The sequence below is a fragment of the Nocardiopsis terrae genome, assembly GCF_014651695.1.
In the GTDB taxonomy this organism is placed as follows: domain Bacteria; phylum Actinomycetota; class Actinomycetes; order Streptosporangiales; family Streptosporangiaceae; genus Nocardiopsis; species Nocardiopsis terrae.
This window is the reverse complement of the sequence record NZ_BMXJ01000007.1, coordinates 423,755-465,671: the sequence shown is the minus strand read 5'-3', so window position 1 is coordinate 465,671 and position 41,917 is coordinate 423,755. Positions and strand designations below refer to the sequence as shown.

The window sequence follows — 41,917 nt, the reverse complement described above, 5'->3', positions numbered from 1 at the left end:
CTGTTCGGGGTAAAGCCCGTGTGCTTCGTTTGCCTTGGCGTTTCCACCGGGCTTTTGAAGCGGCTCTCCGAAGTTTACATGTTCCGAGCACTGCTCGAACCACTGTCTTTCGGAAGAGGTGTCTGTGATCGCGGCCCGGTTCTGGGCTGGAACCTGAAGTGGCTCCGCCCGCCGTCCCGCAGCGACTCGGTGAGTCTAGGTAATCGACCCAGGGACGTCAAATCCGTCCGGACTGTGGGGGGGAACCCCGCTCTGCCCGGACGTTCCGCGTCGGCCTGGGAGCCCCCGTCATCTCGGGTTCTCGCCCTGGTCCGCGGAGCGACGCCTCGATCCGCTCGGCCCACACCCGGGGCCTGTGCTTAGCGTGGCTTGCTTGTCAGACAACAGCCATCATCCCCCGGCAGCCGCCAGGCCAAACCATCGGATCGAGGTTTTTCCCGGAAGCAGGTGGGGGCGGGTGCACGGCCCCGTTCGGGCCCCGCATCCGCCCCCGGTCCCACTGCCTGGCGCCAACCGCGGGTCAGACCATGTCCGCCAGCTCACGGGCGAGCTGACGGAAGGCGATTCCCCGGTGGCTGATCGCGTTCTTCTCCTGCGCGGAAAGCTCCGCCGTCGTGCGGCTCTCACCCTCGGGGACGAAGACGGGGTCGTAGCCGAACCCGTTCTCCCCCCGGCGTTCGTTGACGAGCCGGCCGCGCAGCACGCCTTCGGCGACGGCCTCGGTCCCGTCCGGCATCACCAGGACCGCGGCGCAGACGAACTCCGCCCCCCTGCGCTCAGCGGGTGTGTCCGCGAGCTGGTCGAGCACCAGGTCCAGGTTGGCCCGGTCCTGGTCGCCCTTCCCGAAACGGCCGGACCAGCGGGCGGACAGCACCCCGGGCATCCCGCGGAGCTCGTCCACGCTCAGCCCGGAGTCGTCAGCGATCGCGGGGAGCCCCGTGTGCGCCGTGATCGCCCGCGCCTTGAGCAGGGCGTTGCCGATGAAGGAGGGTTCGGTCTCGGGCACCTCGGGCGCGTCCGGAAACGCGTCCAGGGCCAGGACCTCGGCCTCCACCCCGGCCTCCGCGAGGATGGCGCGCATCTCCGGCACCTTCTTCGCGTTGCGTGTGGCCAGAACGAGTCTCACCGTTCCTCCTTCACCGGGAACGCCGCCGATCCGGACGCCGACGCCGCTCGCGGTCCTCACTCCGACAGTGCCTTCTTCTGGATGGCGGTCAGTTCCTCGCACCCGGCGGAGGCCAGGTCGAGCAGCTTGTTGAGCAGTTCACGGTCGAAGGCGGCGCCCTGCCCCTCCGCCGTGCCCTGGATCTCGACGAACTTGCCGTCGCCGGTCAGCACGACGTTCATGTCGGTGTCGGCGACCGAGTCCTCCAGGTAGTTCAGGTCCAGCCGGGGCTGACCCTGCACCACGCCGACGCTGACCGCGGAGATCGAGTCGATCAGCGGGTTGTTCTTGAGCTTGCGGCGCTTGCGCAGGTGCTTCATCGCGTCGGCCAGCGCCACGTAGGCGCCGGTGATCGCCGCGGTACGGGTACCGCCGTCGGCCTGGAGCACGTCGCAGTCCAGGGTGATGGTGTGCTCCCCCATCGCCTTGAAGTCGACGACGGCGCGCAGGGAGCGGCCGATCAGCCGGGAGATCTCGTGGGTGCGCCCACCGATCTTGCCGCGCACCGACTCACGGGCGCCACGGGTGTCGGTGGAACGGGGAAGCATCGCGTATTCGGCGGTGACCCAACCCTCGCCGGTGCCCCGGCGCCATCGGGGCACACCGTCCTCGACGGAGGCCGCGCAGAGTACTCGGGTGTCCCCGAACTCGATGAGCGCGGAGCCTTCCGCGTGGCGGAGCCAGTTGCGGTGGATGTTCACGGGGCGGAGTTGGGTCGGAACGCGTCCGTCAGGTCGGGCCATGGACACGAGCGTATATCCGGACGGCGCCCCGGGGTGCTGGGCGGGGATGTGCCGGGCCCGGTGGGACCCGTGCCACACGTTCCGCGCCCGAGTGGTCTCAAGACACGGATCAGGCGCCGATCTCGCGGACCTGCCCGCCGCGGGCCAGCTCGATGGGGCCTTCGAAGGTGGTGCGCGCCTCGGTCATCGTGACGTCGTCGTCGTTCCACGGCACAAGGTGGGTGAGCAGCAACCTGCGGGCACGGGCGCGGGTGGCGTGGTCGCCCGCCTCGCTGCCGGTGAGGTGCATGTCCTTGGGGTGCTCGCGGTGGTCGTGGAAGGCCGCCTCGCACAGGAACAGGTCGGTGTCGCGGGCCAGTTCGACGAGGGAGTCGCAGGAACCGGTGTCGCCGGAGTAGGTCAGGCTGGCGCCCTCGTGCTCCAGGCGGATACCGAAGGCGTCGACCGGGTGGTTGACCCGGTCGACGCGGGCGGTCATCGGACCGATCCGGAACTCGCCCGGGGTCAGTTCGTGGAAGTCGAAGACCTCGGTCATGCCGGGGTCCGGGTTCAGCCCGTAGATCTCGGCGAGACGGTTCGCGACGCCTTCGGGTCCGTAGACGGGGATGGCGGACTTGGCGCCGTCCGGCGAGTACATGCGGGCCACCCAGTAGGCGCACATGTCCGCACAGTGATCGGTGTGCAGGTGGCTGAGGAAGACGGCGTCGACGGAGTACAGGTCGACATGGCGCTGCAGGGCGCCGAGCGCGCCGTTTCCCAGGTCGAGCAGGAGGCGGAAGCCGCCGGCTTCGACCAGGTAACAGGAGGCCGGGCTGTCCGGCCCGGGGAAGCTCCCGGAGGACCCGATAATCGTGAGTCGCACGTCGTCGTCGCCTTTTCGATCGGCCGCGCTGTCTCCGTGGCCCCTGGGTGATGTGTACGGGGAGCGCGGGGAGCGGCTGGTTCTGCGGATGTCCCGTTGTTACGGGTGTACCCCAATGGCCGCCCGGGTGGTACAAAATGTGGCCCGCATCTCAGGCGACGTGTATCACGTGTGAATTTTTCACACTGATTGACCATCTTTGACCGTTTCCCCGAGTGGTGCTTGGGGATACGACGGAGGCCGATCCCCTCATCGGGTGATCGGCCTCCGCGACGGGTCGGGACCCGAACAGTCCGGGTTCAGGCCCAGAGCTGACCGTCCAGGCGTTCCTCCGCCTCCGCGAGGGTTCCCTCGTAGGCACCGGTGGAGAGGTACTTCCAACCGGCGTCGGCGATGACGAACGCGATGTCAGCCGCGCGCCCCTCCTTCTCGGCCTTCCTGGCCATGCCCAGTGCGGCGTGCAGGGCACCGCCCGTGGAGATTCCCGCGAAGATGCCCTCCTTGTCCAGGAGCTGCCGGGTCCGCTTGAGCGCGGCGTCCGAGGGCACCGAGAAACGGGTGGTGAGGACGGCCTCGTCGTAGAGCTCGGGAACGAACCCCTCGTCAAGGTTGCGCAGCCCGTAGACCAGCTCGCCGTACCGGGGTTCGGCGGCCACGATCTGCACACCGGGTCTGTGCTCGCGCAGGTAGCGACCCACCCCCATGAGGGTTCCCGTGGTGCCCAGACCCGCCACGAAATGGGTGATCTCCGGCAGGTCGGTCAGCAGTTCGGGCCCGGTGGTCTCGTAGTGGGCCCGGGCGTTGGCCAGGTTGCCGTACTGGTAGAGCATCACCCAGTCGGGGTTGGCCGCGGCCATCTCCTTGGCGACCCGGACGGCCTCGTTGGAACCGCCCGCCGCTTCGGAGAAGTGGACCTCGGCGCCCCACATGGCGAGCAGCTGCTTGCGCTCCGCGGAGGTGTTCTCCGGCATGACGCAGACCATCCGGTAGCCGCGCAGCTTGGCGACCATGGCCAGCGAGATGCCGGTGTTCCCCGACGTCGGCTCCAGGATGGTGCACCCGGGTGAGAGCAGCCCGTCCTTCTCGGCTTGCTCGATCATGAAGTACGCGGCGCGGTCCTTGATCGAGCCGGTGGGGTTGCGGTCCTCCAGCTTCGCCCACAACCGCACGTCCGGTGAGGGTGAGAGCTGTGGCAGACCGACCAACGGCGTACCGCCGAGGGAGTCGAGCAGGGAGTCGTAGCGCATGGCTTCCTTAGCGGGAGCCGCCGGCGACGGCGGGAAGGACGGTCACGTTGTCACCGTCGGAGAGCTTGGCCTCAAGCCCGCCGACGAAGCGGACGTCCTCGTCGTTGAGGTAGACGTTGATGAAGCGGCGCAGCTTGCCGCCGTCCACCAGACGCTCGGCGATGCCGGGGTAGCGGTTGTCCAGGTCGGCGACCAGCTCGCTGATGGTGTCGCCGGTGCCCTCGACGACCTTGGCGTCGTCGGTCAGGTTGCGCAGGATGGTGGGGATGCGGACCTCGATGGCCATGAAGGTGACTCCGTAAACGGTCGTTGTTGTGCGTTCATGTCCAACAGGCGGTCCGCCGCTCCCATTCCGGTGTTCCCGGCGGCGCTGCGAGCGGCGGGCCTGTCGGTCGCGGTACCTACTGGTCGCCGCTGGTTTCGGTGATCTCCACCGGTTCCTCGGTGACCTCGCCGTCGATGATCCGGTACGAGCGGAACTCGACGCTGTCCGCCTCCCGGGTGGACACGAGGACGTAGTGGGCGCCGGGTTCGGAGGCGTAGGAGATGTCGGTGCGCGAAGGGTAGGCCTCGGTCGCGGTGTGGGAGTGGTAGATCACGACGGGAACCTCGTCGCGGTCGTCCATCTCGCGCCAGACCCTGAGCTGTTCGAGGGAGTCGAATCGGTAGAAGGTCGGTGACCGTTCGGCGTTGATCATCTCGACGAACCGCTCGGGGCGGTCGGAGCCCTCGGGCCCGGCGACGACACCGCACGCCTCGTCCGGGTGGTCGCGGCGGGCGTGGGCGACGATCTGGTCGTAGATCGAGCGGTCAATCCTCAGCATGCGTCCAGACTACCGAAGAACTTTTCTCTACCAACCAGGTGGGTATTGTTGCCCGGGAGGTGGCCGGGGGTGCCCCTACCCGCGGCTCGCCGCTGCCGGGGCGACCGTCGGGGCCCGGCCCCGAACACATAGGCTCGCCCCTATGAGCGAGGACAGCAGCAGCGCGCTGCTTACCGACCACTACGAACTGACGATGCTCCAGGGAGCCCTGCACAGCGGGGCCGCCGCACGCCGGTCGGTGTTCGAGATGTTCGCCCGACGCCTGCCCGAGGGGCGCCGCTACGGGGTCGTGGCGGGGACCGGACGCTTCCTGGACCTGTTGGAGCGCTTCCGCTTCCGCAGCGAGGAACTGGACTTCCTGTCCGACAACGGGGTCGTGGACGAGCCCACGCTGAACTGGCTCTCCGAGTACCGCTTCTCCGGGAACGTGTGGGGCTACGGCGAGGGTGAGGCCTACTTCCCGGGGTCACCGATCCTGGTGGTGGAGAGCTCCTTCGCCGAGGCCGTGGTCCTGGAGACACTCGCGCTGTCGGTGTACAACCACGACAGCGCGATCGCCTCCGCCGCCACCCGGATGTCCGTGGCCGCGGGCGATCGGCCCCTGATCGAGATGGGCTCCCGGCGCACCCACGAGCGCTCCGCCGCGGCCGCTGCCCGCGCCGCCTACGTGGCCGGTTTCGCGACCTCCTCCAACCTGGAGGCCGGACGCAGTTACGGGGTGCCGACCGGCGGGACCGCCGCGCACGCCTTCACCCTGCTGCACGACAGCGAACAGCACGCCTTCAAGGCGCAGTTGGAGTCCATGGGCGCCGGGACCACCCTGCTGGTGGACACCTACGACGTCGAACGCGCGGTACGCCACGCGGTGGAACTGGCCGGGCCCGAACTCGGCGCGGTCCGGATCGACTCCGGCGACCTGGCGGCGACCGCTTCCCGCGTCCGCGACCAGCTGGACGCCCTCGGAGCGACCGGAACGCGCATCGTGGTCACCGGCGACCTGGACGAGCACTCGATCCAGGCCCTGGCCGTGGCACCCGTGAACGGCTACGGAGTGGGTACGTCCCTGGTGACGGGCTCGGGCGCCCCGACCGTCTCACTGGTGTACAAGCTGGTCGCACGGGCCCGGGGCCTGGAGCCGAACGCTCCGTTGGAGCCGGTCGCCAAGCGTTCGATCGGCAAACCCAGCCGGGGCGGCCGCAAGTGGGCGGTGCGACGGCTGGACGACAGGGACGTCGCCGTGGCCGAGGAGGTGTTCCCGCACGAGCCGCCCGAACTGGTCGGAACCCGGCCGCTGCTGCGGCCGCTGGTCACCGACGGCGAGACGGTGGGGCGTGAGAGCGTGCACGAGGCGCGCGAACGCCACCGCGCGACCGTGGCGGAACTCCCCGAACAGGCGCTGCGGATGTCGCGTGGTGAGGCCGCGCTGCCGACGGTCTTCCACTGACCCCGAGCGACAAGGAAGAGAGGTGCCGAGATGACCAGGGCACTCATCGTGGTGGACGTGCAGAACGACTTCTGTGAGGGCGGCAGCCTGGGCGTCGACGGCGGCGCCCGGACCGCGGCCGCCGTCACCGAGTACGCGCGTGCCAACAGCAACGAGTACGACCACGTGGTGGCCACCCGCGACCACCACATCGACCCCGGAGCGCACTTCTCCGACGACCCCGACTTCGTGGACAGCTGGCCCCGGCACTGTGAGGCGGGCACCCCCGGTGCGGAGTTCCACGCCGACTTCGACCCCTCGGTGGCCGATGAGGTCTTCAGCAAGGGCCAGTACTCGGCGGGCTACAGCGGTTTCGAGGGCACGGCCGGGGACGGCGGGGCGGACCTGGCGGCCTGGCTGAGGGCCCGGGACGTGGACGAGGTGGACGTGGTGGGCATCGCCACCGACCACTGTGTACGCGCAACCGCGCTGGACGCCCGGAAGGAGGGCTTCCGGACCCGGGTACTGCTCGGGCTGACCGCGGGCGTGTCCGGGACCACGGTGGACGCCGCACTGGAGCAGCTGCGCGGGGCCGGGGTGTCGCTGGAGGGCGAGCCGCTGGTCGGCTGAACCCGGTCGTGGACCGGAGGGGGCGGAGGCGACCTGATCGCCTCCGCCCCTCGGTGCGTGTTGCCGCTAGTCGATGCCGATGGCGGCTCGGACGTCGCCGAGCACCCGGCGTGCCCGCGTGCGGGCGCGCTCGAGACCGGAGGCGAGGATGTCGTCGAGCTCGGTCTCGGAGGCCATGAGCTCCTCGTAGCGCTCCCTCTTGGGGCCGAGTTCGGCGTTGACCGCCTCGAACAGCTCCTTCTTGAGGTCGCCCCAGCCCATACCGCCCGCTTCCAGGCGCTTGCGCACGTCGGCCACCTTGCCGGCGTCGGCGAAGTGCGTGAGGAGCTGGAACGGCACGGAGGAGTCCGGGTCCTTGGGGTCCTCGACCGGGGTGGAGTCGGTGGGGATCCGGTTGATGGCCTTGCGGAGCTTCTTCTCCGGCAGGAAGAGCGGGATGTGGTTGTCGTAGGACTTGCTCATCTTGCGGCCGTCGACGCCGGGCAGGATGCTCGCCTCGCTGTCGTCGATGACGCCCTTGGGGATCGGGAAGCTGTAGCTGTCCCCGTAGCGGTGGTTGAAGTACCCGGCGAGGTCGGCGGTGTACTCGATGTGCTGGGACTGGTCGCGCCCCACGGGGACGCGCTGGCCCTCCATGATGAGGATGTCGGCCGCCATGAGGATGGGGTAGTTGAAGAGACCCATGTTGATCCCGGCGTCGAGCTCGGTGATCCCGGCCTCGTTGTTGCGGTCGCGCGCGGCCTTGTAGGCGTGCGCGCGGTTCATGAGCCCCTTGGGGGTGAGGGTGCTCAGGATGGTGGTGAGCTCGAAGGTCTCGGGGATGCTGGACTGGCGGTAGATGACCGTGCGTTCGGGGTCGAGGCCGCAGGCCAGCCAGGTGGCAGCGCCCGACCGGATGCTCTGGCGGAGTTCGTCCGCGTCCTTGATGATGTTGAGCGCGTGGTAGTCCGCGATGAAGTAGAACGTCTCGGACGCCTCAGCTGCGGCCGCCGCCAGGGCCGGCTTGATCGCGCCGATGTAGTTGCCCAGGTGGAAGTCGCCGGTGGGCTTGATCCCGGTCAGATAGGTGTTCGCTGCCATGGGTCCAGCCTATCGGCGCCCGGCGTCGCCTTCCCGCCCGGCGGGGCGCGGCCGGGGGCGCGCCCCGCGGTGCCGTCCGCCCTACCGCGCGGAACCGTCGCGGAAGGCGACCCAGTGCTCGACCATGCGGCGGGCCTGCCCCCGGGTGAAGTGGGTCATGCAGGCGTCGTCGCTGTAGTTCATGAAGTTGGTGACGGGGTCCCTGCCCGGGCGTTCGGGGCAGGTGTCCCGGCCCTTCGGGCAGCCTGGAGCGGCCTCGCGTTCGTAGGGGGTGTCGTCCACGTAGTCGCCCGGGTTGCGGCAGCCGTTCTGGAAGGTGTGGAACAGGCCCAGCCAGTGGCCCACCTCGTGGGTACCGGTGTGTCCCTCGTCGAAGCGGTCCCGGCCGCCGCCGGGAAGGGAGTCGTGTGCGAGCACGACACCGTCCTGGTCCGGCCGGGCGGAGTGGTCCTGCGGGAAGGTGGAGTAGCCGAGCAGCCCGGAGCCGAGTTCGGCGGTGTAGACGTTCAGGGTCTCGGCGCCGCCCTGGCGCAGGCGGGCCCGGATGGTGTCGCGGTGGCGGTTGAAGTCGTCGAACCAGGTGTCGTCGGCCGTGCGGGTGATCTCGGAGAGTTCGAAGCGGAATCCCGTGTCGGCGCCCTCGGAACCGACCGCGTAGCCGCCCCGGTAGGCACGGTTGAGGACGTCGACCTGTTCCCGGATCCGGCGGTCGCTCACCTCGCCCCGGCCGTCCTCGGCGGAGATCACGTGCACGACCACCGGCACGGTGTACGGCGGGGCGAGCTCGTGACCCCGTAGGGGGACCAGGGCCTGGTTCAGCTGTTCCTCGTACTCGGCGGCCTGCTCCGGGGTGACCTCCGTCTCGGGCCCGACGACCGCCCCCGGGTCGGCGACCCTGGCCGGTGTGCCGGGCGGCGCCTCGGGGCCCGGCTCCGTGCCCGGCGGGCAGTACGCGTCCGGGGCCGCCGTGTCGGCCCGCACGGGCTCGGGGCCGTCGGGGCCGGGCAGCGTGCTCGCCACCAGACCAGTCAGCGCGAGAGCGCACAGGGCCAGTCCGGACCGGGTCGCGGCTGAGCCGCCGCGCAGGCTTCGTCCCATCACCTCACGGACTGTAGCTATTCTCTTGCACGCTGTTTTGGAGCCTTGCGCGGCCTTGCTAAGTATTTGCCCGATTTCGCCGGTTGGCGGCTGTCTGCGCCCCGCTTCCTGCGCCCTACTTCTGGCCCACGGCCCAGGCACGGATCTTGGCGATGCGCTCCCGGATCTGCGGCGGGGTGGCCTGCGCGACCTGCGGGCCCCCGCATGCGCGGCGCAGCTCGTTGTGGATCACCCCGTGCGGCTTCCCGGTGCGGTGATGCCACGCACCGACCAGGTTGCTGAGTTCCTTGCGCAGCTCGGCGAGGACCTCGTGGGTGGGCCCCGAGTCCTCTTCGGGTTCGGCCCTGCCCTTGGCCCGGAGCTCGCTGGCCTTGAGGTCGGCCTTGCGCTTGCGCAGCAGCTGGGACACCTGGTCGGGGTCGAGCAGTCCGGGGAGCCCGAGGAAGTCCTCCTCCTCACTGGATCCGGGCGCGCCGCTGCCGTACTCCAGGCCGTCGTAGAGGGCCCGGTCGAACTCGGCGGCGGACTCCATCGTCTCGAACGGGAGCTCCTCCCCCGCGTCCGGAGTGTCCTTCTTCTTGTTGGCCTCCTTGAGGAGGTCCTCCTCCGGGTACTCCTCGTCGGAGGGCTGTCTGTCCAGGACGTGGTCCCGCTCGCGTTCCATCTCCCCCGCGTACTCCAACAGAGTCGGCACCGAGGGCAGGAACACCGAGGCCACCTCGCCGCGCTGGCGCACCCGTACGAAACGGCCGATGGCCTGCGCGAAGAACAGCGCCGTGCTGGTGGAGGTCGCGTACACGCCCACCATCAACCGGGGCACGTCCACCCCCTCGGAGACCATCCGGACCGCGACCATCCAGCGGTCGTCGCCCTGGGCGAAGCGGGAGATCTTCCTGGAGGCCGTGGGGTCGTCGGAGAGCACCACGGTGGCGCCCTTGCCGGTGATCTGGCGCAGGATGCGCGAGTAGGCCCGGGCGTTCTCGTGATCACTGGCGATGACCAGGCCGCCCGCGTCCGGGTGGGTCTTGCGCACCTCGGTCAGACGGCGGTCCGCGGCGTGCAGGACCTTCTTGATCCAGTCGCCCTTGGGGTCGAGGGCGGCCCGCCACGCCTGGGACAGCGCGTCCTGGGTGAGGGGCTCGCCGAGTCTGGCGGCGAGCTCGTCGCCCGCCCGGGTCCGCCAGCGCATCTCACCGGAGTAGGCCATGAAGATGACCGGGCGCACGACCCCGTCCTCCAGGGCGGGCGCGTAACCGTAGCTGTAGTCCCACGAACAGCGGCGCACCCCCGCGGCGTCCTGGACGTAGTCCACGAACGGGATGGGGTTGATGTCGGAGCGGAACGGGGTTCCGGTCAGCGAGAGCCTGCGCGTGGCCGGATCGAAGGCCTCCCGGACCGCGTCGCCCCAGGAGAGGGCGTCGCCCGCGTGGTGCACCTCGTCGAAGATGACCAGGGTCTTGCGCGCCTCGGTGCGGTTGCGGTGCAGCATCGGGTGCGCGGCGACCTGGGCGTAGGTGACGGCCACACCGACGTACTGGCGGCCGAGCGCGCCCTGCCCGTTCTTGAAGTCAGGGTCGATGGCGATGCCGAACCGGGCGGCCGCCTCCGCCCACTGCTTCTTGAGGTGCTCGGTCGGGCAGACGATGGTGATGGCGCGCACCGCGTGCCGCTGGAGGAGTTCACTGGCCAGGGTGAGGGCGAAGGTGGTCTTGCCCGCGCCGGGCGTGGCCACCGCGAGGAAGTCGCGTGGCTGCCGCCGGAAGTACTCCTCGAAGGCCTCCCGCTGCCAGGCCCGAAGGCCGCGCAGGCGATCCTCCGGTGTGGTCTGCGTCACCGTCATTCGTTCCGTCCCCCGTTGCTCACCTGCTTGAGGTTAGCGGCCGCCGGGCACCGGACCGGGAGCCCCGGCCGTGGTGCCGCGCACAGCGCACCGCCCCCGCGTGCCCCACGACAAGCGGCACGGTGCTCACCCCACCGCGCCGCACGTCGCTCGAAACCGTTGCCTAGGCTCCGTCGCTCTCCTCGGGTGCCTCTTCCGTCCGCGAGCCCTCTCCCTCAACGGTGTCGCCCTCGGCCCCGGCACCCTCGGGGGCGTCCTCGCCCTGGGGTGCCTCGGAGCCGATACCGGTCGTGTCCACCGCGCCGTCGTTGAACGGCATGTGCGGGGAGAGCGCCGGGAAGGCGAAGAACCACAGCAGTGCGGCACCGCCCGCCAGCAGGCCCACCGCCATGATGAACTTGGAGGCCCACGGGCCGGGCAGGATACGCCAGATCAGACCGTACATTCGTGCGTCCCTCCCGCTAGGCTTCCGGCGCCATGTGGGCGATGCTGTCGGGCATGCCCTCGGACTTGGGTGTGGTTTCGGCCAGCTCCGCCCACACGATGAGCCGATGGGTGTTGTTGAGCTTGGGAGCACACGTGGTGAGCGTGATCAGGGCCCGTCCGGGCTCCTCCTCGGAAGCCTCCTCGAAGGGGTCGGGGTTGACCACCCAGAAGTCCTCGGGCAACACGGTCTCCTCCCGGAAGACCTCGTAGGTGTAGAAGTTCTCGCCGTCCTCCAGCACCATGACGTCGCCGTCCTCCAACAGGTCCAGGTCCCAGAACAGGCCGGGGGTCCGGTGCGCCGCGATCCCGTAGTTGCCCAGCTCGCCGGGGGCGCTGTCGTACTGGGTGTAGCGGCCGGGGCTGTACTGGATGTCGTCGGGCTCGGTGCCGTTGACCACGACCCAGTCCAGGTCCAGCTCCGGCACGTACAGGCGGCTGTCCGCGCTGCCCGGCAACGGTTCGGAGTCCGGCCCCCGCTCCTCGGCGGCCTCCCATGCCTCGTCCAGGCCCTCGGCCAGACCCTCCTGTTCACGGTCGGTCTCCCACTGGGAGCCGTACACCTCGTAGGCGGCGTAGAAGAGCATCAGCAGACCCGCCGTCAGGAGGATCTCGCCGAAGAACCGGACCACCCCCCGGACGACGTCGCCCGGGGTGGCCCTGGGTTTGCGCGCGCGCCGGCGCCGGCCCCGTGGGGGCCGTACCCGGTCCTGGTCCGAGGAGCCGGGCTCATCGTGCGACTGCCGTTCAGTTGTGGACACCAATACGACCTACTCCTGTGGACGCTTTCGTGTGCACCCGGGTGACCGGAGGGGTACGACGAGCGGGACCCCCGTACGCGGATGCGGCAGGACTTCGACCTCGTGCTGGTAGACGGCGCTGAGGAGCGACGCGCTGAACACGTCGCCGGGGGTTCCCTGCGCGGCGATCTGCCCTCCGGAGAGTACCGCCACACGGTGCGCGTACGCGGCCGCAAGCCCCAAATCGTGCAGGACCACGATAACCGCCCCACCACGGGACGCCAGCGTACGCGCGATGGACAGTACGAGTTCCTGGTGGCGGATGTCCAGAGCCGCGGTCGGTTCGTCGAGGAACAGCAGGTCAGTGTCCTGTGCCAGCACCCTGGCGAGCATCACACGGGCGCGCTCGCCCCCGGAGAGGGTGGGGAAGCGCCGTGTGGCCAGGTGGGTGACGCCGACCCGTTCCATGGCGTCCCGGGTCAGGGCCTCGTCCTCGTCCGGCGCGCTCAGCCCCGCCCAGGGCGCCCGGCCCATGGCCACGAGTTCGGCGACCGGGAACGGGAAACTGACCGCGGCCGCGGTGGCCGCCGGCGGCACCGTCCTGGTCGTCTCGCGCCGACGCGCAGGCACGGCGCAGGCCCCGGACACGGCACAGCGCACGGAGGCCTGACCGCACCGCCGGTGGCCGCGGCCCCGGAACACGAAGGGCCCTGGTTCACCCCGCGGGGGCGGGCCAGGGCCCTTCACGCACGACCGCGGGGGTCGTCACTTCGTCATTTCCTCGTACGCCCTCTTGCAGTCGGGGCACACGGGGAACTTCTTCGGGTCCCGGTTGGGCACCCAGACCTTGCCGCACAGGGCGATCACCGGGTCGCCGGTCACCGCGCTCTGGGTGATCTTCTCCTTCTGCACGTAGTGGGCGAACCGCTCCCGGTCGCCGTCGTCGTGCGAGATGTCCGGCCTGGTCTCGCTGTCCGGAAGAACCTTGTTCAGGACATCCATCGACATCGTCCTCACACCTTTCAACGTCCGTGTACCACGGTATAGGGTGCCGCGGCCCGGCACGGCGTTCCCGGGAACCGTTCAGTTCATGGCGGGGTCGTCGGGGTAGGTCGACAGCAGGGCCAGTTCACCGCCCTGGCGGCGCAGCACCCGTGACCAGAGGCCCTCGGGGGCGCCCCCGAAGAGGTCGTCCGCGAAGGCGTCGGCCACGTACCAGGCGCCTTCCTCGATCTCACCGGTCAACTGCCCGGCGCTCCAGCCCGCGTAACCCGCGAACACGCGCAGACCCCCCAGGGAGGCACCGAGGACCTCCGTGGGGGCGTCCAGGTCCACCAGCCCGACCCCGGCCAGGTCCGGGCTGGGGGTGCCCTCCAGCGGGGACCAGCCGGGCGGGGCCTCGTCCGGCGCGGCGGCGCCCAGGGCGATACCGGAGTCGGTGCCGACCGGCCCTCCGGAGAACATCACCGCCGGGGCGCTCGCGTAGGCGCCCCAGTCGGTCATCACCTCGTCCACCGGCAGCTCGAGCGGGCGGTTGAGGACGACCCCGAGGGTGCCGTCGTCGGCGTCGTCGACGACGAACACCACCGAACGGCGGAAGGAGTCCTCCTGGAGAAGGGGGGCGGCCACCAGCAGGCGCCCGGTCAGAGTCGACTGGTTCATGCTCCACACCTACCCCGTTCCCGGGCCGGCGCCCGCCCCCACGGCGCTTTCGCGGAACCCTACTCGGCCGAGCCCCGCTGGGCCACATCGCGGACGGCGGTGGCCACGTGGTTGGACAGCTCCGGGTGGAAGACGCTCGGGATGATGTAGTTCGGCCCCAGTTCGGCCTCGGTGACCACGTCGGCGAGGGCCACCGCGGCGGCGACCATCATGTCGGAGGTGACGTGGTGGCTCTGGGCGTCCAGCAGGCCGCGGAAGAAACCGGGGAAGACCAGGACGTTGTTGATCTGGTTCGGGTAGTCGCTGCGGCCGGTGGCGACCACACCCGCGTGCAGGTGCGCGACCTCCGGGTCGACCTCCGGGTCCGGGTTGGCCAGCGCGAAGATGATCGAGTCCTCGTTCATCCGGGCGATGTCCTCGCCGCTGAGCAGGTTCGGGGCGGAGACGCCGATGAAGACGTCGGCTCCGGCCACCGAGCCCTTGAGGTCACCGCTGTAACCCTCGGGGTTGGTGTTCTCCGCGATCCAGCGCAGGCTGCTGTCCAGGTCCTCACGGCCCGTGTGCACGGCCCCGTGGATGTCGCTGACGATGACGTCGCGCGCACCGGCGTGCATGAGCAGTTTGAGGATGGCGGTGCCGGCCGCGCCCGCGCCGGACATGGCGATGCGGACCTCGGACAGCTTCTTGTTGACCACGCGCAGGGCGTTGCGCAGGGCGGCGAGCACCACGATGGCGGTGCCGTGCTGGTCGTCATGGAAGACGGGGATGTCCAGCAGTTCGCGCAGACGGGCCTCGACCTCGAAGCAGCGCGGGGCGGAGATGTCCTCCAGGTTGATGCCGCCGAAGCCGGGGGCGAGCAGCTGGACGGTGCGCACGATCTCGTCGACGTCCTGGGTGTCCAGGGCGATGGGCCACGCGTCGATGTCGGCGAAGCGTTTGAACAGGGCGGCTTTGCCCTCCATGACGGGCATGGCGGCCTCGGGGCCGATGTTGCCCAGGCCGAGGACGGCCGAGCCGTCCGTGACCACGGCGACGCTGTTGCGCTTGATGGTCAGGCGGCGGGCGTCGTCCTTGTTCGCCGCGATGGCCTGGGAGACGCGGGCCACGCCGGGGGTGTAGGCCATGGAGAGCTCGTCGCGGTTGCGCAGGGGCACCTTGGACTTCATCTCGATCTTGCCGCCGAGGTGCATGAGGAAGGTGCGGTCGCTGACCTTGTGGACCGCGACGCCCTCGACCGCGCCGAGGGCGTCGACGATGGCCTGGGCGTGCTCGGTGTCGCGGGCGGCGCAGGTGACGTCGATGCGGATGCGCTCATGCCCAGCGGCCGCCACGTCCAGAGCCGTGATCATGCCGCCGACCTGCTCCACCGCGTTGGTGAGGCTGCCGACAGCGCTGCCTCCGGCGTCCAGTTCGAGACGGACGGTGATGGAGTACGAAACGCTGGGAAGGGTGGCCACGTATTGCTCCTTGGCTTTTGCTGATGTCATGCGTCCGCGGGGCACACCGGCGGCCCCTCCCGTGGACGTACGGGCCGACGTCGGGACTCTCCACCGGGGGTCGGGCGAACGGCCCTGCACTCCGTGGCCTGGCCCGGCGGGACCTCGTCGGCGCCTGCGCGCCGTTCGGACCCGGGTCCGCGACGGTCACGCGTCCAGCCGCGGGACACCCGGTCATCGGGTGTTCCACGCGGACCTCGGCCATGGGTCGGGGGCTGTACACGAGAACCCAAGACCGAGTCGCCTCACCTTACCCGAGTCAAGGGAGCAGCGTCAGCACAAGGCGACAATTAACGCATTCGGAAAAATTCGCATAAATTCATGCACCGTCAGAGGTGTCCGAACGGTGAACCCGCCCCGGCCCCTCGGCCCGATCGGCCGCAGCGCGCACCACCACGTCGGCGCAGGCGTCGGTGGAGAGCGCAGTGGAGTCCACCACCAGGTGGTAGTGGCGGGGGTCCGCGGGGTCCGCACGGTAGAAGCGGCGCACGTAGGCGGCCCGGGCCCGGTCGTTGTCGTCCAGGAGCCGGGGAGTGGGCGGGGCGGGGCCCCGGCCGTGGCCGCCGCACTCCCGGCGGTCCCCCGCGTCCCAGAGGCTCCGGGCCCTGCGCAGGCGCGCCTGCCGGTCCCCGTCCAGCCGGACGTGGAGGGCACCCGGGTGGTCGGCCAGGACCACCGCGGCGGCCCGCCCCAGGACCACGCCGCCGGTGCGTGCGACGTCCCGGATGACGCGTTCGGTCTGCTCGACGAACTCGTGATCGTAGAGGAGCCGCCCCTCCTCGTTCGTGGTGCCGATGAAGGCGGTGTCCACGCTGCCCAGCGTGACGGTGGGCAGGCGGGCAGCGCTGGCGAGGAGCCGTTCGAGACCGCCCGGGGCACGGTCATCGCGCTGGAGTGCCTCATCGAGGGAGCAGCCGATCTCCGCGGCCACGGCGCTGGGCACCGCGCGGTCGAGGAAGGGGACGTTGAGCCGGGCGGCCACGGCGGGGCCGATCACGCTTCCTCCGGCTCCGAAGGTCGCCGAGATCGTGACCACGGGGTCACCGCCGTGCGCGCGTGGGGCGTCGTTCGTCGACATGGGCACCTACCGGGTTCGCCGCGGGCCGGTGGACCGCTGTTGCGGATCTCCTACCCGGCGCCGGCGGCGCTACCCCCGCGATCTTCAAACCGGTAAATACGTGATGTTTTGCTACACACGAGGCGACTTAGTGAGCTTCGTGGATTTTCGTGAGAAAAGCCCCGGAACGACCCGTGCGGGTCGTTCCGGGCTCGGGATCAGAACAGCGCCGAGGTGAGTTTGCGGCGGGCCGCGTTCACTCGGGGGTCGGCCGCGGGCAGCAGGTCGAAGAGGGACAGCAGGTGTTCACGGGCCCTGTCGCGGTCCCCGTCCGCGGTCTGCTTGACCGTCCGGATGAGCCGGTCGAAGGCCTCCTCGAAGTTGCCGCCGTACATGTCGATGTCGGCGACGGTGATCTGCGCGTCCACGTCCGTGGGGTCCTCGGCCGCGGCCTGGCGCACGGCGGGGCCGTCCACGTCCTGGAGGCGGCCGATCAGGCGGACCTGGGCGAGTTTGGCCTTGAGCTCGGGGTTCTTGGGGTCGGCCCCGAGAGCCTTCTCGAACACCGCCGCGGCGGCGTCGAAGTCGCCGCGTTCCAGGGCGGCCTGGGCTTCCGCGCCCACCGGGTCGGACTCGGGCTCCGCCTCGGGTTCCTCCTCGGGCGCCTCGGAGGGGTCGCCGTCCACCGTGCCGGGGTGGCCGGGGGGCAGCATGCCCTGCTGGGCGAGGGCGGTGAAGACCTGGGTCAGGCCCTCACGCAGCTGCTCCTCGGTGGCCGGGCCCTGCATCAGGGGCATGACCTGCCCCTGGACCGCGATGATGATCGTGGGGGTCCCGGAGACGCGGAGCGCCTGCACCAGCTGCGGGCTGGCGTCACCGTCGACCTTGGCCAGGATCCAGTTGCCGCCGGAGCCCTTGGAGAGCTTGTCGAGGGCCGCCTCGACCTGCTTGGACTGCTCGGACCAGCTCGCCAACACCGCCAGCACCACCGGGGCGGCCATCGACCGCTCCAGCACCTGCTGGAAGTTGGACTCGTCGACGTGGACGGAGTAGGGATTGGTTCGACCGGCCGACTCCTCGGCGCGCTGCTTGGCCTCACGCTCCAAGGCCGCCTTGCGCGCCCCGAGGTCAACCGCACTGTTCGGTGAAAAGTCCGAAGGCTGCATACTCCCTATCCTGCCGCATCCCGGGCAGGCTCGGAGACCACACGGAGATGACGCCCCGCTCACACCGGTCACGGGGAGCACACGTTCCCCTCCACCCCAGCCGCAGGGGTACGACCGTCTCACTCACCCCGGCCGCTGGGGCGAGCTGACCGCTCGCCCCAGCCAAAAGGCTGTTCCTGCCCGTCCACCCCAGCCACGGGGAAGCACCCTCCCGCTCACCTTCACCCCAGGGGGTGCCCCTACCTGCTCACCTTCACCCCAGGGGGTGCCCCTACCTGCTCACCTTCACCCCAGGGGGTGCCCCTACCTGCTCACCTTCACCCCAGGGGGTGTTCTTTCGTTCGGGCGCCGGGGAGGGTTCTGCAGGAGGAGTCAAGCCGCCAGCGAGGAACGAGCCAGGCGTGGACGAGTCCGAAGAATCCCTCCGCAAAGGCGCCGAACACGGGCCGAAGCGAAGCGGAGGCCCCAAGCAAACACAGCCCCCATCAGAACTGCGGATCCTCGGTGTAGGTGCCGAACTCCTCTCCCATCGCGGCGCAGATCTCGCCGAGGGTGGCCTCGGCGCGGGCGGCGTCCATGATGAGCGGGATGAGGTTGCCGTCGTCGGCGCGGACTCCTTCGAGGAGGCGGTCCAGGGCCCGGTCGACGGTGGCCTTGTCGCGTGTGGAGCGTCGTTCGGTGAGGGCGCGCTTCTGTTCGCGTTCGACCTCGTGGCTGATCTTGAGGATGTCCAGTTCGCCGGAGACGGTGTTGGTGTGGCAGTTGACACCGACGATGCGCTTGTCGCCCTTCTCCAGGGCCTGCTGGTACTGGAAGGCGGACTCGGCGATCTCGGAGCTGAAGTAGCCGTTGTCGATCCCGGCGAGGATCCCGGAGGTCATCGGGCCGATGTTGTGTTCGGCTTCCTCTCCTCCGCCCATGTGCAGGATGCGCGCGAAGATCCGTTCGGCCTCGGCCTCGATCTCGTCCGTGAGGGCCTCCACGTACCAGGAGCCGCCGAGGGGGTCGGCGACGTTGACGACGCCGGTCTCCTCCATGAGGACCTGCTGGGTGCGCAGGGCGATCTCGGCGGACTGTTCGGTGGGCAGTGCCAGGGTCTCGTCCAGGGCGTTGGTGTGCAGCGAGTTGGTGCCGCCGAGCACCGCGGACAGTGCTTCCACAGCGGTGCGCACCACGTTGTTGTAGGGCTGTTGGGCGGTGAGGGAGACCCCCGCGGTCTGGGTGTGGAACCGTAGCCACTGGGCCTTCTCCGTCGTGGCCCCGTAGGTGTCGCGGATCCAGCGGGCCCAGATCCGGCGGGCCGCGCGGAACTTGGCGATCTCCTCGAAGAAGTCGATGTGGGCGTCGAAGAAGAAGGACAGCCCGGGCGCGAAGCGGTCGATGTCCAGGCCCCTGGAGAGGCCGAGCTCGACGTAACCGAACCCGTCGGCCAGGGTGTAGGCCAGTTCCTGCGCGGCCGTGGCGCCGGCTTCCCGGATGTGGTAGCCGGAGACCGAGAGGGGTTTGAAGGCGGGGATGTGCTCCGCGCAGTACTCCATCAGGTCGCCGATGAGGCGCAGGTGGGGCTCGGGCGGGTACAGCCACTCCTTCTGGGCGATGTACTCCTTGAAGATGTCGGTCTGGAGCGTGCCGTTGAGCGTGCCGATGTCCACGCCCTGCCGTTCGGCGGCGACGAGGTACATGCAGAAGGCCGGGATGGCCGGGCCGCTGATGGTCATGGACGTGGTGGTCTCACCGAGGGGGATGCCCTCGAAGAGCAGGTCCATGTCGGCGACCGAGTCGATCGCGACTCCGCAGTGGCCGACCTCGCCGAGGGCGTGCTCGGAGTCGGAGTCGTATCCCATGAGCGTGGGCATGTCGAAGGCCACGGAGAGTCCGCCGCCGCCCTGGGCCAGGATCATCTTGTAGCGCTCGTTGGTCTGGCGGGCGTTGCCGAATCCGGCGAACTGGCGGATGGTCCAGGCGCGGCCGCGGTAGCCGGTGGGGTGGAGGCCGCGGGTGTAGGGGTACTCGCCGGGCCAGCCGATCCGTTCGAAGCCGGGGACCTCGGCGTCCGGGGCGGGCCCGTAGACGGGTTCGAGCGGGCGCCCGGACAGGGAGGTGAAGTCGGCGTCGCGTTTGCGGGCGGAGTCGTAGCGGCGCTGCCAGCGGTCGCGTCCTGCTTCGATCTCCCGGGCCCCGGCGTCGTTGGTGGGGTCGCCTGTGGTGTTCGACATACCAAGATAGTAGGACGTCCAACTAAATATGTACAGAAGGGGCGCCCGTGGCACTGACGCGGCCGGAAGGGCCGAGTTCAGCCGCGCTCCGCCGCCTCGGCGGCCGGAACCGGGGCCGGAAAGTCACCGAAGTCCACCCGGAGCCGGGTGAACATCTCGTGCATACGCCAGAGTTCCTCGTCGGAGTAGCAGCCCAGGCCGAAGTCCATGCCCAGGAGCGCCTGGGTGGCCTCCTCAGTGACCTCGCGCCCGGCGCCGGTGATCTCCGCCAGCACGCCGCGGCCGTCGCTCGGGTTGGGGCGGCGGAGCACCAGGCCCTGCCCCTCCAACCGGTCGATGGTGTTGGTGACGCTGGTGGGGTGCACCATCAGGCGCTCACCGATCTTGCCCAACGGCAGTGAGCCGGAGGAGCTGAAGGTGAGCAGTACCAGCGCCTCGTACCGGGCGAAGGTCAGACCGAACGGCTTGAGGGCACCGTCCAGTTCGCCGATGAGGATCTGCTGCGCGCGCATGAGCGAGGTGACCGCCGCCATGGCGGACGAGGCACCCCATCTCTGACTCCAGTTGTCGTGAGCGCGCTCGATCGGGTCGAACGGAAGGTTCAAAGGGTTTCCCACGCCGTCACTCTAGGCCGTCTTCCGCGAACCCTGAACGGCGTTCGGGTATTGCATACTCAGCCCCTTCCGTCAAGAGGGTTCGGATGGCCACAAGGGGACAACCTCCGGCCGCGGCGACTGGTCCGCCCCGCGACCTCGGAAACGCCACTGGTTGGGCGACCCGCACGGATCGCGGGCGAAAAACGTCCGACGGAACTCATTGACGGACCCAGAAACTATTAGTTAAGTTTCCTAAAAATTTATCCCCCCACGTCAGAGGCTCTGAATGGCCCGTACTCGGTCCCGCTCACCGCCCCCGAACCCGCTTCCTGTGCAACCTCCCGCTCCGTCTGCGCCCCAGCGCCGACGGTCGGCATCCCTCCCCCACTGCCGCTCACGCACCAGGAGAACTCGCAACGTGAGAACCCCACGCCCCCGGACCCGGCTCGCGGCACTGTTCGCCGTGATGATCGCCGTCCCCCTCGCACTGACGCCCGGCACCGCCTCCGCGGACACCTCCGACGTCACCGTCACCTACGTCGAGTCCAGCCGCTGGGAGAGCGGCTACGGCGGCCAGCTCACCATCGACAACGCCGCCGACACCGCTCTCACCGACTGGGCCGTCGAGTTCACGCTCCCCTCGGGCAGCACCATCACCAGCCTGTGGAACGCCCAGCACTCCGAGTCCGGCGGCACGCACACCGTCACCGCGCCCTCGTGGGGAGCCCCGGTCCCCGCCGGAGGCACCTACACCGTCGGGTGGAACGGGACCCACTCCGGCGGCGGCACCGCCCCGGAGAACTGCCTCGTCAACGGGAACCCCTGCTCGGGGGAGCCCGGCGAGCAGGACGACGAGCCGCCCACGGCCCCCGGCGGGCTGACCGCCACCGGCGTCACCGCGAACTCGGTGTCGCTGTCCTGGGAGGCCGCCGCAGACAACGTCGCCCTGGCCGGGTACGAGGTCCTCTCCGAGGGCGAGGTGGTCCGCGCGGTCGGCGCCGACGCCCTGAGCGCTGACGTGAGCGGTCTGGCCCCCGAGACCGGGTACACGTTCACCGTCCGCGCCTACGACACCTCCAACAACCGCGGTCCGGAGAGCGCACCGGTCACCGCGACCACGGAGAAGGACGACGGCGGCGGGCCCACCGACCCGCCCGGGGAGCGCAGGGTCGCCTACTTCACCCAGTGGGGCATCTACGACCGCGGTTACCTCGTGAACAACATGGAGACCTCGGGCACCGCCGAGAAGCTCACCCACGTCAACTACGCCTTCGGCAACATCAACGAGGGCGGCGAGTGCTTCATGGCCAACCAGCTGGGCCAGGGCGACGCCTGGGCCGACTACGGGCGGTCCTTCAGCGCCGACCAGAGCGTGGACGGGGTCGGGGACACCTGGGCCCAGGACCTGCGCGGCAACTTCAACCAGCTGAGGAAGCTCAAGGAGGAGCACCCGGACCTGAAGGTCAACATCTCGCTGGGCGGCTGGACCTGGTCGGAGCACTTCTCCGACGCCGCGCTCACCCCCGAGTCCCGCGAGCGCGTGGTCTCCTCCTGCATCGACCTGTACCTGCGCGGGAACCTGCCGACCTTCGACGGCGCGGGCGGCCCCGGTTCGGCCAACGGCGTCTTCGACGGCATCGACCTGGACTGGGAGTGGCCCGGTTCCGCGGGGCACGAGCACAACACGGTTCGCCCCGAGGACCGGGAGAACTTCACCGCCCTGGTCCAGGAGTTCCGTGACCAGCTGGACGACCTGGAGACCGAGGCCGGGCGCGAGTTCGAACTGACCGCGTTCCTGCCCGCCGACCCGGAGAAGATCGAGCTGGGCTTCGAGATGGACCAGCTCATGCCCAACTTCGACTTCGTCACCGTGCAGGGGTACGACTACCACGGCGCCTGGGAGGAGAACACCAACCACCAGTCCAACCTGCTGGAGCACCCCGACGACCCGGGGCCGGACGTCTTCTCCACCGAGACGACCGTGCAGGCCTACCTCGACCGCGGCGTCGACCCGGCCGACATGGTGCTCGGGCTGCCCTTCTACAGCCGTGGCTGGACGGGCGTGGAGCCCGGCCCGAACGGTGACGGCCTCTTCCAGGGGAGCACCGGCCCCGCGCCCGGAAGCTACGAGGCCGGGATCGAGGACTGGAAGGTCATCAAGGACCTGCCCGGCTTCGAACTGCACCGCGACGACGCCTCGGGCACGGCGTGGCTCTACGACGGCGAGACCTTCTGGACCTACGACGACGAGATCGCGTTGGCGCAGAAGACCGACTGGGCGATGGACAACGGCCTCGGCGGGGTCATGATCTGGTCGATCGACGGCGACGACGCGAACGGCAGCCTGATGAACGCCGTGGACACCGCCCTCACCCAGTAACCCTTCCGCACCACCAACCGCACGAGAAGAAGGAGCCCCGGCTGACCCAGCCGGGGCTCTTACCTTTCCGGCAACTCTCGTGTCAAGGCTTTCCCGTGGCCACAAGGGGACAGCCCCGTCCGCGACCCACTGGTCCGGCCCGTCAGCTCGACAGGTCCGCCCCGGAAGCGTTCGACGCCCCCGGAACCCGGCACGGGAACGCGGAAACCCCCCGGTAGGCGTTGACGGCACCCGTAATTATTAGTTAAGTTTCCTAAAAATTTATCCCCCCACGTCAGGGCCGCGCACTCGGGCCCTCGACCCCCTCAGGAGAACTCGCGACGTGAGCTCACGACGACTCAGAAACCGGCTGGCGGTGCTGGCCGCCGCCGCGCTGGTGGCACCGCTCGCCCTGTTCGTGTCCCCGGCGGCCGCCGAGGAGACCGACGCCGCCGACCTCACGGTGACCTACGTGGAGTCGGCCCGCTGGAACACCGGCTACACCGGCGAGATCACCGTCCACAACGCCTCCGGGACCGACCTCACCGACTGGACCCTCGAATTCGACCTCCCCGAGGGCAGCCGGATCCACGAACTGTGGAACGCCGCCCTGGAGGGGTCCGCCGAGGACGGCTACACCGTGACCCCGCCGCGCTGGGGCGCCGTGGTCCCCGCGGGCGGCACCTACGAGTTCGGGTTCAACGGCGTCCACACCGACGGCAACAGCCACCTGCTCGACTGCACCGTCAACGGCTCCCCCTGCGCCGGTGAGCCCGACGAGGGCCCGCAGCACGGGGACCTCAGCGTCGCCTACTTCACCCAGTGGGGCGTCCAGGAGCGCGACTACCACGTCCGCGACCTCGTCGACTCGGGCAGCGCCGAGAAGCTCACGCACATCAACTACGCCTTCGGCAACGTCGGCTCCGACGGCGAGTGCTTCATGACCAACGAGCCCGACCAGGGCGACGCCCGCGCCGACTACGGCCGGGCCGTTCCCGCCTCGGAGAGCGTCGACGGCGCCGCCGACGGCCCGGACCAGCCCCTGCGCGGCAACTTCAACCAGCTCCGCAAACTGAAGGAGCGGTACCCGAACCTGGCCGTCAGCGTCTCGCTGGGCGGCTGGAACTGGTCCGAGCACTTCTCCGACGCCGCGCTCACCCCCGAGTCCCGCGAGCGCATGGTCTCCTCCTGCATCGACCTGTACCTGCGCGGGGACCTGCCCGTCATCGACGGCGCGGGCGGCGAGGGCGTGGCCTACGGCGTCTTCGACGGCATCGACCTGGACTGGGAGTGGCCCGCCACCAGCGGCAACCCGCACAACGTCGTCCGCCCCGAGGACCGGGAGAACTTCACCGCCCTGGTCCGGGAGTTCCGCGAGCAGCTCGACGAACTCGGGGAGGAGACCGGCCGCCACTTCGAGCTCAGCTCGTTCATGCCCGCCGGCCCCTGGCGCATCGACACCGGCTACGAGCTGGACGAGATCATGCCCGACCTCGACTTCATCACCGTCCAGGGGTACGACTACCACGGCACCTGGGAGGACAGCACCAACCACCAGTCCAACCTGGTCGCGGACCCGCGTGACCCGGGCGCCGTGATCTCCACCGAGACGACCGTGCAGGCCTACCTCGACCGCGGCGTCGACCCCCGCAAGATCGTCCTGGGCGTGCCCTTCTACGGCCAGGGCTGGACCGGTGTGGAACCCGGCCCCGAAGACGACGGGCTCTTCCAGCCCGCTACCGGGCCGGCTTCCGGCACCTACGCCGACGGCACCGAGGAGTACCGGAACCTGAAGGAGCTGACCGGCTTCGACCTGTACCGCGACGACGACCTCGGCACGGCCTGGCTCTACGACGGCGAGACCTTCTGGACCTACGACGACGAGACCGCCATGACCCAGAAGACCGACTGGGTGACCGGCAACGGCCTCGGCGGGGTCATGATCTGGTCGATCGACGGCGACGACGCGAACGGCAGCCTGATGAACGCCATCGACGCGGCGCTCGGCGGCTAGGGCCACAGACCCCCGCCCGGGCTCCGGCCCGGGCGGGAACGACGGCGTCGGTGCTCTGATCCGGGGAGCACCGCCGTCCGGGCCGGGGCGGACCGACGTGCGACGGTCCGCCCCGGCCACCCTTTTCCAGGGATACCGCCGGTCAGGCTTCCGGGTCCGCGCCCAACTCCCGCAGCAGCAGGTCGGCGGCGGCGTAGGGGTCGCGCCCACCCGCGGCCACCTCGCGGGCCAGCCCGTCCAGGCCGCTGTCGGCGCCGACCCCGCCCATCCGGGCGCGCAGCAGGTCGAGCACGATCGCCTGCACCTCGTCGCGGGCGCGTGCTCGGCGCCGCTCACCGAGCTCCCCGGACTTCTCCAGGTGCGCGAAGTGCTCCTCGACCCGGTCCCAGAGCTCGCCCACCCCCTCGTCCCGGGCGGCGACCGTCATCACGATCGGCGGCTTCCACTCCTCGTCGGTGCGGTCCTTCATCGCGATCATCTGGCGCAGTTCGCGCAGGGTCACCTTGGCGCCGTCCCGGTCGGCCTTGTTCACCGCGAACACGTCGGCGACCTCCAGCACGCCGGCCTTGGCCGCCTGCACCGAATCGCCCATGCCCGGCGCGCACAGCACGACGGTCGTGTCCGCCTGCCCGGCGATCTCCACCTCCGCCTGGCCCACACCGACCGTTTCCACGAGGATCACGTCGAACCCGGCGGCGTCCAGCACCCGCAGCGCGTGCGGGGTCGCCCACGACAGGCCGCCCAGGTGTCCGCGGTTGGCCATGGACCTGATGTACACCCCCGGGTCGGTGGCGTGCTCCTGCATCCGTACCCGGTCACCGAGCAGGGCGCCGCCGGTGAAGGGCGAGGAGGGGTCCACCGCCAGGACCGCGACCGAGAGCCCCCTGGCCCGCACCGCGCGCACCACGGCGTTCGTGGTGGTGGACTTGCCCACCCCCGGGGAACCGGTGAACCCGACCACCCGGGCCCGGCCGGTGTGGGGCGCCAGCCCCGCCATGATCTCGCGCAGTTCGGCGGCACCGTTCTCGACCAGGGTGATCGCGCGGGCCAGCGCCCTGCGGTCACCCCCGCGAACCCGTTCGACCAACTGGGGGGCTTTCATGCGACTCCTCGATTTTGACGAGCAGATAGAGACAGGGCGGGGGCTTGTGGCCCCCGCCCGTACGTTCTCACCCGTGGCCGGTCCGCGCACGGACCGGGGTGGTGTCCGCGTCCGCCGCGCCGCCACACCACGGTGCCTGCTGGAACTACTCGGCGGGCACCGTGAACAGCAGGGCGTCGCCCTGGCCGCCGCCGCCGCACAGGGCGGCCGCGCCGAGCCCGCCGCCGCGGCGGCGCAGCTCGTGGACCAGGTGCAGGGCGATACGGGCACCGGAGGCACCGATCGGGTGACCGATCGCGATGGCGCCGCCGTCGACGTTGACGATGTCCTCCGAGACTCCGAGGTCCTTGGTGGACTGGATGCCGACCGCGGCGAAGGCCTCGTTGATCTCGATCAGGTCCAGGTCCTCGACCGACCTGCCCGCCTTGGCCAGCGCGTGCCTGATCGCGTTGGAGGGCTGGGAGTGCAGCGAGTTGTCCGGGCCCGCGACGTTCCCGTGCGCGCCGATCTCGGCGAGGACCGGAACTCCGAGCTCCTCGGCCTTGGCCCTGCTCATCACGACCACCGCGGCGGCGCCGTCGGAGATCTGCGAGGAGGAACCCGCGGTGATGGTGCCGTCGCGGTCGAAGGCCGGGCGCAGCTTGCCCAGGCTCTCGGCGGTGGTGTCGGGGCGGACGCCCTCGTCGGCGGAGAACACGACCGGGTCGCCCTTGCGCTGCGGAATCTCGACGGGGACGATCTCCTCGTCGAACCGCCCCTCGGCGGCCGCGGCGGCGGCGCGCTGGTGTGAGCGGGCGGCGAAGGCGTCCTGCTCGGGGCGCTCGATACCGAGCTTGCCGTTGTGGCGCTCGGTGGAGGCGCCCATCGAGTCACCCTCGAAGGCGTCGGTGAGGCCGTCGTGCGCGGTGGCGTCCAGGACCTCGACGGAGCCGTACTTGTAGCCCTTGCGTGCGTTCGGCAGCAGGTGCGGGGCGTTGGTCATGGACTCCATGCCGCCCGCGACCACGACGTCGAACTCACCAGCGCGGATGAGCTGGTCGGCCAGGGCGATGGCGTCCAGGCCCGACAGGCAGACCTTGTTGATGGTCACGGACGGGACGTCCATGGGGATGCCCGCCTTGACCGCGGCCTGGCGGGACGGGATCTGTCCGGCGCCGGCCTGCAGGACCTGTCCCATGACCACGTATCCGACCTGTTCGCCGCTGATACCGGCACGCTCCAGCGCGGCCTTGATCGCGAAGCCGCCCAGGTCTGCGGCGGAGAACCCGGCGAGGGAGCCGAGGAGTCGGCCGGTGGGGGTCCGGGCCCCACCGACGATGACGGAACCGGACATCTTAACTGGCCTCCAAGTGATGGGTGACGCACCTGGTCTGCAACGATACCCACACAGATCACACCGACGTTCGGGAGGTTCCCCAGTGAGTGCCGCACCCAGCCCCACCGGCCCGTTCTCCGGGCTGACCCGACTGGACCACGTGGGGATCGCCTGCCGCGACCTCGACGCCTCCATCGAGTTCTACCGGACGACGTACGGCTTCGAGGTCGAGCACGAGGAGGTCAACGAGGAGCAGGGCGTCCGCGAGGCGATGCTCCGGATCAACGGCACGGACGACGGCGGCGCCACTTTTCTGCAACTCCTGGAACCGACCCGGGAGGACTCCCCGGTGGCCAAGTTCCTGGCCCGCAACGGGGAGGGCGTGCACCACATCGCCTTCGGCACCTCCGACGTGGCCGCGAGCGCGGCCGGGGTCGGGGAGAGGGGCGTGCGGGTGCTGGACCCCGAGCCCCGCACCGGAACCGCGGGATCACAGATCGTCTTCCTGCACCCGAAGGACTGTGGCGGGGTCCTCACCGAGTTGGTACAAAGCGCCCACTGAGGGTGGCCGGAACACCCGACCAGCGCGAACAACGTCACGGGGACGTTCCGGACACATCACAGCTTGAGTTCCCCCGGTATGGCTGACCACAGGCACCGCCGGAAGTTACCCGAAACCCCCTTCCCAGGGGTTCCACGCTTGATAAAGTCGGCTAGCTGCCGGATGTACTTTTCTTCCGGCGTGATCCATGTCTTGCAGTCCGGTTCGTGAGCCGGGTCGGCCGCACCCTCCGTGTCCACCGCACCAGGGCGACCGTCGGAGGCGGTCAGGGTCATTCGAGAACCCGTCGCACCGGTCCGCCTGCACCTCGGCTCGCTCACCCCGGGCAACAACCCGTCCCTCCTGGGGCACAAGCAGCCGCCCTCCTGCCGCCCCTGGCAGTTTGCAAGTAGCCGTCTCGCACCCGTTCAGGATTCCGCCACATGTCGTCAAACAACAACATTGACACCCAACTCAACAACATCTTCGACGAAGACAACACCCCGCCCGAGTTCGACGTGGTGCTGCGTGGCTTTGACCGCACCCAGGTGCAGGACTACCTGGACGGCCTGCGCAACGAGGTCAAGCAGTCCAACAAGCAGCTCGAGAAGATGAAGTCGGAGCTGACCGCCAAGAGCCGCCAGCTCCAGGAGCGGGAGCGTCCCTCCTACTCCGGTCTGGGCTCGCGCATCGAGGAGCTGCTCCGACTCGCCGAGGAGCAGGCCAACGAGCTTGTCCAGAGCGCGCAGATCGACGCCAACGACATCCGCTCGGCCGCCCAGATCGAGGCTGCCGAGATGCGCGCGGCCGCCGAGTCGGAGGCCACCGAGGTCCGCACGCTCGCCCAGCGCGAGGCCGACGAGCAGCGCCAGGCCGCCGAGTCCGAGGCGGAGGAGATCAGCACCACCGCCCGCCGCGAGGCCGACGAGCTGGCCTCCACCACCGAGCGCGAGGTGCAGAAGAAGCGCTCGGCCGTCGACCACGAGATCGCGGAGAAGCGCGCCACCTTCGAGGGTGAGATCGCGAAGCTGCGCACCACCACCGAGCGTGAGTGCGCCCAGGCCCGTGCCGCCGCCAAGCGCGAGCGCGACGAGACCATCCAGTCGGCCAAGAGCCAGGCCGAGGAGCTGCGCAAGAACGCGGAGCGGGCCTACGCCGAGTCCGAGGCGCGCCGCACCGAGACCGAGGACCAGTTCGAGCTCCAGCTGGCCGACCGCCGCGCCGAGGCCGAGCGCCAGGACGCCGAGCGTCTGGCCGCCGCCCAGGCCGCCACGCAGAAGATGGTCAACGAGGCCGAGGAGCGCGCTTCCAGCGCCGAGCAGCGCGCCACCAACGCCAGCCAGCAGGCCGAGCAGACCCGGCGCGACGCCGAGAACCACGCCAAGCAGCTGGTCAGCAACGCCAAGAAGAACGCCGGGCAGATCGAGGCCGAGGCCAAGTCCAAGGCCGAGCACCAGCTCAGCGACGCCAAGAGCGAGGCCAACCGGATCATGACGGCCGCCAACAAGGAGGTCGACGAGCTCAACCGCCAGCGCGACAGCATCCAGTCGCACCTCCAGCAGCTGCGTCAGCTGCTCGGTGGCGGCGGCGGTGCCGCCCCGGCGGCTCCCGCGGCTCCGGCCGCACCGGCGGCTCCGGCCCCCGCCGCGATCCAGCAGGAGGCCGCCCCCGCCGAGGAGCCCAAGCAGCCGGCCGCGTCCGGCAAGGGTGCCGACGACGAGGACTGGTGGCAGGAGTAGCGATCGGCCGCCACTGAGCGCGCCCCGGTCGTACTGACACGACGAAGGGCCCGGTCCCCCTCAGAGGGGGTTCCGGGCCCTTCCGTCTGTCCGCACTCCAGGTCTCCTCAGCCACAGGAGAAGTACCCTCTCGCCCACCTCAGCCAGAAGAGGAGAGCCTGCCCGCCCACCTCAGCCACAAGGGGAGTGCTTCCCACCCACCCTGGCCCAGGGGGTGTTCTGATCTCTGCGCAACTGCCTCAGCTACAGGGGGTGTTCTTTCGTTCGGGCGCCGGGGAGGGTTCTGCAAGACGAGGCAAGCCGCCAGCGAGGAACGAGCAAGGCGCAGCCGAGGATGAAGAATCCCTCCGCAAAGGCGCCGAACACGGGCCGAAGCGAAGCGGAGGCCCAAAGCAAGCACAAACACGGTCCGAAGCGAAGCGGAGGACCCAAGCAAGCACAGCGGCGGCCCAAAACTATACGACGTCCTTCTCCCAGGGCCCGTCCCATTCGGTGGGCAGCGGGTGTGCTGCGGGGTTGACCTTCTTGACGATCTCGTTGAGGACGCGGCGCACGTAGGGTTCGCCGACCCACAGGTGTTTGGCGCCGTCGACCCCGATGACCTCGGCCTGGGTGAGCGGCGCGAACCGTTCACGGGCCTCGTCGGGCCTGAGGAAGTCGTCGTGTTCGGGGACGAGCGCCATGACCGGCTTCCCGGAGTCCGCCCACACCTTCATGTCCGCCTCATCGGCGCGGTGTAGCGGTGGGGACAGCAGAAGCGCTCCCCGGATCTGCGGGTCACAGCCCCATTTGAGGGCGAGTTCGGTTCCGAAGGACCAGCCGAGCAGCCAGGGTTCGGGGAGTTCCTCGAACTCGGTGAACTCGATGGCGGCGAGGACGTCGTGTTTCTCGGTCTCCCCTTCGCCGAACTCTCCTTGGCTGGTGCCGTGGCGGGAGGACGTGCCGCGTGTGTTGAAGCGCAGGACGGCGACGTTGGCCAGCGCGGGAAGCCGGAAGGAAGCTTTGCGCATGACGTGGCTGTCCATCATGCCTTCGGCGGTGGGCAGAGGGTGCAGGCACACGAGCGTGGCCGCGGGCCGACCGCCCTCGGGGAGGGCGAGTTCACCGATGAGTTCCAGGCCGTCGGCGGTGTGCAGGGTGATGGGTCGTCGCACGGCGGGCAACACCGTGGTGGCTCGAATCTCCATGGCTCCTCTGTGGTCTGGTCCGGGTCAGTACCGGGGAGAGCGGTGGGAGCGCCGGTCCCAGCAGGAGGAGTGCCAGTGCCGCCGGTCGCCGCCGTCGCCGTAGGGGCGCCAGGCGACGACGTGGGCCATCCCGGTCGGGATCTCCTGGGCGCAGCCGGGGCACCGGTAGACCTTGGTGGCGGCCGCGCCGGGTATCCGTCGGGTCACCCATTCGCCGTCCGGTCCTGTCTCCCTGCGCTGTCCTCCGGTGACGCGCAGCATGAGGGCGTCCTCGTCGGGGGGACCACCGGGGGCGTTGCGGCCCCGGGAGGATTTGCGGCGGGGGCTGTTACGGCGCGGGCTCACTCTTCAAGGGTAGAAGAAGGCCGCCAGTGGCCGCCGTCACACCGCGGGGTGTGGCGGCGGCCGTGGACCGCGGTGACGGGCCCGCCGGGGCGGCTCCCGGTGACGGGCCCTAGTTGCCGCAGGCGCAGCCGCCGCTGCCGTGCGAGGTTTCCTCGTCGGCGTCGGGCAGCTGGTCCATGAGCAGCGGGGCGGGCACCGCGATGGTGGTGAGGCTGTACTCCGACATCGCCACCAGGGTGGTGATGACGGACTCCGCACCGCGCTCCTGGAGGAGCTCGGTGGGGCCCTTCGGGTAGCCGCAGCCGAACCGCATGGCGGTGTCGACGTCCTTGGCGGAGGCGTAACCGTCGCCGATCATGCGCAGGGCGTCGTCGATCTGCGGCGCGATGAGCATCTCGCCCAGGTCGAGGGTTTCCTCCTCGCGCACCATCTCGGCGAGGCGACCGGTGCGCTGGGGCTCGGCCGGGTCGTCCTTGCCCGTGTAGAAGCCCTGACCGGCCTTACGGCCCAGGTGCCCGGCCGCGACCATACGGCGCAGCAGCGGGGAGGCGACGTAGCGCGGGTCGCGGAACTCGTCCCAGAGGACGTCCATGACGGCCAGGCACACGTCCAGGCCGATCATGTCGGCGAGGGTGAGCGGGCCCATGGGAAGGCCGGCGGCCTTCTTGACGGACTCGTCGATCTCCTCGCGGGTGGCGATCCGGCGCTCGTAGAGGCGGATCGCGTCGTTGATGTAGGGCACCAGCAGGGCGTTGGCGACGAAGCCGCCGCGGTCGCCGACCGCGACCGGGGTCTTGCCGATGCGTTTGGCGACCTCGGTGACGATGTCGGTGGTCTCCGCGCTGGTGGAGACCGTGGTGATGACCTCGGCCAGCTTCATGACCGGGGCCGGGTTGAAGAAGTGCAGACCGACGACCTTTTCGGGGCGGTCCGTCAGCGCCGCGATCTCGGTGACCGAGAGCGAGGAGGTGTTGGTCGCCAGGATCGTGCCCGGCGCACAGATCCGGTCGAGGTCGCCGAACACGTCACGCTTGATGTCCATGCGTTCGGGGACGGCCTCGACGACGAAGTCCGCGTCCGCGAGCTCCTCGCGGGACGTGGAGAAGGTCAGGCGGGCGTCGATCGCCGCGCGCTCCTCCTCGGTGAGTTTGCCCTTGCTGACCGCACGCGAGAGGGACTTGTCCACGTGACCACGGCCGCGGTCGAGGGCGGCCTGGTCGATCTCGACCCCGACGACGTTGAACCCGGCCCTGGCGAACACCTCAGCGATGCCCGCACCCATCGTGCCCAGTCCTACGACGCCGACCTTGTCAAATTCCTGCACCATGGGCCCCACCTTAGACGCCTCGGGTCCCCTACCCGCGCATGGGGACCACATCTGTACTACTGCGTGGTAGTACGGCGTGGTCCGCCCCGGGGGCCGACCGGCACCACGGCCACGGCCACGGCGGAGAACACCGCGGCCACCGCGAACACGGAGGGCAGCCCCGCGAGTGTGATCACCGCGGCCATCAGCACGGGGGTCAGGGTCGTACTGATCGCCTGGAGCCAGTTCTGCACGGCCAGGGCCCGCCCCGCCCATGCCGTTCCGGCGATCTCCGCCACGGAGACGAAGGTCAGGCCGTTGTGCCACATCGTGAGTACCAGGCAGGACAGGACCAGCGGCACCGCCGTCCACCCCCAGGCGTGCGGCAGCAGGGTGAGCAGGACCAGGGCGGCCCCGGAGACGACGGCCAGCCACCGGACCGGCCGCATCCGGTTCCCGGTGCGGTCCGACCACGCCCCGAGGAACAGGCGCCCCGCCGCTCCGGGGACCTGCGCGGCGGCGACCACCGCCCCGGCGGCCGGCGGGCTCCACCCCTGTTCCTGGACCAGGTAGATCACCGTGTAGACCATCAGGGTGATCTGCGGGACCCCGAGAAGCATGCTCACTCCGTGCACCCGCCAGATCGGCCACCTGCGGTAGGGCGAATCACCCGGAGCGGCGTCGGCCGCGGCGCCCGGGGTGTCCGAGGGTTGTTCCCGGACCCGCTCCGCGGGCCCCGGCGCCGGGGCCGTCGCGAGCACGAGCGGGACGGCGACCAGTGCGAGCACGGCCGGGAGCGTCATCGCTCCGACGAACCCCCACGCCTGGGCCGCCCAGGGCATCACCAGGGCGGAGAGCCCCACGCCCAGCGGCAGTGCGGACTGGCGGATCCCCATGGCCAACCCGCGTTCCCGCCGGACGAACCAGGTCAGGACCAGGCGCCCGCTGGCCGCGTTCACCGGGCCGCCGACCGCCCCGACGAGCAGCAGGACCACCGCCGCGCTCCACAACTGCGACACGGACCAGAGCAGCCCGAGCGCGCCCGCCGTGAGGAACAGGCTCAGAGCCATGGTCGCCCGCTCGCCCGCCCGGTCGATGACCACGCCCCACAGCAGGAGCGTCAACAGCAGCCCGAAGGAGGGCAGCCCGGCCAGCACGCCCGCCTGTGCCGTGGTGACGCCGAAGGCCTCCCGCAGCTGCGGCAGCACGACCGGCACCCCGAACATCGCCGAGACACTGGCCACCTGGGCGACCATACTGATCGACAGGACCGTCCAACGATTTCGCACCGGCATCCCGACAGCCTAGGCAGGACCGGCACCCTCCCTCACCCGCGAACCGGCTCCGTGTACGCGGCGGAGGCGGTAACGTGACCTCCCGTGCGTCTCGTCATCGCGCGGTGCAGTGTCGACTACGTCGGCCGGCTCACCGCCCATCTGCCCATGGCTCCCCGCCTGATCCTCATCAAGGCGGACGGGAGCGTGTCCATCCATGCCGACGACCGGGCGTTCAAGCCGCTCAACTGGATGAACCCGCCGTGCAAGGTCCGCGAGGAGGCGGTCGAGGACGGCCCCGACGTGTGGACGGTCACGCACAGCAAGTCCGGAGAGAAGCTCCTGCTGACCATCGAGGAGGTCATGCACGACTCCTCGCACGAACTGGGCAAGGACCCCGGCCTGCAGAAGGACGGCGTCGAGGCCCATCTCCAGGAGCTGCTCGCCGAACACATCTCCACGCTCGGCGAGGGCTACACGCTCATCCGGCGCGAGTACCCCACCGCCATCGGCCCCGTGGACATCCTGTGCCGCGACGGGGAGAGCAACACCGTCGCGGTGGAGCTCAAACGGCGCGGGGACATCGACGGGGTGGAGCAGCTCACCCGCTACCTCGAACTCCTCAACCGGGACCCCTCGCTGGCCCCGGTGACCGGTGTGTTCGCCGCCCAGGAGATCAAACCCCAGGCGAAGGTCCTCGCCGAGGACCGCGGCATCACCTGCGTGGTCCTGGACTACGACGAGCTGCGCGGCATCGAGCCCGACACCCTGCGCCTGTTCTGACCCGACCCGGCTCCGGCCGCCACGGGCCGACCCCGCACCCCACCGCCCCCGGCCGCGCACCCCGCGCCCGGGGGCGGAGTGCTGTCGGCACCCGGGGCGTGCCACCGGGTGGGTCGGTGTCCTCCGCCCGGAGGACACCGGTCCGCCTTCCCGGCGGATACCCAGGTGCGCCCGGAGACGGGAGGCTCGGAACATGAGCGAGACAGTCATCGAGGCCGAGGGCCTCAAGAAGAAGTACGGCGACACCGAGGCCGTCGCGGGGATCGACCTGAGCATCGCGCGGGGTGAGATCTTCTCCTTCCTCGGCCCCAACGGCGCCGGGAAGAGCACCACCGTCGAGATCCTGGAGGGCTTTCGCAACCGCGACGGCGGCTCCGCCCGGGTCCTGGGTGAGGACCCCGGCAGAGCGGGACGCGAGTGGCGCTCCCGCGTCGGTATCGTCTGGCAGCAGGAGACCATGGTCCCCAAGCTCGCGGTGCGCGACGTCGTCCGGCACTTCGCCGGGTACTACCCGCTCCCCCACGACCCCGACGCGGTCATCGAACTGGTGGGGCTGGGCCACAAGGCCGAGGACCTCGCCGAGTCCCTCTCCGGCGGTCAGCGGCGCCGCCTGGACGTGGCCCTGGGCATCGTCGGCCAGCCCGAACTCCTCTTCCTGGACGAGCCGACCACAGGTTTCGACCCCCGGGCCCGGCGCGAGTTCTGGGGGCTCATCCGGGACCTGGCAGCCAGGGGCACCACCATCGTCCTCACCACCCACTACCTGGAGGAGGCCGAGGAGCTGGCCGACCGGGTGTGCGTGATCGCGCGCGGCCGGGTCAGGGCCGTGGACACTCCCGCCGCACTGGGCGGACGCGCCTCCGCCCAGGCCACGGTCGGCTGGCTGGAGGACGGCGAGCGCCGGGAGGTCCTGACCGACGAACCCACCCGGGTGGTCTCCGAACTGGCCGGGCGCTTCACCGGTGAGGTGCCGGAACTGAGCGTGCATCGCCCCACCCTGGAGGAGATCTACCTCGGGATGGTCAAGGACACCGACGAGGCCGAGGAGGCCGCAGCATGAGTACCCCGACCACTGACCGCAGCCAGCTGTCGACCGGGTCCGCACGGACGTCCGACCCCCGCGCCCACCGCGGCCGTCCGCCCGGTGTGCTCCGGGTGGGGCTGTCCCGGGGGTGGCTGGAGATCCGCACGTTCTGCCGGGAATGGGAGAGCGTGGTCTTCACCTTCTCCCTTCCCGCGCTGATCCTGGCCATGTTCGCGTCCATCTTCGACGGCATGTTCGACATGGGCATGCCCTCGGTCGACTACTACCTGCCCGGCTTGATCGCCATGGGCCTGATGTCGGTGAGCTTCCAGACCCTGGGCACCACGATCGCGAGCGAGCGCGAGCACGGCGGGCTGCGCAGACTGCGCGGCACCCCGATGCCGCCCAGCGCCTACTTCGTCGGCAAGACCGTCCTGGTGCTGTTCCTCGCCCTGGGCCAGGTCGGCCTGCTGCTGGGGATGGGGTGGCTCCTCTTCGACGCCAGCCTGCCCACCACCGCGACGGCGTGGGCCACCATCGCCTGGGTGTTCGTGCTCGGCACCGTCGGCTGCTCCCTGCTGGGTATCGCGGTCAGCTCGCTGGCCCGCACCACCCAGGCCGCCTCGACCGTGGTCGTCGTCCCGTTCCTGGTCCTGCAGTTCACCTCGGGCATCTTCGTCCCGGTGATCGCCCTGCCCGACTGGGTCCTGACCGGAGCCTCCCTCTTCCCGCTGCTGTGGATGGCCCAGGGGCTGCGCGCCGCGTTCTTCCCCGAACAGATGGCCGCCATGGAACCGTCCGGTGCCTGGGATCTGCACCTGGTCGCCGTAGCCCTGGGAGCCTGGTGTGTGGTGGGCTTGGTGCTGACCCTGCTGACGTTCCGCTGGAAGACCCGTAAGGACGGATGACCGCGATGAGGGGACGGGCCCCGAAACCGGACGAGACCGTGCCCTCGGTGTCCGCCGTTCCCGGACGGGGCACCGAGGGGGCACCGGTCGAAAGGCACGCCTGGGACGTAGGCGGCTGGTGGGACGTGTACTTCACCACCGCGATGTGCGGCATCGTCGTTCTCGCGCTGGTCACCGGCCCTCAGGAGTGGCGGTGGCTGACCGCGGCGCTGATGGTCACGGTCATCGTCGTGTACTACGCCCTGGCCAGGAGCTACGTCACCTCGGAGGGAGAGCGGCCGAGATGGGTCGGCCCCCTGACCCTGGCGCTCGCCCTGCTCGCGCCGACCGTGCCCGCGGTGGTCCTCAACCCGACGCTGACCTTCATCATGGTGACGCTCAGCCCACTCGCCTTCATGGCGTTGGGCAGCCGTCTCGCGGTCCCCGTCATAGGCGTGGCCCTGCTCCTGCCCGCGCTTCTCCAGGGCCTCACCGGACAACGGGAGTGGGACGACGTCGGGGTGACCTTCCTGATCAACGGAGTGATGCTCGGCTTCGCCCTGTGGTTCGGCACCTGGTTCGAGCGGATCGTCGTGCAGAGCGCCGAACGGTACGAGCTCATCGAGGAGTTGCGCCGCAGCCGGGAGGAGGTCTCCCGCCTGTCCCAGGAAGCCGGGGCGCTGGCCGAGCGCGAACACCTGGCCCGGGAGATGCACGACACCCTCGCCCAGGGGTTCACCAGCATCATCACCCTCACCCAGGCCGTGGAGTCGGAGCTGGACAGCGACCCCGCGACCGCCCGCCGCCACCTGGCGCTGATGCGCGAGACCGCGGCGGAGAACCTCGCCGAGACCCGCGCCATGGTGGCCGCCCGTCAACCGGTCCGGCTGGACGACGAAGGCTTGGACGCCTCGATCCGGCGCATCTGCGAACGCCTCGGCCGCGAACTCGGTATCTCCGTGACCGCCGAGGTCACCGGCCCCCCGGAGGAACTCACCAACAACCTCCGGATCTGTCTGCTGCGCACCGCGCAGGAGGCCCTGGCCAACGTCCGCAGGCACTCCGGGGCCGGCAACGCCCGGGTCGCCCTCGCCTACACCGACGTCGGCGTGCGGTTGACCGTCGAGGACGACGGGCTGGGCTTCGACTCCGCGCGGTCCGCCCACGGCAACGGACTGGCCAACATGCACCACCGCGCCGAGAGCGTGGACGGCGTTCTGGAGATCGACTCCACCCCCGGCCGCGGCACCACCGTCCGCCTGGTCCTGCCGCACGAGGAGACCGCCGAGACAGAGCCCTGCAGCGGGGCCGACACCCCCGACGGAGCCGGGCGCCACGACCGGACCCGCACGCCCCGAGAGGAAACCGCACCATGATCCGCGTCCTTCTGGTGGACGACCACCCAGTGGTCCGTGAGGGCATCCGCGGCATGCTCAGCGCCGAACCCGACCTGGACATCGTCGGCGAGGCCGGTTCGGGTCCCGAGGCCGTGGCCCGGGTCGCCGAGCTGCGGCCACACGTCGTGCTGATGGACCTGCGTATGCCCGGAGGCGACGGTGTGGCGGCGACCGAGCGCATCCACACCGAGTACCGGGACGTGCACGTCCTGGTACTCACCACCTACGACACCGACACCGACATCCTGCGCGCGGTCGAGGCGGGCGCCACCGGTTACCTGCTCAAGGACACCCCGCGCGCGGAGTTGGCCGACGCCGTCCGTTCGGCAGCCCGGGGCGAGACGGTGCTGAGCGGCCGGATCGCGGGCAAGCTGCTCACCGGGATGCGGCAGCGCACCGAACCGGCGGGGCCCGTGCTCTCCCCCCGCGAGGTGGAGGTGTTGCGGCTGGCCGCGGACGGGCGTACCAACGCGGCGATCGGCCGGGCGCTGCACATCAGTCCCACCACGGTGAAGACCCACCTGATGCGGGTCTACGAGAAGCTGGGGGTCGGCGACCGTACCTCCGCGGTGTCCCAGGCGCTCCGCCGCGGCCTGCTCCCCGAGCAGTAGCCCCCGTCCCCGCCCCCTGGCCGAACGCCCCGAACTTCAGGGGTGTCTCAGGGGGTTTCCCCGATGCCGCACCCTGCCGTGAGGAGAAGAATCGGAATATGGTGGAACCGATGAGCCAAATCACCCCTCACGACGACGGGAACGGTCGGATGCGCGCCTCGGACGCCGACCGTGACGCCGTCGCGCACCTGCTCCGCGAGGCCCTGGCCGAGGGCCGCCTGGACCCCGACGAACACAGCGACCGGTTGGACTCGGTGTACCGGGCCAAGACCGTCGGCGAACTCGTCCCCCTCACCGAGGACCTGCCGACCACCGGTTCCGCGCCCACGAACTCCCCGGTCCCTGCGGACTTCCGTTCGCCCCGCCCGGTCTACGGCGCGAGCCGGATCGTCGACCACCCCGCCACCAGCCGCAGCGCCCTCGTCCTCATGGGCGGCGCGGACCGGTCCGGGAACTGGGTCGTGCCGCCCGTGTTCGTCGCGGCCGCGGTGATGGGCGGTATCGAACTCGACCTGCGCGAGGCCCGGTTCACCCAGCGCGAGACCACCATCTGGATCTGCACGGCCATGGGCGGCATCGGGATCGTCGTGCCCGACGACATCCAGGTGCGCGTGCACGGCCTGCCGGTGATGGGCGGTTTCGGGATCGAGGGGAACACCCCCAGCGTGGTGGACCCGGACGCCCCGATCGTGCACATCCGGGGTGTCGCGGTGATGGGCGGGGTCGGTGTCGAGTACCGGGCGCGCAAGCACCAGGAAGACGAGTAGCCTCCAGCCCCGAAACCCCGCACAGTAAGACGATTCGGACGCTTCGGGCCGTCTATCCAACCACAGTGTGCACCCTTTGCGTAAGGTCTGTGGCTGATTGTGGCAATGTCCCGGTCCATGTCTTGCCGCGGGCCCCCACGGCTGCGAGGCTTCTCCGGTACCTCGCCCACCCCAGGTGTCCATCCCCCAACACCATGGAGCGGTGGACCCCCGTGAACCGGAGGAAGATCGTGCATCCGAGCAATCCCGGGCACTCGCTCGACAGAGCGGGTTCGTCCCTTTCCCCCCGGCGGCGCACCGCGACGGCAGCGGGAATCGCCGCCCTGCTGATGGCCGCGGGCACCCTGGCGAGCTCCCCCGCCCACGCCGACGAGGTCGCGCTCCCCGACCTGGTGACCGCGGACGCCATCGAGTCCCACCTGGTCAACCTCAACACCATCGCCGAGTACAACGGCGGCAACCGTGCGACCGGCACCCCCGGCTACGACGTGGCCGCGATGTACATCGAGGACCAGCTCGAAAGAGCCGGGTACGAGCCCTACCGCCACGACTACGAGTACGAGTCCTGGGGCGAGAACACACCCGCCGTCCTGGAGCAGACCGCGCCGAAACAGCACCCGTACGAGCTCGACGAGGACTACGTCACCATGAGCTACTCCGGGGCCGGTGACGTGACCGCCCCGGTGGTCGCGGTCAACCCCGACAGCTCGGAGAGCGGCTGCTCCGCGGACGACTTCGCGGACTTCCCCGAGGGCGCGATCGCCATCACCGTCCGCGGCGCCTGCGCGTTCGCGCAGAAGGTGCAGAACGCCGCGGACGCCGGCGCCTCGGCGGCCCTGGTGGTCAACAACGAGGACGAGGTCTTCCTCGGCACCGTCAGCGAACTGTCCGACATCCCCGCGGTCGGCGTCTCCGGCCTGGTCGGCGCGGACCTGCTGTCGATCCCCGACCTGGAACTCCGGGTCGCCGTCGACTCCGATGTCGAGCAGGAGAGCTCCTACAGCATCCTCGCCGAGACCCCCGGCGGCCGTGACGACAACGTGGTGGTCGTCGGCGGCCACCTGGACAGCGTCGAGGACGGCCCGGGGATCAACGACAACGGCAGCGGCTCGGCCTTCCTGCTGGAGACCGCCATCCAGCTGGCCCAACAGGAGTCCCCGAACAACAAGGTCCGCTTCGCCTTCTGGGGCACCGAGGAGGACGGCCTGGTCGGTTCCACCGAGTACGTGACCGACCTGACCGAGGACGAGCTCGACGACATCGCGCTCTACCTCAACTTCGACATGATCGGCTCGCACAACTACGGCCGCTTCGTGCTCGACGGCCGGATGGAGCTGCCGGAGTCCGGCGGCGCCCCCTCGGGCTCCGGCGCGATCGCCAAGGTCTTCGAGGACTACTTCGAGGGGCAGGGCCAGGTCAGCGAGCCCGGCGTGCTCAGCGGCCGCAGCGACTACCTCGCCTTCATGCAGGCGGGTGTGGCCTCCGGCGGCCTGTTCAGCGGCGCCGACGGCGTCAAGACCGAGGAGCAGACCGAATGGTACGGCGGTACGGCGGGCGAGACGTTCGACCCGTACTACCACACGGCGGACGACACCCTGGAGCACATCAACTGGGACTCGGTCGCCGAACTGTCGGCCGCGGGCGCACACGGCGTGGAGTTCTTCGCCGACAGCACACTGCCCGTCAACGGTGTGCTGACCATGTCGGCCGTCGAGGTCGACCTGCCCCGCAAGGGCGACGCCTGGGTGCGGTAGGGCCGGGCGGGCGAACACAGGCCCCGTAGCCGAGAGCTCCCGGAGAGACCCGTCCCGGACACGGGTGAGGGCGGGCGGCGTGAACCCCCCGGTTCCACGCCGCCCGCCCCTAGCGGTGCCTCCCCCTCCACACGGCCTCCCGGGCAGCCCCCTCTGTTCCACCCGGGTGCACCCTGCACGGACACCGCCGGAAACTACGGTGTGTAGCTCCCTCACCCCAAAAGGTATCAGTGAGACACGTCACCTTCACCCCTTGAGACTGAACAGTTATCCTCTGTGACAACTCCGTGCTCAACCCCTCCCCCTGGTCGGGAGTCCCCCGCCCCTAGGCTGAGTGCCATGACCAAACGGGACACTGACAAGCCGGTCGTGCTGTCGAAGATCTACACCCGCACCGGTGACGCCGGCACGACGGCGCTCGGCGACATGAGCAGGACCAACAAGAACGACACCCGGCTCGTGGGCTACGCGGACACGGAGGAGGCCAACGCCGCCATCGGTGTCGCACTGGCCGTGGGCGACCTTCCCGAGGACGTGCGCGTCCTGCTGGGACGCGTGCAGAACGAGCTCTTCGACCTGGGCGCGGACCTGTCCACTCCGATCGTGCCCGACCCGGAGTTCCCCCCGCTGCGCGTCCTACCGGAGTACGTCACCCGGCTGGAGGAGGCCTGCGACACCTACAACGAGGGCCTACCGACCCTGCGCAGCTTCATCCTGCCCGGCGGATCACCCACCGTCGCCCTGGTCCACACCGCCCGTATCGTGGTCCGCCGTGCCGAACGCGCAGTCTGGGCGGCGATCGAGGAGCACGGGGACAGCGTCAACCCGCTCACCGCGCAGTACCTGAACCGGCTCTCGGACCTGCTGTTCATCCTCGGCCGGTACGTCGCCCGGGACGGCGACGAGGTCCTCTGGCAGCCGGGAGGGGAGCGCTAGGACCTCTCCGCGGGCCGGGAAGACCACGGACCCGTCCGCCGCAGAACCCCGCCGTCCGGGCGAACACGGTCTTCCTCGGTGAGCACGTGTTATCCGCCGCGAATCGGCTAGGGCCCCGTGTGAGCGATTCCCCCGAGCAGAAGGAAGGGGCACATGCACACCCAGGGCAAACCCGGCAGCGTCGTTGCCGTTCTGGTGCTGCTTGTCCTGATCGCTGTCTACCAGCTCTTCATCGGAGCGACGACGCT

Annotated in this window: 40 protein-coding genes (1 of these 40 only partly in view); 15 read left to right on the top strand and 25 right to left on the bottom strand. The window is 70.1% G+C overall.

The features are described from left to right. Positions 1-520 precede the first annotated feature (520 nt). From rdgB to IE195_RS21945, 6 genes are all read right to left on the bottom strand, one after another. Complete coding sequence (gene rdgB / locus IE195_RS21970; protein ID WP_191274623.1) at positions 521-1,126, bottom strand: RdgB/HAM1 family non-canonical purine NTP pyrophosphatase; 606 nt, start codon at positions 1,124-1,126, stop codon at positions 521-523. 56 nt (positions 1,127-1,182) lie between these two features. Further along, on the bottom strand, positions 1,183-1,908 hold the full coding sequence (rph, locus tag IE195_RS21965; RefSeq protein WP_191274614.1) for a ribonuclease PH: 726 nt from the start codon (positions 1,906-1,908) through the stop codon (positions 1,183-1,185). A 109-nt stretch (positions 1,909-2,017) separates the two neighbouring features. Then, a complete protein-coding gene (locus IE195_RS21960) occupies positions 2,018-2,770 on the bottom strand; it encodes an MBL fold metallo-hydrolase (RefSeq protein WP_191274612.1) in 753 nt (250 codons plus the stop codon). A gap of 299 nt (positions 2,771-3,069) precedes the next feature. Beyond that, complete coding sequence (locus IE195_RS21955) at positions 3,070-4,017, bottom strand: PLP-dependent cysteine synthase family protein (protein ID WP_191274610.1); 948 nt, start codon at positions 4,015-4,017, stop codon at positions 3,070-3,072. A gap of 7 nt (positions 4,018-4,024) precedes the next feature. Next, entirely contained in the window at positions 4,025-4,303 is a 279-nt protein-coding gene (locus IE195_RS21950; protein WP_191274607.1) for a MoaD family protein, read from the bottom strand. Between the two features lie 115 nt (positions 4,304-4,418). Then, complete coding sequence (locus tag IE195_RS21945; RefSeq protein WP_191274605.1) at positions 4,419-4,841, bottom strand: M67 family metallopeptidase; 423 nt, start codon at positions 4,839-4,841, stop codon at positions 4,419-4,421. Between the two features lie 142 nt (positions 4,842-4,983). Between IE195_RS21945 and IE195_RS21940 the strand changes: the two genes are divergently transcribed. Both IE195_RS21940 and IE195_RS21935 read left to right on the top strand, forming a co-directional pair. Beyond that, positions 4,984-6,285, top strand: coding sequence for a nicotinate phosphoribosyltransferase (locus IE195_RS21940; RefSeq protein ID WP_191274603.1), 1,302 nt, complete (start codon positions 4,984-4,986; stop codon positions 6,283-6,285). A 30-nt stretch (positions 6,286-6,315) separates the two neighbouring features. Next, on the top strand, positions 6,316-6,894 hold the full coding sequence (locus IE195_RS21935) for a nicotinamidase (protein WP_191274601.1): 579 nt from the start codon (positions 6,316-6,318) through the stop codon (positions 6,892-6,894). A 66-nt stretch (positions 6,895-6,960) separates the two neighbouring features. Here IE195_RS21935 and IE195_RS21930 read toward each other — a convergent pair whose 3' ends face one another. The 13 genes from IE195_RS21930 to IE195_RS21870 all read right to left on the bottom strand — a co-directional run bounded on the left by IE195_RS21930 (position 6,961) and on the right by IE195_RS21870 (position 20,337). Beyond that, positions 6,961-7,974 carry a tryptophan--tRNA ligase gene (locus IE195_RS21930; RefSeq protein WP_191274599.1) on the bottom strand — a complete coding sequence of 338 codons (1,014 nt, stop codon included), beginning with the start codon at positions 7,972-7,974 and terminating at the stop codon, positions 6,961-6,963. 81 nt (positions 7,975-8,055) lie between these two features. After that, positions 8,056-9,072 (bottom strand): zinc metalloprotease, encoded by a 1,017-nt coding sequence (locus tag IE195_RS21925; protein WP_191274597.1) that lies wholly within the window; start codon positions 9,070-9,072, stop codon positions 8,056-8,058. 115 nt (positions 9,073-9,187) lie between these two features. Then, entirely contained in the window at positions 9,188-10,912 is a 1,725-nt protein-coding gene (locus IE195_RS21920) for a DEAD/DEAH box helicase (RefSeq protein ID WP_191274595.1), read from the bottom strand. Between the two features lie 163 nt (positions 10,913-11,075). After that, positions 11,076-11,357 (bottom strand): hypothetical protein, encoded by a 282-nt coding sequence (locus IE195_RS21915; protein ID WP_191274593.1) that lies wholly within the window; start codon positions 11,355-11,357, stop codon positions 11,076-11,078. A gap of 16 nt (positions 11,358-11,373) precedes the next feature. After that, a complete protein-coding gene (locus tag IE195_RS21910) occupies positions 11,374-12,159 on the bottom strand; it encodes a class E sortase (protein ID WP_191274591.1) in 786 nt (261 codons plus the stop codon). A 6-nt stretch (positions 12,160-12,165) separates the two neighbouring features. Next, positions 12,166-12,765 carry an ATP-binding cassette domain-containing protein gene (locus tag IE195_RS21905; protein WP_229826370.1) on the bottom strand — a complete coding sequence of 200 codons (600 nt, stop codon included), beginning with the start codon at positions 12,763-12,765 and terminating at the stop codon, positions 12,166-12,168. A 135-nt stretch (positions 12,766-12,900) separates the two neighbouring features. Next, positions 12,901-13,143 (bottom strand): DUF3039 domain-containing protein, encoded by a 243-nt coding sequence (locus IE195_RS21900; protein WP_191274589.1) that lies wholly within the window; start codon positions 13,141-13,143, stop codon positions 12,901-12,903. A gap of 75 nt (positions 13,144-13,218) precedes the next feature. Further along, the gene (locus tag IE195_RS21895; protein ID WP_191274587.1) at positions 13,219-13,797 is read right to left on the bottom strand and encodes a YqgE/AlgH family protein; all 579 of its coding nucleotides are present in this window, start codon (positions 13,795-13,797) and stop codon (positions 13,219-13,221) included. 59 nt (positions 13,798-13,856) lie between these two features. Further along, on the bottom strand, positions 13,857-15,254 hold the full coding sequence (locus IE195_RS21890; RefSeq protein ID WP_191274585.1) for an NAD-dependent malic enzyme: 1,398 nt from the start codon (positions 15,252-15,254) through the stop codon (positions 13,857-13,859). Positions 15,255-15,612: 358 nt separating this feature from the next. Beyond that, a complete protein-coding gene (locus IE195_RS21885) occupies positions 15,613-16,371 on the bottom strand; it encodes a cytidylate kinase-like family protein (RefSeq protein WP_191274583.1) in 759 nt (252 codons plus the stop codon). Positions 16,372-16,568: 197 nt separating this feature from the next. Further along, positions 16,569-17,516, bottom strand: coding sequence for a tetratricopeptide repeat protein (locus IE195_RS21880; RefSeq protein WP_191274582.1), 948 nt, complete (start codon positions 17,514-17,516; stop codon positions 16,569-16,571). A 485-nt stretch (positions 17,517-18,001) separates the two neighbouring features. After that, positions 18,002-19,732: a coenzyme B12-dependent isobutyryl-CoA mutase large subunit gene (gene icmA / locus IE195_RS21875; protein WP_191274579.1), complete on the bottom strand. Its 1,731-nt coding sequence runs from the start codon at positions 19,730-19,732 to the stop codon at positions 18,002-18,004. Positions 19,733-19,809: 77 nt separating this feature from the next. Further along, positions 19,810-20,337, bottom strand: a complete 528-nt coding sequence (locus tag IE195_RS21870) for a MarR family winged helix-turn-helix transcriptional regulator (protein ID WP_191274724.1) — start codon at positions 20,335-20,337, stop codon at positions 19,810-19,812. A 457-nt stretch (positions 20,338-20,794) separates the two neighbouring features. Here IE195_RS21870 and IE195_RS21865 point away from each other — a divergent pair, with 457 nt between their 5' ends. Together IE195_RS21865 and IE195_RS21860 are read left to right on the top strand one after the other, a co-directional pair. Continuing rightward, positions 20,795-22,708 (top strand): glycoside hydrolase family 18 chitinase, encoded by a 1,914-nt coding sequence (locus IE195_RS21865; protein ID WP_191274722.1) that lies wholly within the window; start codon positions 20,795-20,797, stop codon positions 22,706-22,708. A 322-nt stretch (positions 22,709-23,030) separates the two neighbouring features. Continuing rightward, entirely contained in the window at positions 23,031-24,701 is a 1,671-nt protein-coding gene (locus tag IE195_RS21860; protein ID WP_191274577.1) for a glycosyl hydrolase family 18 protein, read from the top strand. 142 nt (positions 24,702-24,843) lie between these two features. Here the strand turns inward: IE195_RS21860 and meaB are convergent, their stop codons facing one another. Together meaB and IE195_RS21850 are read right to left on the bottom strand one after the other, a co-directional pair. Further along, a complete protein-coding gene (gene meaB, locus IE195_RS21855; RefSeq protein ID WP_191274575.1) occupies positions 24,844-25,803 on the bottom strand; it encodes a methylmalonyl Co-A mutase-associated GTPase MeaB in 960 nt (319 codons plus the stop codon). A gap of 145 nt (positions 25,804-25,948) precedes the next feature. Beyond that, positions 25,949-27,136 carry an acetyl-CoA C-acetyltransferase gene (locus tag IE195_RS21850; protein ID WP_191274573.1) on the bottom strand — a complete coding sequence of 396 codons (1,188 nt, stop codon included), beginning with the start codon at positions 27,134-27,136 and terminating at the stop codon, positions 25,949-25,951. Between the two features lie 85 nt (positions 27,137-27,221). Here IE195_RS21850 and mce point away from each other — a divergent pair, with 85 nt between their 5' ends. Both mce and IE195_RS21840 read left to right on the top strand, forming a co-directional pair. Then, entirely contained in the window at positions 27,222-27,680 is a 459-nt protein-coding gene (gene mce / locus IE195_RS21845) for a methylmalonyl-CoA epimerase (protein WP_191274571.1), read from the top strand. A 422-nt stretch (positions 27,681-28,102) separates the two neighbouring features. After that, a complete protein-coding gene (locus tag IE195_RS21840; protein WP_191274568.1) occupies positions 28,103-29,398 on the top strand; it encodes a DivIVA domain-containing protein in 1,296 nt (431 codons plus the stop codon). A gap of 455 nt (positions 29,399-29,853) precedes the next feature. On the opposite strand, the gene IE195_RS21835 is transcribed toward IE195_RS21840, so the two are convergent. From IE195_RS21835 to IE195_RS21820, 4 genes are all read right to left on the bottom strand, one after another. Beyond that, on the bottom strand, positions 29,854-30,585 hold the full coding sequence (locus IE195_RS21835) for an alpha/beta hydrolase (protein ID WP_191274566.1): 732 nt from the start codon (positions 30,583-30,585) through the stop codon (positions 29,854-29,856). 24 nt (positions 30,586-30,609) lie between these two features. Then, positions 30,610-30,930: an Rv1322 family protein gene (locus IE195_RS21830; RefSeq protein WP_191274564.1), complete on the bottom strand. Its 321-nt coding sequence runs from the start codon at positions 30,928-30,930 to the stop codon at positions 30,610-30,612. Between the two features lie 109 nt (positions 30,931-31,039). After that, the gene (locus tag IE195_RS21825) at positions 31,040-32,257 is read right to left on the bottom strand and encodes a 3-hydroxyacyl-CoA dehydrogenase (protein ID WP_191274562.1); all 1,218 of its coding nucleotides are present in this window, start codon (positions 32,255-32,257) and stop codon (positions 31,040-31,042) included. Between the two features lie 56 nt (positions 32,258-32,313). After that, on the bottom strand, positions 32,314-33,531 hold the full coding sequence (locus IE195_RS21820; protein WP_191274560.1) for an MFS transporter: 1,218 nt from the start codon (positions 33,529-33,531) through the stop codon (positions 32,314-32,316). An 84-nt stretch (positions 33,532-33,615) separates the two neighbouring features. Between IE195_RS21820 and nucS the strand changes: the two genes are divergently transcribed. The 9 genes from nucS to IE195_RS21775 form a co-directional block, all read left to right on the top strand. Beyond that, on the top strand, positions 33,616-34,293 hold the full coding sequence (nucS, locus tag IE195_RS21815) for an endonuclease NucS (RefSeq protein ID WP_191274558.1): 678 nt from the start codon (positions 33,616-33,618) through the stop codon (positions 34,291-34,293). A 193-nt stretch (positions 34,294-34,486) separates the two neighbouring features. Beyond that, positions 34,487-35,353 (top strand): ABC transporter ATP-binding protein, encoded by an 867-nt coding sequence (locus IE195_RS21810; protein WP_191274555.1) that lies wholly within the window; start codon positions 34,487-34,489, stop codon positions 35,351-35,353. Continuing rightward, complete coding sequence (locus IE195_RS21805; RefSeq protein ID WP_191274552.1) at positions 35,350-36,225, top strand: ABC transporter permease; 876 nt, start codon at positions 35,350-35,352, stop codon at positions 36,223-36,225. The genes IE195_RS21810 and IE195_RS21805 overlap by 4 nt, the downstream gene beginning before the upstream one ends. Continuing rightward, complete coding sequence (locus IE195_RS21800) at positions 36,222-37,580, top strand: sensor histidine kinase (RefSeq protein WP_191274550.1); 1,359 nt, start codon at positions 36,222-36,224, stop codon at positions 37,578-37,580. The genes IE195_RS21805 and IE195_RS21800 overlap by 4 nt, the downstream gene beginning before the upstream one ends. Then, complete coding sequence (locus IE195_RS21795) at positions 37,577-38,212, top strand: response regulator transcription factor (RefSeq protein WP_191274548.1); 636 nt, start codon at positions 37,577-37,579, stop codon at positions 38,210-38,212. The genes IE195_RS21800 and IE195_RS21795 overlap by 4 nt, the downstream gene beginning before the upstream one ends. A 98-nt stretch (positions 38,213-38,310) precedes the next feature. Continuing rightward, complete coding sequence (locus tag IE195_RS21790) at positions 38,311-38,979, top strand: DUF1707 SHOCT-like domain-containing protein (RefSeq protein WP_191274546.1); 669 nt, start codon at positions 38,311-38,313, stop codon at positions 38,977-38,979. 230 nt (positions 38,980-39,209) lie between these two features. Further along, a complete protein-coding gene (locus tag IE195_RS21785; protein WP_229826369.1) occupies positions 39,210-40,733 on the top strand; it encodes a M28 family peptidase in 1,524 nt (507 codons plus the stop codon). A 339-nt stretch (positions 40,734-41,072) separates the two neighbouring features. Next, positions 41,073-41,669, top strand: coding sequence for a cob(I)yrinic acid a,c-diamide adenosyltransferase (locus IE195_RS21780; RefSeq protein WP_191274542.1), 597 nt, complete (start codon positions 41,073-41,075; stop codon positions 41,667-41,669). Positions 41,670-41,822: 153 nt separating this feature from the next. Next, positions 41,823-41,917, top strand: partial view of a hypothetical protein gene (locus tag IE195_RS21775; protein ID WP_191274540.1) — the start only. The gene runs 370 nt beyond the window's last position; 95 of the gene's 465 nt are visible here — the first part of the coding sequence; the start codon lies at positions 41,823-41,825; the stop codon falls past the right edge of the window.

Bases quoted from the DNA above. Each gene is read 5' to 3' on its own strand.
- IE195_RS21790 (WP_191274546.1), top strand. From the start codon at position 38,311: ATGGTGGAACCGATGAGCCAAATCACCCCTCACGACGACGGGAACGGT.
- IE195_RS21820 (WP_191274560.1), bottom strand. From the start codon at position 33,531: ATGCCGGTGCGAAATCGTTGGACGGTCCTGTCGATCAGTATGGTCGCC.
- IE195_RS21900 (WP_191274589.1), bottom strand. From the start codon at position 13,143: ATGTCGATGGATGTCCTGAACAAGGTTCTTCCGGACAGCGAGACCAGG.
- IE195_RS21945 (WP_191274605.1), bottom strand. From the start codon at position 4,841: ATGCTGAGGATTGACCGCTCGATCTACGACCAGATCGTCGCCCACGCC.
- IE195_RS21880 (WP_191274582.1), bottom strand. From the start codon at position 17,516: ATGCAGCCTTCGGACTTTTCACCGAACAGTGCGGTTGACCTCGGGGCG.
- meaB (WP_191274575.1), bottom strand. From the start codon at position 25,803: ATGAAAGCCCCCCAGTTGGTCGAACGGGTTCGCGGGGGTGACCGCAGG.
- IE195_RS21780 (WP_191274542.1), top strand. From the start codon at position 41,073: ATGACCAAACGGGACACTGACAAGCCGGTCGTGCTGTCGAAGATCTAC.
- IE195_RS21805 (WP_191274552.1), top strand. From the start codon at position 35,350: ATGAGTACCCCGACCACTGACCGCAGCCAGCTGTCGACCGGGTCCGCA.
- IE195_RS21895 (WP_191274587.1), bottom strand. From the start codon at position 13,797: ATGAACCAGTCGACTCTGACCGGGCGCCTGCTGGTGGCCGCCCCCCTT.
- IE195_RS21825 (WP_191274562.1), bottom strand. From the start codon at position 32,257: ATGGTGCAGGAATTTGACAAGGTCGGCGTCGTAGGACTGGGCACGATG.
- IE195_RS21840 (WP_191274568.1), top strand. From the start codon at position 28,103: ATGTCGTCAAACAACAACATTGACACCCAACTCAACAACATCTTCGAC.
- IE195_RS21800 (WP_191274550.1), top strand. From the start codon at position 36,222: ATGACCGCGATGAGGGGACGGGCCCCGAAACCGGACGAGACCGTGCCC.
- IE195_RS21795 (WP_191274548.1), top strand. From the start codon at position 37,577: ATGATCCGCGTCCTTCTGGTGGACGACCACCCAGTGGTCCGTGAGGGC.
- IE195_RS21935 (WP_191274601.1), top strand. From the start codon at position 6,316: ATGACCAGGGCACTCATCGTGGTGGACGTGCAGAACGACTTCTGTGAG.
- IE195_RS21850 (WP_191274573.1), bottom strand. From the start codon at position 27,136: ATGTCCGGTTCCGTCATCGTCGGTGGGGCCCGGACCCCCACCGGCCGA.
- IE195_RS21950 (WP_191274607.1), bottom strand. From the start codon at position 4,303: ATGGCCATCGAGGTCCGCATCCCCACCATCCTGCGCAACCTGACCGAC.
- IE195_RS21865 (WP_191274722.1), top strand. From the start codon at position 20,795: ATGATCGCCGTCCCCCTCGCACTGACGCCCGGCACCGCCTCCGCGGAC.
- IE195_RS21885 (WP_191274583.1), bottom strand. From the start codon at position 16,371: ATGTCGACGAACGACGCCCCACGCGCGCACGGCGGTGACCCCGTGGTC.
- IE195_RS21835 (WP_191274566.1), bottom strand. From the start codon at position 30,585: ATGGAGATTCGAGCCACCACGGTGTTGCCCGCCGTGCGACGACCCATC.
- IE195_RS21930 (WP_191274599.1), bottom strand. From the start codon at position 7,974: ATGGCAGCGAACACCTATCTGACCGGGATCAAGCCCACCGGCGACTTC.
- IE195_RS21955 (WP_191274610.1), bottom strand. From the start codon at position 4,017: ATGCGCTACGACTCCCTGCTCGACTCCCTCGGCGGTACGCCGTTGGTC.
- rph (WP_191274614.1), bottom strand. From the start codon at position 1,908: ATGGCCCGACCTGACGGACGCGTTCCGACCCAACTCCGCCCCGTGAAC.
- IE195_RS21915 (WP_191274593.1), bottom strand. From the start codon at position 11,357: ATGTACGGTCTGATCTGGCGTATCCTGCCCGGCCCGTGGGCCTCCAAG.
- IE195_RS21810 (WP_191274555.1), top strand. From the start codon at position 34,487: ATGAGCGAGACAGTCATCGAGGCCGAGGGCCTCAAGAAGAAGTACGGC.
- icmA (WP_191274579.1), bottom strand. From the start codon at position 19,732: ATGTCGAACACCACAGGCGACCCCACCAACGACGCCGGGGCCCGGGAG.
- IE195_RS21925 (WP_191274597.1), bottom strand. From the start codon at position 9,072: ATGGGACGAAGCCTGCGCGGCGGCTCAGCCGCGACCCGGTCCGGACTG.
- IE195_RS21940 (WP_191274603.1), top strand. From the start codon at position 4,984: ATGAGCGAGGACAGCAGCAGCGCGCTGCTTACCGACCACTACGAACTG.
- IE195_RS21920 (WP_191274595.1), bottom strand. From the start codon at position 10,912: ATGACGGTGACGCAGACCACACCGGAGGATCGCCTGCGCGGCCTTCGG.